Genomic DNA, 57,671 nt, shown 5'->3' with positions numbered 1-57,671 from the left:
CTTGTGCCTTTCACTGAGATTCAGAAGACGATTCATAAAGTCGTGCCGGAGAATATGACGATGACCTCAACGCGCCGGATGATGCTTAAAATTGCAGAACGAGTTGCAGGGCATATAGATGCGCAGGCCATCGTCAATGGTGAGAACCTGGGACAGGTCGCAAGTCAGACGCTCGGCAGTATGCATGCCATCAATGCGGTCACAGCCATGCCGATTCTGCGGCCGTTACTGACGCTGGATAAGGATGAGATCATTATCAAAGCTAAAGAGATCGGCACATTTGACACGTCCATCAAACCGTTTGAGGATTGCTGCACGATTTTCACACCTAAAAATCCAAAGACCAATCCGAAGCTTGAAAAAATCGAGAAGTTCGAAAGCCGGTTTGACTTTGAACCGCTCTTAAACGACGCGATCGAGAATATTGAAGTACTCACAATAACGAAAGAACGTCCAGAAGAAAACTTCAGCGACTTCTTATAACTGACAAAGTGCTATTCATCCATGAATAGCACTATTTTTGAATAAGGGGATAAAGATGGATATACAGATGTTGATCATGATTATTGCATTCGGTTTTTTAGCGGCTTTCATTGATGCCGTGGTCGGGGGAGGCGGGCTGATATCCACACCGGCCCTGCTGGCAACAGGTATGCCGCCTGCCATAGCCTTAGGTACCAATAAACTTGCCAGCTCGTTCGGCTCATTGACGTCGACGATTTCTTTCATCAAGTCCGGCAAGGTAGACTTCCATATAGTCGGAAAATTGTTTCCGTTATCTTTTGCTGCTTCTATATTGGGCGCATTGACGGCCACTGTATTGCCGCCTGCACTTTTGAAGCCGATTATCATCGTCATGTTGTCGTTTGTCCTTATCTATACGCTCGTCAAGAAGGACTGGGGGCATGAGACGACTTACAAGCCGCTCTCTTCTCTCAGGATGCTCTTCTTCTGCTCGGTGTTAGTGGTGATCGGCTATTATGACGGCTTTATCGGCGGAGGGACGGGCAGCTTTCTGTTGTTCACCCTGTTATTTGTAGGATTTGATTTTCTGCGGGCTGCCGGTAACGCCAAGTTCCTGAATTTCGCTTCGAATATTGGGGCACTCCTGTTATTCATGGTGATGGGTAAGGTGGATTACCTAGTCGGCTTGGTCATGGGCGTTTCAATGATCGCCGGGAGTTATGCGGGCAGTCAGTTCGCGCTGAAGAAAGGTGTCTCATACGTCAAACTGCTCTTTATCGTAGTGACCGTCCTGCTGATCGGCAAAAATGCCTATGATTATATTTCAGCACATTTCTGATAAGTGCTGAAATTTAACAGCCATTTCTGTTATATTAGAGATAGATACTAAATGTTGGAAAGGGAGATAAGATGAGTAAAAGAATTATAGCCTTGTTAATTGCTGCAGCGTTACTGATTTTAGCGACAGCTTCATCATTATTTACAACGAACTTCATGGAGAGCTTCACTCAGGAATTAGAGGGACAGATGAATGCAGGTGAACTGACAGAGAACACGCTTGAAGGGGATGATCTCGATCATCGTATTGCCAGAGTTGAAGTGGATGGCGTCATCCAGGATACAGGCAGTCCCGGTCTTTTTGGTGCAGAAGGTTATAACCATGAGACGATGATGAAGGAACTGGAGCAGATCAAAGAGGATGATTCAATCAAAGGCGTTCTGATGGTCGTCAACTCGCCAGGCGGCGGCGTTTATGAGAGCGCAGAAATCCACGATAAAATAGAAGAGCTTAAAAAGGCCGGCAAGAAAATCTATGTCACAATGAAGAATGTCGCAGCATCAGGTGGCTACTATATTTCAACACCTGCTGATAAGATTTATGCCTCACGTGAGACATTGACAGGTTCGCTCGGCGTCATTATGCAGTCAATGAACTACAAGGAACTTGCGGATAAATATGGTGTCAAATTCAATACCATCAAAAGTGGCGCGCATAAAGATATCATGAGCCCGACGAAAGAAATGGACGCAGAAGAACGTCAGATCCTTCAGTCATTAGTTGATGAAAGTTACAATGAGTTCGTCAGAGTCATATCTGACGGACGGGGAATGTCACAGGCTGAAGTCCGTAAGCTGGCAGATGGTCGCGTCTACTCAGGGCTGCAGGCATCGAAGAACGGTCTGGTCGATGAAATCGGACTTGAAGAGGATGCGTTAAGTGCGCTGAAGAAGGATATGAAGGCAGCTGATGCAGAAGTCATCGAATTTACACCGGCTGATTCATTCTGGGGCAGCACGCCATTTGCTGCACATACATGGGTACAGAAGATGATGGGTCACGATGATCTGTCAGCCATCAAAGAACTGCTGGCGAAACGCCAAGGTACAACGCCGATGTACCTGTACGGGGAGTAGGTGCTGATATGAGTGAAAGAATGGTCTATCCCTCTTCAATGGTGGAAGGTTACGAACGTGATATCATCAACAGCACGCATGCAGGATTCGGTGTACGACTGGTCGCCTTTCTTGTCGATGGTATCGTCATCGGCAGTCTGAAAGCGATCCTCCTCAGACCGTTAGCCAAACTATTGGGCTGGGATCTCAGCAGCTATGTAGGCGCGCCTCTTTTCAGTATTGAAAACATTGCGTCATCGCTGATTTTCTTCCTGTATTTTGTCCTGATGACCTGGTTCTTCCGGGCGACACTCGGCAAGATGCTGATGGGACTGAAGGTTGTTTCAACGGATGACAAACCGCTGACCTTCCTGCAGGTTGTGACACGCGAATGGCTCGGACGCTATATCAGTGGTTTTCTGGGGCACCTGCTCTATCTGGTCATCTTATTCAATCCGCATAAGCAGGGTATCCATGATATGCTGAGTGATACAGTGGTGATCTATGAGAGACAGGAGCGGCTGCGTGACCGTCTGATGGCGCCCGTGATGAAACAAAATAGTACGCTTTAACTTTGATTCATGATAAATTAAAGATGAACTTATTCATAAGGAGGATTTATCAATGACACAAGTGACATTCAAAGGAACACCGATGACATTGATCGGCGAACAGGTTAAAGAAGGTTCAGTAGCGCCTGATTTTTCAGTACTTGCTAATGATTTAAGTGTGCGCACGCTCGCTGATTTTGAAGGCAAGAAGAAGTTAATCAGCGTGGTACCTTCAATTGATACGGGTGTATGCAGTACGCAGACACGTACTTTCAACGAAAATGCGTCAGATGTTGACAATGCGGTTGTCATCACCATTTCATGTGACCTGCCTTTCGCGCAAGCCAAGTGGTGTGCAGCTAACGGGCTTGAAAATGTAGTGACACTCAGTGACCATAAAGACCTGTCATTTGGCACAAGCTACGGTGTAGTGATGGAGGAATTGAGATTACTCGCACGTTCAGTCTTTGTACTGGATGCTGATAATAAAGTGGTTTATACAGAAATCGTACCAGAAGGAACCGATCATCCTGATTACGATAAGGCAGTAGAAGCACTGAAATCAATTTAATAACTTGAACTGCCCTTTTACGGGCAGTTTTTATTTGAAAGGAAATAATATGGAAACGATGATAGAGACGCTGTTTAAAACATTAGACGCTAAAACAAAGGAATTACAGCATGACAACGGGCATAGCTTTATTGAGAACTTAGGGCTTGCGATGGAAGATATCTATATGAATCAGCGTGAGCTGCTTGAGCAGAGTACGCTTGCTGAACGCCGCAAAGCATTTCAGTTTGCTTATTTAAGTATGCTGAAAGAAGAGATGATTCAGCCGAATCATCAGATGACACCTGACAGTATCGGCTATTTTGTCAGCTATATGGTGAAGATGTTCACTGAAGACGTCACAGATATCACTGTTCTGGACATGGCAAGTGGCACAGGCCATCTCTCAGCCACCATCAATGAACAGAATCCAGATAAATCATTCCACCATGCGCTGGTAGAGGTGGACCCCGTCCTGGCACGGGTAAGTGTCCACCTTGCGAACTTCCTCGAGGTCCCTTTTGATATCTATCCTCAGGATGCACTGATGCCGCTTCAGGTAGAAGGAGCGGATGTCGTGATCGGGGATCTGCCGGTCGGCTATTATCCGGTAGACGAACGCAGCCATGACATGAAGCTCGGTTTCAAGGAAGGCCATAGCTTCTCACACCATCTGATGATTGAGCAGAGTGTAGAGGCCCTCAAGCCTGGCGGATTTGCGATGCTGATAGTGCCCAGCCAGTTATTTGAATACGACCGAGTAGAACAGCTCCAGCAATTCATTGCTACAGAGACTTATATGCAGGTATTTCTGAATCTGCCGAAAAGCTTATTCAAGACAGAATCTGCACAGAAATCCATTCTCGTTCTGCAGAAGAAACCCCTGGAAAAAAGTCTGCCAGTCGAAGTGTTGCTTGCCAATATCCCGGATTTCAAGGACGGTCAGGCGATGAAGAAGTTCCTGGATGAATTCAATGAATGGTTCGAAATAAACAGAAAAAATAAATAACTGTTATATTCATTGATTAATTGCTGTAATAATGGTTAAATAGCATATGTATAAAAATTACGAGGAGGCTCCTTATGAAAAAAATTATGGCGATTAACGCCGGAAGTTCTTCATTAAAATTCCAATTATTTGAAATGCCGGAAGAAAAAGTACTGACTAAAGGGTTAGTCGAACGTATCGGCATGAAGAATTCTATTTTCACTATCTCTGTCGACGGTGAGAAAGTCACACAGACTCTCGATATTAAAGACCACGAGCAGGCGGTTAATATGATGCTTGAAGAAATGAAAAAACATGGCATCATCAATGATATCAATGACTTGGACGGGACTGGCCACCGCGTAGTGCAAGGCGGGGATTTATTCCCGACTTCAGCGCTTGTAACTGATGAGGTAGAGAAGCAGATTGAAGAATTAATCGAGCTTGCGCCCCTTCATAATGGTCCGAACTTAATGGGTATCCGTGCATTCCGTAAAATGCTCCCTAATATCCCGCACGTCGCTGTATTCGATACATCGTTCCATTCCACAATGCCGGAATCTGCGTTCCTTTACAGCACGCCTTACGAATACTACACTGATTTCGGTGTACGTAAATACGGCGCACACGGCACAAGCCATAAATACGTGTCTCAGCGTGCAGCTGAATTAATGGAACGTCCGGCAGAAGAACTGAAAATCATCACTTGCCATATCGGTAACGGCGCTTCAATCACGGCAGTCGATGGCGGTAAATCAGTGGATACATCTATGGGCTTCACTCCACTTGCCGGTGTCACAATGGGTACGCGTACGGGTGACATCGATGCAGCGGTTATCCCGTTCGTCATGGAGAAAACAGGTAAGACAGCAGAAGACCTTATCATGAATGTCTTCAACAAACAATCAGGTATCTTAGGTATTTCAGGTATCTCAAGTGACCTACGTGACGTGGAAGAAGCAGCAGAATTAGGCAAAGAACGTGCTCAGTTAGCGCTTGATATCTATATCGACCGCATTCAGAAATATATCGGTTCATACGCTGCTGTCCTTCAAGGTCTGGATGCCATCGTCTTCACAGCGGGTGTAGGTGAGAACTCCGACTTGATCCGTGCTAAAGTACTTGATAACTTCAAGTTCATGGGTGTTGAGTACGATCCGTCTTTAAACAACGGCCTGCGCGGTAAAGAAGCATTCATCAACACAGAAGATTCTAAAGTGAAGATCATTGTCATTCCTACTGAAGAAGAAGCGATGATCGCCCGCGATACAATGGAATTCGGTAATATCGAAGCATAATAAATAGACTCTAGTCCCTGGGACTAGAGTCTTATTTTTTATTGATTATCCTGTTTGAATTGTTCTGTTGCGACCTCTGGTTCGAAGTTTTCTGGTAATGTTTCTGTACGGACAACCAGTACATCACATTCAGAGTGACGGACGATAGCTTCTGACACTGAGCCGATGATAAAGCGTTCAACTGCATTTAAGCCTGTTGAGCCACACATGATCAGGTCAACATTCAGTTTGCTCGCTAATCGTTTAGGGATGATTGTTTTTGGTGAGCCATATTCTGTGAAGACTTCTACATTTTCAACGCCGCGCTCCAGTGCCACATTTTTGTAACCTTCCAGTAATTTCTGGCTGTAGTGAGCGGCACGTTCTGAGATGGAACGGTCGTAAGCTTCAACACTTGCATAGCTTCTTGTGTCGATAACATTGACGATTGAAAGTTTTGCACCGTTACGCTTTGCAACTTCAACCGCTTTGTTGAATGCCCATTCAGCTTCACTTGAACCATCAACGGCGATTAGAATGTTTTTGTAGAATAACATATAAATCCCTCCCAAAGTCTTTTTCTGATTTCATTATAGCATAAAAAAAATATGTTTTTATCAAAAATGATTGCGTTTTCATTTTAAAGTGTTAAACTGAAACCGCAAACAATTATTAGGAGGAATTATCAATGATTATTGGTGTACCTAAAGAAATTAAAAATAATGAAAATCGTGTCGCTCTGACACCTGCCGGCGTTTATTCGCTTGTGCAATCCGGCCATGAGGTATGGATTGAGACTACAGCTGGTGAAGGTTCTTATTTCACAGATGCCGACTATACTGAAGCAGGCGGTAAAATAGTTTCTTCTGCTGCTGAAGCATGGAAAGCGGAAATGGTGATGAAAGTAAAAGAACCCCTTGCGTCAGAATATCAATACTTCAGAGAGAACCTGATTCTCTTCACATATCTTCACCTTGCACCGGAACCAGAACTTACTAAAGCATTGATCGATAACAAAGTGGTCGGTATTGCTTATGAGACTGTTCAGGCTGACAATGGTTCATTACCACTGTTATCTCCTATGAGTGAAGTGGCAGGACGTATGGCGACTCAGATCGGCGCTCAGTTCTTACAACGTACTGGCGGCGGTAAAGGAATCCTGCTTGCAGGTGTTCCAGGCGTTGAGAAAGGTAAGGTCACTATCATCGGTGGCGGTCAAGCGGGAACAAACGCAGCGAAAATGGCAGTCGGTCTTGGTGCTGATGTCACTATTCTCGACCTGAACCCAGCTCGTTTAGCGCAGCTTGATGACTTATTCGGCAGTCAAGTACAGACATTGATGTCTACACCATTCAACATCGCGGAAAGCGTTAAAAACAGTGACCTTGTCATCGGTGCCGTCTTAATTCCAGGGGCTAAAGCGCCTAAACTTGTGACAGAAGAAATGATCAAATCCATGAACCCGGGTTCAGTGGTCATCGATATCGCGATCGACCAGGGAGGTATCTTTGAGACAACAGACCGTATTACAACACATGATGAGCCGACATATGTGAAACATGATATCGTGCACTATGCTGTTGCCAACATGCCAGGCGCTGTACCTCGTACCTCTACAATGGCGCTGAACAACGCGACTATCCCTTACGCACTGCAAATCGCTAACAAAGGGTATGTAGAAGCGGTTAAACAAAACAAAGCGTTATTTAAAGGTATCAATACTTTGAACGGTCACGTCACTTTCAAAGCGGTCGCTGACGATCAAGGTTTAGAATTCAAAGATGCAGGCGAGATACTCGCTGAGCTGTAAAACAGAAGAAAAGACATGAACTACGTGTTCATGTCTTTTTTTGTCTATTTAGCATAATGCGTCAGCAGTTCATAACCCTCTTCAGTGACGAGTATATCATCTTCAACTCTGACACCGACTTCACCAGGGACATAAATACCGGGTTCAATCGTAAAGACCATGCCCTCTTGTAAGACATCTTCATTTGCAGAGGAGATGTCAGGAAATTCGTGGACGCTGATACCGAGTCCATGTCCTAAGCGGTGAGGGAATTGTTCGCCGTATCCTTGTGCCGCAATATAATCACGTGCTGCAGCGTCAATATCTGCAATCCTGACCCCGGGTGCAACACGTTGAATCGCGCGTTTATTGGCTTCTGTGACAATGGCATGAATGCGCGTGTGGAGTTCTGTCGGTGTACCGAATGGAATAGTCCGTGTGATATCAGAGCAGTATCCTTTGTAAACGACGCCTAAATCGAAGAGAACATAGTCACCTTCCTTGAGCGTATTGCTGCCCGGTGTCCCGTGAGGATTGGCTGAATTATCACCGAATAATACCATCGTCTCAAAACTCATCGCGGTGATACCGTCAATCTGCAGCATGGCATTCTCAATGATTCTGACGACTTCCTGTTCCGTGATGCCTGCTTCTAGATGGTCGACACCGATCTTCACCGCCTGATCAGCATACTGAGCGGCCTGTCTTAAGATGCTGATTTCTGCAGCTGTTTTGATATTGCGCATCTCTTTAAGGGTCTGATCGATGGCGACTGTTTCTTCAACGCCAAAATGAGTCTGTAATGCCGCTAATCTGGCTACGGTCAGATGCTCGCTTTCAATGCCGAGATGAGTGAGTTCGAAGGGTTGAAGTAAGTAAGGATTTTCCGTATCCAGATAGCCGATGATCTGTCCATCAAATACTTTTTTGGCTGATGCCACTTCCATCTTAGGGACAAACAGGGTCAATTCATTCTCAGTCACCAGCAGCGCGAGGAGCCGTTCATGCGGATCGGATAGAAATCCTGTCAGGTAATTGATGTTCTCAGGATTTGAAATCCAGATGCCGTCCAGCTCTTCTGCAGCCAGTCGTTCTCTCAGTCCGTTTAATTTTTCATTATTCATTTCGTTCCACACTCCTTCATATGTCCCATCATATCAAAAGACTGTGCAATGAGGTATAATAACATTAAATAATAAAGAGGAGTGAAGCAGAAATGGAAGTGACTTTTCACGGGCAATCTTGTATTTCTTTTGAGGCGAACAATAAGAAAGTGATTGTAGATCCTTTTATTACAGGAAATCCTTTATCAGATTTAACGGTTGAGGAAGTAGAGGCAGATTATATCGTGCTGACACATGGACATGGTGATCATCTGGGCGACACGATCACCCTGGTGAAGCGGACAGGCGCGCTCGTCATCGCTTTACCGGAGTTGCTCGATTATTTAGCGACAAAAGGTGTTGAGAACGGCCATCCGATGAATATCGGAGGAAACCGGGCCTTTGATTTCGGGCAGGTCAAATTCGTGCAGGCGTTCCACAGCAATTCCTATACAGAAGAAGATGGCAGTATTATTTATCTCGGCATGCCATGCGGACTCATCTTTACCTTGGGTGATAAAGTGATTTATCATGCGGGTGATACAGGTCTCTTCTCTGATATGAAGCTGATTGCTGACAGACATCCGGTCAATCTCTGCTTTATTCCGATCGGTGACAATTTCACCATGGGGATTGATGATGCCAGCTATGCGATCAATCATTTCATCAAACCGGACGTCACAGTACCGATCCATTACAATACGTTTGACCTGATCAAGCAGAATCCTGAAGTATTCAAAAGCCAAGTAGATGGAAAGGTAGAAATTATACAGCCGGGTGAGTCCGTCACATTATAATTGAGGTGCCAGCATGACGAAACATGAACAAATCATCAAACATATAGAAGCGCTCAAAGTGGGCAGCAAAATTTCTGTCAGACAGATCGCCAAAGATCTGTCTGTTTCAGAAGGTACAGCATACCGAGCGATTAAAGACGCTGAAAATCGGGGTATCGTCTCTACAATGGAGCGGATCGGGACAATCCGTATCGAGAAGAAAACACGGGAAGCGATTGAAAACCTGACATTTGCAGAAATCGTCAAGATTATCGATGGGCAGTTGATCGGTGGACGGACCGGCCTGCATAAATCGCTGTCGCGTTTCGCTATCGGCGCAATGGAACAAGAAGATGTCACAAAATATCTAGGTGAGAACACGCTGCTTATTGTCGGTAACCGCGAAAACATTCAGCAGCTCGCGCTTGAAAAAGGGAGTGCGGTACTCGTGACGGGAGGATTTGCGGTCAGCGATGCAATCAGACAGCTTGCCGATGACAAGGGACTGCCGATATTGTCGACAAGTCATGACACTTTTGCGGTGGCGAACATTATCAACCGTGCGCTCTATGATCAACTGATCAAACAGGAAGTGGTGACGGTGTCAGAGATATTGATTCCCGTCAGTGAAACGAATGTCCTGTACGAGAATGATACTGTCGGCGACTGGAAAGCCCTGTCGCTGAGCTCGGGGCACACGCGATTTCCGGTCCTGGATGAACAGAACCGGGCGTATGGCATTGTCACGAACAAAGATGTGCTTGATCTGGATAACAGCATGAAGATCAAACGTGTCATGACGAAGAATCCGATCACTGTCAACCTGAGTTCGACTATCGCGACCTGTGCCCACGTCATGATCTGGGAAGGCATTGAACTCCTGCCGGTCGTCAGCAAGAATCACCGGCTGATCGGTATTGTCACACGAGAGGATGTCCTGCGCGCCATGCAGTCGATAGAGCGTCAGCCGCAGATCGGCCACACGCTGAACGACCAGGTGTTAAAACAGATGAAGTTCGGCGATGAGATCTCTATTCGTGTCACGCCGCAGATGTCCAATCAGCTCGGCACAATGAGTAAATCTGTTTTCGTCGCAGTCATTGAGGAGGCAACGAAACATCTGCTCAAACGGGAACGTCGGGGTGAGGCACTTATTGAAAGTCTGAACATCTATTTCCTGAAAACCGTCCCTATAGATACATTGCTCACGATTTCCTGTGAGATGCTGGACCTCGGCCGGAAATTTGCCAAGATGGAAGTGACGATTCACTCAGAAGAAGAAATCGTCTCAAAAGCGATGCTGATGTGTCAGCTGATAGAGGCATAAAAAAAAGAAAGCATTATGCTTTCTTTTCTTTCTCAAGTTCTGCCCATGCGCGGTCTTCTGCGGCAAAATGCTGTTCGAAGTAACGCATAGCGCGCACACCGTAACTGATATTGGCTGCCGCGAAGACGATAAGGACGGCGCAGATGAGATAAGTCACCAGGTTTGTGAACTGGATGATCTGATTAAACGAAAAGGCGATCAAGAAGATGCCGAACATCATTCTGCCGCGGGCACGATACCATGCTCGACGAACATCACGATTCGTTCTGAAGTAGCGTGCGACCTGATACAAAGTCAGGACGAGCGAGATGATCATGACAGCTAGCGCGAATGATGCAAGATAGGGTGATATTGTATTCCACATAATGAACAACCTCCATCTGCATTATAGCAGAGGATTTGCTAAAAGGAGAGACTATGACTAAAAACAGCATCAAATTGTTACAGAACTGGCTCAATAACTACGATACCATTATCCTGCACCGGCATGTGCGTCCGGACCCGGATGCGATAGGCTCGCAGCTGGGATTTAAAGCGCTCTTAAAAAAGATGTATCCGAACAAGAAAATTCTGGCCACGGGAGAAACAGTCGACAGCCTGGCGTTCATCGGTGCGATGGATGAAGTCCGGGATAGTGACTATCAGGAGGCACTGGTCATCGTGCTGGATACAGCCAACGCTGCAAGAATAGATGATACGCGCTATCAGCTGGGCGATAAGCTGGTCAAGATTGATCATCATCCGCCTGTGGAGAATTACGGAGATATCAATATTGTGGATACGACGGTATCGTCTACGAGTGAACTCATCGCTGAACTCATCATACAGTTCGGTTATGGCCAGGACTATTTAAGCACTGAAATCGCTGAATGCCTCTATATCGGCATTGTCGGAGATACCGGCCGTTTTCTGTTCAATAATACGTCTGCTCGGACGATGGAGATTGCGGGCATGCTGCTGTCCTATGACTTTGATCATACGAAGATGCTCAATCAGATGAGTCAGCGCACGCTGGAAAGCATACGCTTTCAAGGCTATGTGCTGCAGCACTTCAGCTATGAGGATCATGTCGGATTTATCTTTATCACGCAGGACATCCTGCAGCAGTTCGGCATCAGTGCCGCTGATGCGTCGCTTTTCGTCAATAGTATGAGCGATGTCGCGGGGATTGAGGCATGGGTCTTCGCAGTTGATGAAGGCGAACAGATACGCGCCCGTCTCAGAAGTAAACGGGTGGCCATCAATACGCTCGCAGCACGCTATAACGGCGGCGGCCATCCGATGGCCAGCGGAGCAACGGTCTACAGTCAGGAAGAACTTAATCAGCTGATCAATGAATTAAAAGCTGCAGTCAGAGAGTAGGTGAGAGTGATGGTTGTGCATCTGAATATCCATACTGCTTATGATCTGCTTGCTTCCACAGTCAGAATAGACGAGGTGATCAGTCGCGCGAAAGAGGAGGGACAGACTGCACTGGCCATCACTGATACGAATACGATGTATGGTGTGCAGGCCTTTTACACGGAGTGTCTGGCGCAAGGCATCAAGCCGATCATCGGTATGACAGTGTGGCTGACAGACGGTTCAACTGAAACGGAGACGATTCTGCTGGCGAGAAATCTGGCAGGCTATCATAACCTAATCCGCCTCTCTTCCCGTATTCAGCTTAAAGAACTGACCGTTGTCTCTGAAAGGTTGCTGCGACAGTACAATGAAGGTCTGATCATGGTTTTCAAGCAGGCTGGTCAATGGCTGCTGGACGAATTTCCGGAAAGCTATGCCTGTCATCTGTCTGACGTCAGCACGGAGCGGAAAGTCTATGTCAGCAGTGTGAAGTATATGGAACCGGCCGGCCTGACGGAATTAAATATCTTACAGGCTATTGAGAATAACGAGAAGATGGCGCTGGATCAAGTGGTAGGGGACGCCTTCTTTAAGACAGACGACGCGCTGACGCATATAGAGCCGTCATATCTAGAACGGACGGAAGCTGTTGCTGAGATGTGTGACGTTGAGATCCCGCAGCTGAATCATCTGCCGAAGTTCCGGACGCCGAACGGTGAAACGAGTGAGACCTATCTGAAGCAGCTGTTAGAAGCTGCCTGCGCTGATCTTGATGAAACCTACAAGACGAGGATGCGAAAGGAATATCAGATCATAGCGGATATGGGATTCAGTGATTATTTCCTGATCGTCAGTGATCTGATTCGCTATGCGAAGCGTCAAGGGATTCTTGTCGGTCCCGGCCGTGGTTCTTCAGGCGGCTCGCTCGTCAGTTATCTGCTGGATATTACTATGATCGATCCGCTCAAACATCAGCTGCTGTTTGAACGCTTCCTCAATCCTGAGCGGGTGACGATGCCGGACATCGATATTGATTTTGAGGATACAAGACGCCATGAAGTCATCGATTACTGTGTGAAGAAATACGGGGCATTTAATGTGGGCGGCATTGTGACGTTCGGTCATCTGACCGCTCGTGCTGTCATGCGGGAGGTCGGCCGCATTCTGCAGTTCCCGGAATCAGATCTGAAGTTCATCTCGCATCTCATCCCTAAAAAGCCGGGGACGATGCTTGCAGACGCCTATCAGAATCCGGAATTCAAGCAGTTTACTGAGCAGGATGATGCTCATCGGCAGTGGTTGACCATCGCCAAGCGGCTGGAAGGCCTACCGCGGCATACTTCAACGCATGCTGCAGGGATCATCATTCACGACCAGCTGCTGACTGACTACGTCCCTCTCATTAAAGGGGATACGCTGAACTTGACGCAGTGGACCATGACGGAAGTGGAACATCTCGGTTTACTGAAAATCGATTTCCTGGGTCTGCGGAATTTGACGATCATTCAGCGCGTCTTAAACGCCAGCAGACTGAAAGTGACCACGAAAACCATTGATTATGATGACCCGCTGGTCTTCAGTGCACTCAGCAGAGCAGATACGACCGGCATCTTTCAGCTTGAATCCTCAGGCATCAGACAAGTGCTGCGGCAACTTGAACCTCAGAACTTTGAGGATATTGTCGCCGTGCTGAGTCTCTACAGGCCCGGACCGATGGAGCAGATTCCGCTCTATATCGAGAGACGGCACGGCCGGTCCTTCGACTACCTTCATCCCGATCTGGAACCTATTCTGAAGTCGACTTATGGTGTTATCATCTACCAGGAGCAGATCATGCAGATTGCCAGTCAGTTTGCAGGTTTCACGTTAGGTGAAGCTGATACGCTCAGACGTGCGATGAGCAAGAAGAAGCGGGATGTTCTGGAAGCGGAACGTCAGCATTTCATCAGCGGCAGTGAGAAAAATGGTTACGACGCGCAGACAGCTGAGGCGATATACGAACTGATTATGAAATTCGCAGATTATGGATTCCCGAGAGCACACGCTGTAGCGTATGCTCAGATCGCCTATATGATGCTCTATCTCAAAGTTCATGAACCGGCTCATTTCTATGCGGCGACTCTGAGTAATGTGATAGGCAGTGAAGGAAAGCTCGCTGATTTGATCGCGGAAATGAAGTCAAAGCAGCTGCCATTTAAACCGCCGTCCATCAATCAGTCTCACTGGTATTTCCGGGCGGACGGTGAACAGGTCATTCTGTCACTCGGCATGATTAAAGGAGTCGGCTACCGCACGGTGATGGAGATTGTCGAGGAACGGAAGAAAGGACAGTTTCTGGATATCTATGATTTCATGCAGCGGATGCCGAAGCGCTCAGTCTCTAAAGCGGCGCTTGAGGCAATGATCGTCACAGGTGTCTTTGATGAATTCGGTCAGACACGCGCCACATTGCTGGCGTCAATCGATAGTGTCATGGAGATGGATCAGGGCCAGGAAAATGATCACTTTCTCGAGGAACTCGGCTTCAGCCTGAAGAAAAGTTATCAGGAGCGACCTGAAATGTCAGAAGAGAAACGCATGCAGTACGAAGTGGAGTATCTCGGTTTCTATCTGTCTACGCATCCGGTCGAGAAGCTGTACCTTCATCATCTCTATCTCCCACTATTTAAGCTGAATCATACGGATCAGTCGAACTGGCTGCTGGTCAGTTTGGCGTCAGTCAGACAGATCCGTACCAAAAAAGGACAGCTGATGGCTTTTGCGGTCGCGACTGACGGTTCCACTGAAGCTGAGCTTGTTATATTCCCGTCTGTATTTCAGCGCTATGAAAGGGTGCTGCAGGAGAAAGAAGTGGTCGTCAGAGGGAAGCGTGATGACAAAGGGAAGCTCATCGTCGAAGAGCTGATGACTTTTCAGCAGTTCAAAGAGGACTATATGAACCGAGTACGAGAAATCTATCTGCTCAAAGAGCCTGACATGGCGCTTGAAGAAGGAGACATCGCGCTTCTGCTCTTTGATTATGCCACAGGCCAATCCAAGCAGATTGCGAGTGTCAACCGCGAGACGATGCAGACACTGTTGGAACATTATCCGCCGGAACTGATACGCCTGATTTAACTTTATAAACCGAGAAGGTTATGATATATTATTCCTTAGTGGTCAGACCACTAAGGAATTTTTATTATACATATTAGGAGCAGAATGATGAACACTGTCAAACAAAAAGGGTTTATATCTGTTGTTAAGGAACTGGAAACTTATATGATAGAGCACGATCTGACAGCAGGAGATAAACTGCCGTCAGAACGGGATCTAAGTGAAAAGATGAATATCAGCCGCTCCAGTATACGCGAAGCGTTACGAGCGATGGAGCTTATCGGGATCATCACGACTAAAAGAGGAGAGGGCACCTTCCTCTCCAATGTAGATGACCATCAGCTGTTCGAAATCATCGGACGGTTTCTGATTTATTCAGAGAAACAGAAGAATGAAATCACGGAATTCAAGCAGCTCCTGGAATCGTTTATCAGTCAGCATGGTGAAGGCAACAGAATCATCTACCGTGTCTACAGACTGATCAAGCGTTACGATAAAGTGTTTAGCGGGAAGGGGACAGAAAATGTTTAAAGATATATTTAAACGCAACAATGGCAATAAGAAGTATGTAGCAGTGCCGAAAATAAAGGCGACAGATGTACCTGAAGGGATTATGGTGAAGTGCCCGAAGTGCGGTAAGATCATGTATACAAAGGAACTCAATAAAAATCTGAATGTCTGCGTAGAATGTAATTTCCATTTAACGATGACTGCACATGACCGCATCAACAGTCTCGCCGATAAGAACAGCTTTGTAGAATTTGACGCAGATATGCTGTCAGAGAATCTGCTGGATTTCCCTGATTATATGGAGAAAATCGAAAAAGACAGAACTAAAACACAGCTGAATGAAGCGGTTGTAACCGGTACGATCAAAATAGATGGCATGCCGCTTGGAATATGCGTCATGGATTCAAGATTCCGTATGGGGTCGATGGGGGCGGTAGTAGGTGAGAAAATCTGCCGCGTGATAGATTACTGCACCGATCACAAGCTGCCGTTTGTCATTTTTACAGCGAGCGGCGGGGCACGTATGCAGGAAGGCATCATCTCATTGATGCAGATGGCGAAGACCAGTGTCGCCATCAAACGCCACAGTGATGCTGGCGGTCTGTATATCGCCTATATGACTCATCCGACAACCGGGGGCGTCAGCGCCAGCTTTGCTTCAGTAGGAGATATCAACCTGGCAGAACCGGAGAGTCTGATCGGTTTCGCGGGCAGACGGATCATCGAGCAGACCATCAATGAGAAACTGCCGGACGATTTCCAGACAGCGGAATTCCTGCTGGCGCATGGCCAGCTCGATAAGGTGGTCCATCGAAAAGATATGAAGCAGACACTCAGTCAGTTGATTATGATGCACGGAGGTAAAGCAGATGACAATGGAATTTGAGAAGCAGCTTGCAACGCTCGATAACAAAATCAAGGAACTGGAAAAAAAGAACAGTGAAGTCCAGCTACAACAACTGAAAGAGGAACGGGCTGAACTGCTGAAGAAGATTTACCGCGAACTGGAACCTTGGGACCGTGTCCAGATTGCACGTTTAGGTGTAAGACCGACAACGTTAGACTATATATATGCCATATTTGACGACTTCATTGAACTGCATGGCGACCGTACGTACGGGGATGATGCGGCGCTGATAGGTGGCCTCGCGATGTTCCAGGACAGGGCTGTCACCGTTATCGGTCATCAGCGCGGTAAAGATACGAAGGATAATATTTACCGCAATTTTGGTATGGCGCACCCGGAAGGTTATCGAAAGGCACTGCGCTTGATGAAGCAGGCCGAGAAGTTTAAGCGACCGATTATCTGTTTTATCGATACGAAGGGCGCTTATCCGGGTAAAGCAGCTGAAGAGCGGGGACAGAGTGAGTCGATCGCCCGCAACCTAGTGGAGATGGCCGGTCTGACAGTCCCTGTCATCTCGGTTGTCATCGGTGAAGGGGGTAGCGGCGGTGCGCTTGGCATCGGCATCTGTAATCACCTGCTGATGCTTGAGAATTCCACGTATTCAGTGATTTCTCCGGAAGGGGCAGCAGCGTTGTTATGGAAGGATAGCACACAGGCCAGACGCGCGGCAGAGACCATGCGGATCACTGCGCCTGACTTGCTGGAACTCGGTGTCGCAGACCGTGTGATTGAAGAGGTGGTCGGCGGTGCCCATGAAGATGTGGAGAGACAGAGTGAGAAAATTGCGGAAGCGCTCTCTGATTCTCTCGCTGAACTGCGTCAGCTGACACCTGATGAGCTGGTCAATCAGCGCTACGAAAAATACCGGAATATCGGCGCAGATCAGTGATTTGACCTGAAATAATAAGTGAAACGTTTTCATTATCATCGCTGTTTGCAATTAATAGCATCCGTCTTTTTTTTGTGGTACGTTATAAATAAATACCGACCAAAAGTGAGGAAGCCATTATGAAAAAGATTGCAGTATTAACGAGCGGTGGAGATTCACCGGGAATGAACGCGGCCGTGCGTGCAGTAGTCCGTAAAGCGATTTATCACGATATAGAAGTCTACGGTGTCTATCAAGGTTATCAGGGTCTGATCACGAACAACATCAAGCAGCTGGACCGGGGCGCAGTAGGTGACAAGATTCAGCGCGGCGGAACTTTTCTCCAGTCTGCAAGATGTCCGGAGTTCAAGGATCCGAAAGTTCGTCAGCAAGGGATTGAGAACCTGAAGAAATTAGGGATTGAAGGTCTTGTGGTTGTCGGAGGAGACGGCAGCTACCGCGGTGCTCAGCGTCTGAATGAAGAAGGTATCAAGACAATCGGTATCCCGGGTACGATTGACAATGATATCAACGGCACTGATTTCACAATCGGATTCGACACAGCGCTGAATACCATCATCGAAGTAGTCGATAAGATCCGCGATACGGCATCGAGTCATGAGCGGACTTTCATCATTGAAGTCATGGGTCGCGATGCCGGGGACTTAGCGCTCTGGTCCGCGCTTGCCGGTGGTGCAGAGACCGTCCTTATCCCTGAATTCAAGAAAGATGTCCAGGAGATTGCTGATAAGATCCAGCAAGGGATTGAGCGGGGCAAGAAACACTCCATTATCATCGTGGCTGAAGGTGTCATGTCCGGCGAGGACTGTGCGGAAGAACTCAAGAAATATATCAACGTAGATACACGTGTATCTGTTCTCGGCCATATGCAACGTGGTGGTTCGCCGTCAGGTATTGACCGAGTGCTCGCGTCGCGTTTCGGTGCTTATGCAGTAGATTTACTCATGAATGACGAAACCGGTTTAGCAGTGGGTATACAGAATAATAAACTGACGAAAACGAAATTTGAAGATATCTTCTCAAGCCAGCATAAAATTGATGAAGAGATGTACCGCCTGACGAACGAACTATCGATTTAATTCAGACTGATAATGGAGGAGAAATTAATGAGAAAAACTAAAATTGTATGTACGATCGGGCCGGCTTCGGAATCACCGGAAGTACTGGAACAGCTGATGACAGCAGGAATGAATGTTGCACGTCTGAACTTCTCACATGGTTCTCACGAAGAGCACGGCGCACGTATTGCACGTATCCGTGAAGCAGCTGAAAAGTTAAACAAGACTGTGGCAATCCTCCTGGACACTAAAGGACCGGAAATCCGTACGCATAATATGGAAAACGACAAGATTGAACTACAGAAGAATACAACAGTAGTCATCAACATGCAGGAGGTATTAGGGACAGCGAATGAATTCTCTGTCACTTATCCTGAGTTGATCAACGACGTCCATGTCGGCTCAACTATCTTACTGGATGATGGTCTGATTGAACTGAAAGTCAAGGACCTCAAGCATGAAGAAGGTAAAATTGTCTGTGACGTGATCAATGCGGGCGAACTCAAAAACAAAAAAGGGGTCAACCTGCCTGGTATCAAAGTCAATTTGCCGGGTATCACTGAAAAAGATGCTGAAGACATCAAGTTCGGGATTGACCAGCAAGTGGATTTCATCGCTGCCTCATTTGTCCGTCGTGCAAGCGATGTGCTTGAGATCCGCAAAATTCTTGAAGACCGTAAATGTTCGACGATCCGCATCATTCCTAAGATTGAAAATGAGGAAGGGATTGAGAACATCGACCAGATTCTGCAGGTATCGGACGGTTTGATGGTTGCGCGTGGCGATATGGGTGTAGAAATCCCGGCTGAACGCGTACCACTCGTTCAGAAAGAGCTGATCCGTAAGTGTAATGCACTCGGCAAACCGGTTATTACAGCGACTCAGATGCTTGATTCTATGCAGCGCAATCCTCGTCCGACGCGTGCAGAAGCGAGTGACGTAGCGAATGCGATTTATGATGGCACAGATGCCGTGATGTTATCAGGTGAGACAGCAGCGGGGCAATATCCTGTTGAATCTGTCAAAGTGATGGCCAATATCGCTTATGCTGCTGAAGAAGCGCAGGATTATAAGTTCCTCCTGGACAGCCGCACGAAACTAAATGAAACCAACATGGTCAATGCGATCGGTGTCTCTGTGGCCCATACAGCATTGAACTTGAATGTACAGACTATTGTTGCAGCGACGGAAAGTGGTCATACAGCGCAGATCATTTCTAAATATCGTCCGCATGCACATATTATAGCGATGACCCCTTATGAACAGACAGCGCGTCATATGGCACTTGTCTGGGGCACTATTCCAGTCGTGAAAGAAGGCAAGAAAACAACTGACCAGCTGCTGGAACAGGCGTCAGAAGCAGCGATTGAAGCAGGTAGTGTCAACAACGGTGATCTTATCATCATTACTGCGGGTATCCCGACAGGAGAAGCGGGCACGACGAACTTCATGAAGATTCAGCTCGTGGGTAATGAACTGGCAACAGGTCAAGGTATCGGCCGCACGTCAGCAGTCGGCCGTGTAGTGGTCGCTAGAAATGCAGAAGAATTAGCGGATAAGGATCTGACTGATGCTGTCATCATCACGCAGTCGACTGACGCAGATATGGTGCCTTATCTTGAGAAGGCCGTTGCGATTGCCACTGAAGAAGGCGGTCTGACAAGTCATGCGGCTGTTGTGGGACTGACACTCGGCAAACCGACAATCGTAGGGATTGACGATATCTATCATAAGTTTGAAAACGGGGCCACGGTAACAGTGGATGCACAGCATAATAAAATTTACGCTGGACATGCAAAGGTATAAAAAAGAAGCTCATCCTTGGATGAGCTTCTTTTTTAAGCTTTTTTGCCCTTCATATCAAAACGATACATCAGGAAGAGCAGGACGAACCAGAGCGGCGTGAGCGCTACACCGATTCGAGTATCAGGTGCCATGAAGAGCAGTGCAAACATGAAGATGAAGAAAGCTAAGAGAACAACAGCAGTCGCCATGCCACCAGGTGTCTTGAACTTAGAAGACTGGTGTAATTCCGGACGCTTCTTCAAGTAGACCATGTAGGAGATCGTGATCAGTGACCATACAACAATAAAGAATACAGTCGCGAGTGTCGTGACGAGTGTGAATACTTGTGATGCATTCGGAATCATATAATTGAGTAAGACTGACACTAAGAGTAAAGCGCTTGAGAAGATAACAGCATTTGCTGGTACGCCTGTCTTGTTTGTCTTTTCAAAGAAACCTGTTCCTTTAGCATAGTGTTTGCTTAATCCGTAGAGCATACGGCTGTTTGAGAAGATACCACTGTTACAAGATGAAGAAGCAGATGTGATAACAACAAAGTTGATTAAGCTTGCTGCGAAGACAATCCCGATCATTTTGAACAGTTCAACGAACGGGCTGAGTTCCGGATTGATCTGATCCCAAGGTGTGATACTCATGATGATCGTTAAAGCACCGACGTAGAATAAGATGATACGAATCGGGACGTTGTTGATTGCTTTCGGCAATGTTTTCTCTGGGTCCTGTGCTTCACCGGCTGTTACACCGATTAACTCGATACCTACAAAGCTGAAGACTGCCATCTGGAAGCTGAGCAGGAAGCCGTTGATGCCGTTCGGGAACCAGCCACCATGACTCCATAAGTGGCTCAGTGACGCATGACCAAACGGTGTTTTGAACTGGATGATGATCAGGAAAATACCCACAACAATCAGCGCGATGATGGTGATAACCTTAATGATTGCGAACCAGAACTCTAGTTCACCGAACAACTTAGCTGTCAGCAGATTTAAAGTCATCAAGAAAAGAATCGTGATCAGTGCTGATAGCCAGGTAGGAAAATCCGGCCACCAGAAGTTGACGAACTGAGCGACAGCTGTGACTTCTGCCATCCCTGTCACAATCCAGCAGAACCAGTACGTCCAGCCGGTCATGTAACCCGCAAACTCACCCAGGTAATCTTTAGTGATATCCGTAAATGAGTGATAATTAAGATTGGAAAGCAATAATTCTCCGAGTAGTCTCATGAATAAAAAGAAGATGACACCTAAAATTGCATAAGTCAGTAATATGGATGGACCCGCAAAGTGAATGGATTTACCAGCACCAAGGAAAAGTCCGGTACCGATCGCGCCCCCAATCGCGATCAGCTGAATATGACGATTCGTCAAGGTCCGCTGGAGATTATTATCGTCCAAGTGATGATTCTGTTCCATATTGTTCCCCCTTTTCTGATATTGATTTGATGTAACGTTTTAATCTCCAAAAGCATATAACGAAATATTCTAAATTGCAAGATAATTTTTGGAGGCGATTTCATAAGAAAAACTTATAGATAGCGATAAAGAATAGCTAAGTATTGAAAACGTTCACATATCTGTTTGCTTTCGGTATAATAAGCATGTAGACATGCAAGAGAATGATTATAAGATGTAAAGGGGACAATAATATGGCAGATGTAATCAGAGGTTTAGAAGGCGTCCTTGCTACTGAGACGAAAGTAAGTTCAATCGTCGGACAGCAGTTAACTTATGCAGGATATGATATCGATGATCTAACTGAAAATGCGAAGTTTGAAGAGGTCATTTTCTTATTGTGGCATTTCAGATTACCTAATGAGCAGGAACTCAATGACTTTAAGGCGCAGCTACTTGAAAACATGGTGCTGAATCCGCGTATCTACGAACATTTCGAAGATTATGCAGCAGATGATGTTCATCCTATGACGGGCTTAAGAACATCACTCAGCTATCTTGCACACTTTGATCCACGTGCTGAAGAGTTCAATGATGATGCGCACTTCAATAAGGCAACCCGTATTCAGGCGAAAGTGGCGTCACTTGTTGCGGCATTCGCACGTGTCCGTCAGGGCAAAGAACCCCTCAAACCTAAAGCAGAGCTGAGCTATGCAGCTAATTTCCTTTATATGCTGTTCGGAGAAGTGCCGACAGAAGTGCAGGAAGAGGCATTCAATAAAGCATTGATTCTTCATGCGGACCATGAGCTGAATGCGTCGACATTCACTGCCCGTGTCTGTGTATCGACATTGACAGATATGTATTCAGGTGTCACAGCAGCAGCAGGTGCCTTAAAAGGCCCTCTGCACGGCGGTGCCAATGAGCAGGTGATGAAAATGCTCAGTGAAATCGGTTCTATGGAGAATGTTGAAGATTATATCCAGAAGAAAATTGATAACAAAGAAAAAATCATGGGCTTTGGTCACCGTGTCTATAAAGAAGGCGACCCTCGTGCGAAGTATCTGAAAGAGATGTCTCGCCGTATCACAGATGAGACAGGACAGAAAGAATTATATGAGATGTCTGTGCGTATCGCTGAGATGATGGAAGAGAAAAAAGGCTTGCTGCCGAACGTCGACTTTTATTCAGCAACCGTGTATCACTCAATGGGCATAGAACATGATTTATTCACACCGATCTTTGCTGTCTCTCGTGTATCAGGCTGGTTAGCCCATATTCTTGAGCAATATGAAAACAACCGCATCATCCGCCCTCGTGCAGAGTATGTCGGTGAAGTCGGACGTAAATATGTCCCTGTATCTGAACGAAAATAAACCCTTATAGGAGGATTATCATGGCTGAAAAAATCACAAATTCTAATGGAACTTTAAATGTACCGAACAATCCAGTTATTCCATTCATTATCGGAGACGGTACAGGTCCGGATATCTGGCATGCAGCGAGCCGCGTGCTGGATGCTGCAGTTGACAAGGCATATAACGGCGAAAAGAAGATTGAATGGAAGGAAGTCCTTGCAGGACAGAAAGCATTTGATACGACCGGTGAATGGCTGCCGCAGGAGACACTGGATACCATCGAGGAATATCTGATTGCCATTAAAGGTCCGCTTACGACGCCGATCGGTGGCGGCATCCGTTCATTGAATGTGGCGCTGCGCCAGGAACTGGATTTATTCGTCTGTCTGCGTCCGGTCCGTTATTTTGAAGGTGTTCCTTCTCCGGTTAAACGCCCTGAAGATACTGACATGGTGATCTTCCGTGAAAATACCGAGGATATCTATGCGGGAATTGAATATAAAGAGGGCTCAGATGAAGTGAAGAAAGTCATCGAGTTCCTGCAGAATGAAATGGGCGCTAAAAACATTCGTTTCCCGGAGACATCAGGTATCGGCATCAAACCGGTCTCAAAAGAAGGAACAGAACGTCTGGTGCGCGCTGCCATCAATTATGCACTGGAACAGGGGCGCAAGTCGCTGACACTGGTTCATAAAGGCAACATCATGAAGTTCACTGAAGGTGCATTTAAACAATGGGGCTATGATTTAGCTGAACGTGAATTCGGCGATAAAGTCTTCACGTGGGCACAGTATGATAAACTGGTCGAATCAGAAGGCAAAGAAGCAGCGGAGAAAGCACAGGAAGAAGCAGTGAACAGCGGCAAGCTGCTGATTAAAGATTCAATCGCTGATATCTTCCTGCAGCAGATTCTGACGCGTCCTGCGGAATTTGATGTGGTGGCGACGATGAACTTGAACGGTGACTATATCTCTGATGCACTCGCAGCTCAAGTGGGTGGTATCGGTATCGCACCAGGGGCTAATATCAATTACGAGACAGGACACGCTATCTTTGAAGCGACACATGGTACTGCGCCGAAGTATGCAGGCCTCGATAAAGTGAATCCTTCTTCAGTTATCTTAAGCGGTGTCCTGCTGCTGGACCACCTGGGCTGGAGAGAAGCAGGGGAACTGATCACGAAATCAATGGAAAAAACCATTGCCTCTAAAGTGGTGACATATGATTTCGCCCGACTTATGGACGGTGCAACTGAAGTGAAATGTTCAGAGTTCGCTGACGAACTGATTAAAAATATGTAAAGGAAATAAGCCGCCTGACAGCGGCTTATTTTTTTTTGCCTGTCAGTGAAATATAAATATTTTGTAAATTTTATTACTGGCAGTTGAAGTTTATTGATTAAATATAGCCTTAATAAATCGACATCATATATAATGTAAGAGACATATCATCTGGAGGTAATGAATGGCACAGAAAATACTTGTTGTTGACGATGAACAATCAATCGTGACACTGTTGAAATATAACTTACAGCAGGCAGGCTTCGAAGTCGAAACTGCATTTGACGGAGAAGAAGGGCTTGAGAAAGTCTTTACAGAGCGACCGGATTTACTTGTGCTTGATTTGATGCTGCCTAAAATGGATGGCGTAGAAGTATGCAAATCCATCCGCAATGAAAAGAACCCGATTCCGATTCTGATGCTGACAGCTAAAGATGATGAATTTGATAAAGTGCTGGGACTTGAGCTGGGTGCTGATGACTATATGACAAAGCCTTTCTCACCAAGAGAAGTGGTGGCCAGAGTGAAAGCGATCCTCAGACGTACAGTGGTCAATGAGCAGCAGCTGGATATCAGACAAAGCAAAGAGATCAATATCGGCAGACTGAAAATCCTGCCAGACCATTTTGAGGCCTACCGTAACAATGAGTTACTGGATCTGACCCCTAAGGAGTTTGAGCTGCTGATTTATCTTATTGAAAGACAGGGCCGTGTCATTACACGTGAACATATGCTGAATTCTGTCTGGAACTATGAGTTTGCTGGTGATTCCCGTATTGTGGATGTGCATATCAGCCATCTAAGAGAGAAAATCGAAGAGAATCCTAAACAGCCGCAATATATCAAGACTGTCCGTGGACTCGGTTATAAGCTGGAGAACCCTCGGTCAATATGAGAAGTTTCACAAACCGTCTCTTCACCTCTCTTGTCGCCTTGATGATTTTAAGCTTTCTGTTGATCGGGTTCTTTCTGTCCAATATTCTGAGCGAACAAATCAGCAAGACGAAGGAAGCGGAGTTGGAACGCCAGGCTGAGCAGTTGATTGAAGTCCTGAAAAATGAAGATCGTTATCTTCAGAAAATTAAAGATTATGATAGAGTATCACTTAAGAAGGTCTGGATAGAAAAAGACGGAAAGACACTGTTCAAGAGCGATACGATAGATGACAAACAGATAGAGGAAGTCATGGCACCGTGGATCAGCCATAACAATGCTGGTTTTTATCGTTTCAAACGTGAGAATAATGAAGCTCTACTGATATACAGAGAAGATGGCTACACTATTTTTCTGATAGACAGGCTGACCAATCTTGAAGGTCTGAACAAAACCATCTGGCAGTATATGTTTCTGACACTGGCAACGGCCATTCCGGTCATCTTCTTTCTCGTCCGCTATATCAACCGGACGTATATCGCGCCGATCAGAGAAGTGACTTATGCCTCAAGATTATTGACAGAAGGCAACTATAAAGTCCGCGTACCGGAAAGCACCGTCACTGAAACGAAAGAACTGTACATCAGTACAAACAGATTAGCGCGCACCTTGCAGACACTGAACAACGAACAGAAGCTGCAGCGCAACCGTCTGGAGACGACACTTGAAAACATCCCTTCTGCTATTCTGATGATCGATAAGAAGGGGCAGGTGGTCATCGTGAATGATAACTATAACGAAACCTTTAATAAAGGACAGCAGATACTGTCAGGCCATTTCGAGGACGTCATTCGCTTCCCGTCAGTCAAGCAGATGATTAAAGAGGCGATGAGAGCAGAGAAGCCGATCAATAAAACGATAGATATTCAGATGGCTGTCTACAGGAAGTATTTCGATGCGGCTGTCGTACCGGTCCTTTCAAGACGGCGACGGAAATTAGAAGGTGTGGTGGTCGTGCTGCATGACATCACAAAGCTGAAATCGCTGGAACAGATGCGGAAAGACTTTGTCGCCAATGTCTCCCATGAACTGAAGACCCCGATCACCTCTATTAAGGGATTCTCTGAAACACTGCTGGACGGGGCGAAGAATAATCCGGAGACGCTGGACATGTTCCTGGATATCATTCTGAAAGAATCTAACCGCATTCAAGGCCTGGTCAGTGAACTGCTGGAGCTCTCGAAAATAGAGCAGAGCAGTCATATTATTCTTGAGTCGGTCAATATGAGCCGGAAAGCGCTCAGCTGCATTGAAGTCGTTGAACCGCTGGCCGCTAAGAAGAAGATTGTCATTGAGACAAGGATTGATGAAGATGTCATCGTGCTGGCTGAAGCAAGCAAACTGAAGCAAGTCATCATTAATCTGCTGTCAAATGCTATCAATTATTCACCGGAAGGTTCACGGGTTAAAGTCAGCGTCATAGATGGCAAACAGGGCATCCTTGAAGTGAGTGATGAAGGAATGGGTATTGCTAAAGAGGAACAGACGCGTATTTTTGAGCGTTTTTATAGAGTGGATAAAGCGAGAAGCAGAGACAGTGGAGGGACCGGTCTTGGCCTGGCTATCGTCAAGCATATCGTCGAGGCATTTGACGGTGTGATAGAAGTTGACAGCGAGCTCAGTAAAGGTTCGACCTTCAGAGTCTATCTTAAAAAAAGTTAAGCCATGCACGTAAGTGCGTGGCTTTTTCTATGCTGTGGTAAAATAGGAGTATCAACCTGATGGAGGTTCATTATGACTGAAAAACTTATTTTAATAGATGGCAACAGCCTGGCATTCCGGGCATTCTATGCACTGCCTCTGCTGAGCAATCGCGCCGGTATTCATACGAATGCGGTGTACGGCTTCACTTTGCTGCTCGACAAAATCATCAAGGATGAAGCCCCTACCCATTTCCTTGTCGCTTTCGATGCGGGGAAGACCACTTTCCGTCACTCTACATTCGGCGACTATAAAGGGGGGCGTCAGAAAACACCGCCGGAACTCAGCGAGCAGTTCCCGCTGATCAGAAAACTGGTGGATGCCTATCATATCAAACATTACGAGCTTGACAACTACGAAGCGGATGACATCATCGGGACGCTGGCACGTGAAGCGACTGAGAAGAAGATGAAGACCATCATCATTACAGGAGACCGTGACCTGACGCAGCTGGTCAATGATTCTGTCTCGGTCTATTACACTAAAAAAGGTGTCACAGATATCGATCACTATACGCCTGAGTTTGTGCGGGAGCAGTATGGCTTCGGTCCGGAGAAAATCATCGACCTGAAGGGACTGATGGGTGATAAGTCAGATAACATTCCGGGTGTGCCTGGTATCGGTGAGAAAACAGCGGTCAAACTGCTGCTTGAATATGGCACAGTGGAAGAAGTCATCAGTCATCTGGATGACATCAAAGGGAAGAAGCTGCAGGAGAACTTAACGACTTATCAGGCAGACGCACTGATGAGTAAGCAGCTTGCGACAATTGAAGTCCATGCGCCGATTGAGATACATCTGGACGACATCAAACTGTCCGCGGAAAACAATGATAAAAAGATTGAATTATTTAAGGAACTGGAATTCAAGCAGATGCTGGATCATATGGAAACAGCACCGGTCATCGAACAGAAGGCGCTCGAGCTGACGGAGCGATTTGAAGAGATCAGTCTGGCTGGTCCTACGTCACTCTTTATCGACTGCTTTAAAGATAACTACCTGGTCAACGAGATTCTGCCGATTGCTGTGACAGATGGCGAGAAGATCTTTGTGACATCATCTGACAACCTGCAGGATTCACTCATCGCTTATCTGGAAGGCGCTGAACAGAAGAATGTTTTTGATGCCAAGAAGACGGCGGTGCTGCTGAAACGTCTCGATGTGGATGTCAAGAATATCCGTTTTGATGTCATGCTGGCAAGCTACCTGCTTGATCCGTCAAAGACTATTGTTGATGTGGCTGAGACGGCCGCGCTTCACGGCATGGTGATTCCGAATAATGAACAGATATTCGGCAAAGGCGCTAAGATGGCCATCCCTGAGACAGAGGCACTGTTTGATTATTTCGGCAGACAGGCGATGACCATTCATCAGCTGACAGATGTCATGAAAAGAGAACTTGAGAATAATGAACAGCTGAAGCTGCATGATGAACTGGAGCTGCCGCTGTCACTGGTCTTAGCGGGCATGGAATACCGCGGTATCACTGTAGACAGACAGGCACTGATTGAGATGCAGGGTGAACTGAAGACACGTATTGATGAACTGATGAACCGTATTTATACACTTGCGGGGCATGAATTCAATATTAATTCCCCTAAGCAGCTCGGTGTCATTCTGTTCGAAGAGCTGGGGTTGCCGGCCGCTAAAAAGACGAAGACGGGCTATTCAACAGCTGTTGATGTCCTGGAAGGCTTAAGAGACAAGCACGAGATTATCCAGGCTATCCTCGATTACAGGCAGCTTGCTAAACTGCAGTCGACTTATGTCGAAGGCTTACAGAAAATGATTGCAGAAGACGGTAAGATCCACACACGTTTCAATCAGGTGCTGGCTCAGACCGGCCGTCTGTCATCAGTGGAACCGAACCTGCAGAACATTCCGATCCGTCTGGAGGAGGGACGCAAAATCAGAAAAGCGTTCACCGCATCGCAGCCGGGCTGGGTGATCTTTGCAGCGGACTACTCTCAGATTGAACTCCGGGTGCTTGCTCACATCACCGAAGACAGAAGTATGATGGAAGCCTTCAACCATGGCATCGATATTCATACGAAGACAGCGATGGAGGTGTTTGATGTTGAGAAGGATGACGTCACTGCGGATATGAGACGACAGGCAAAAGCCGTTAACTTTGGCATCGTCTATGGTATCAGTGATTATGGCCTCAGTCAGTCACTGGGCATCTCGCGTCCTGCCGCTGCCCGGTTTATAGAGGATTACTTGACAAGTTTCCCGAATGTCAAACAATATATGGATGACATCATCCTGGAAGCGAAACGGGATGGTTATGTCTCAACGCTGCTCAACCGTCGTCGTTACATCCCTGATATTAACGCACGAAATTTCAATGCGCGGGGATTTGCGGAACGGACAGCGATGAACACACCGATCCAAGGGAGTGCCGCAGATATCATTAAGCTGGCAATGGTGAATTACGACAGAGAAGTGCAGAAGACTGATTTTAAAGCCAACTTATTATTACAGGTACACGATGAGCTGATCTTTGAAGTACCGGAAGAAGAAATTGAAGCGTTCAGTTTATTTGTGAAGGACATCATGGAGCATGCACTTGAACTGAATGTCCCGTTATTAGTGGAGTCTAATTACGGCCAGTCATGGTATGAAGCGAAATAGGAGGAAGTTATGCCTGAATTACCAGAAGTTGAACATGTCAGACGAGGGCTTGAGCCTAAAGTTATCGGGGAAGTCATTACCGGTGTGACATTTTCTGACAAGGTTCATAGCGGCAAGGAAGCCGGCAAGGAAACCATCATCAAGGGGATCGCTCTTCAATCGTTCAGGGAACAGATCATCGGCAGTGCGATCCGGGCGATAGACAGAAGAAGCAAATATCTGATCTTCACACTTGAAAATGAATTCGGAGAACAATTGATCATCAGTCATCTCGGTATGTCCGGTGCCTATTTTGTAGTCGATACCCTGGATGATATCGGGATTCCGAATTACATCAATCACTGGCATGTGGAACTTGAACTGCAGTCAGGGAAAAAGCTGATCTACAGTGATATCAGACGTTTCGGTGAGATGCGGTTAGTCAGACGTCTTGAAGAAGCGGCGCAGATCATGGCGATTGCACCAGAACCTTTCGAAGCGGGAGCGGAGGATTACTTCACTGCCCAGCTCGGTTTGAAGAAATGGCAGCAGAAGAAAATCAAGGAAGCAGTCATGAATCATAGTGTCATCAGCGGCTGCGGCAATATCTATGCATGTGAAGGTCTGCATGCAGCAGGTATCAATCCGCATCGGCTCGTCCAAGACATGACACCTGATGAAGAGCGGCAGCTTTTCAAGGCGCTTGTCGCAAGCCTTGAAGAAGGGATACGTTTCGGCGGCTCATCTATTTCCAGCTACCGGAACGTCGAAGGTAAGAGCGGACAGATGCAGACCCGCTTCAAAATATATGGCAGACAGACGTGCGGCACATGTGGGCGTGAGGTAGAGAAGGCAGTCATTGCCGGACGCAACACCCATTACTGCACGCATTGTCAGAAATAGGAGACGAAGTATGACAGTTATAGGTTTAACAGGCGGCATAGCAAGCGGGAAGTCGACAGTATCCAAACTGCTTGCTGCACATGGATTTGTCATTGTGGATGCTGATATTGCAGCTCGGCAGGCAGTGGCTAAAGGGACAGAAGGCCTGAAACAGGTTGAAGCTGTATTTGGACCTGAAGCGATTGAAGACGGCGAGATGAACCGCCGCTATATCGGACAGCAGATTTTTCATGATGAAGAGAAGCGTCTCGCTCTGAACAGTATTATTCATCCGATCGTGCGGGATATTATGGAAGAAGAGAAGCAGACAGCGCTTGCTGCCGGACATCCGGTCGTCATGGATATTCCGTTACTTTATGAGAATGAACTGGAAGCGACAGTTGATGAAGTGTGGGTGGTCTATGTGACAAAGGACGTTCAGCTTGAACGGCTGATGACACGCAATGATTTGACCGAGGAAGAGGCGCTTGCCCGTATTGCTTCACAGCTCTCAATTGAAGAAAAGAAAGCGAGAGCCGATGTTGTCATCGATAATAACGGCTCACTCGCTGACCTGGAAAGACGCATCAAGGAAATAGTCGCAGAATATTACAAATCTCACTAAAAAGTTGCAAGCAACCGCTTCCATAATGCTTTCATTGTGTTATACTATTGACATAAAAGTATAGCACAATAAGGAGATATGACATGACGACTAGAGTAGCAATCAATGGTTTAGGTAGAATAGGTAGAATGGTATTCCGTGCAGCAGCACTGAATGATGAGTTAGAGGTTGTCGCAATCAATGCCAGTTATCCGCCGGAAACATTGGCACATCTGATCAAATATGATACGACTCATGGTAAGTACGAGCTTGAAGTGGAACCGATTGAAAACGGCCTGCGCGTCGGCGGTAAAGAGATCAGACTTGTTGCTGAGCGTAATCCGGAATTATTACCATGGGACGAGCTGAACATAGATATCGTCATCGAAGCAACAGGAAAATTCAATGATGCGGAGAAAGCATCTGCGCACCTGAAAGCGGGCGCCAAAAAAGTGCTGTTGACAGCGCCGGGTAAAGGGGACGTTCAGACGATTGTCCGCGGTGTGAACTGCGAAGGATTAGATGTTGAGACTTATGATGTCATCTCGAACGCATCTTGTACAACGAACTGCTTAGCGCCTGTCGCAAAAGTTCTGAATGAAAAGTTCGGGATCGAGAACGGTTTAATGACAACCGTTCATGCCTATACCAATGACCAGAAGAATCTGGATAACCCGCATAAAGACTTGCGTCGTGCGCGTGCCTGTGCACAGAGCATCATCCCGACTTCAACCGGTGCAGCGAAAGCATTGGCTCTTGTCCTACCGGAATTAAAAGGTAAATTACACGGCATGGCGCTACGTGTACCGACTACGAACGTATCATTGGTTGACTTGGTCGTCGACCTTAAACAAGAGGTAACAGTGGAGGAAGTGAACGCTGCATTTAAAGAGGCAGCTGAAGGACCATTAAAAGGGATACTTGATATCACATTCGAACCATTAGTCAGTGTGGACTTCAACACAAATCCGATGTCATCTGTTGTGGATGGTTTATCCACAATCGTTATGGACGGCAAGAAAGTCAAGGTGCTGTCATGGTACGACAATGAGTGGGGCTACTCAACTCGTGTGGTTGAACTTGCCGGCTTAATGGGACAAAAATTAGCAGAATAATGAAAAAGCTGGCCTGGCGCCAGCTTTTTTTATTGCAGTTCGATACGTTTAACCTGTTCAGTCAGAACGTCCGCCATTTTATCGTAGCCTTTGACATGAGGATGAAGACCGTCTATTGTCAGATCAGGGTCGAGCCTGTCATCTACCATCATGACGTCATAATAGTTCAGGAACTGAATTTCTTCTTCAGCCGCCAGTTCAGTCAGCTGGCGGTTGATTTCTTTGATGGCGTCCTGTCGGATGCCTTGCAGGTCCGTGTGCGGCCGGTTGATGGAAGTGACCGAAGTGATGACGATGTCAATATCCCGATTCTTACTCGCTTGGATCATCGCCCGGATATCGGTCACAACCTGCCGGATAATGCCGGCTGCTGCGTCGCTGTCAGCTGCTTCACTTAACGGTTTCGTATTATTGACGCCTACTGACAGTATGATGAGCTCCGGGTTGAGCTGCAGTGCGTCAGCTTCGAAGCGTCTTCTGCAGTACATGGAATAGTCATCGCTGACCCCGCGGTTGATCAGCCGCTTCCCTTCACTATGCTTGAAATAACTGTCGATATCCCAGTAAGCGGTGATGGAATCTCCGATAAAGACAGCACCTACCGCATCTCCGTGATACAGTATCGCCTCATTTCTGCGGTTGAATTTCTCCCGCTCTTTGTTGACTGGATTGCCTTCTTCAAATTCTGCTAATTCAATCATCTTATTCGCCTCCATTTGTGGTCATTATACCCTGTCAGTGAAATCTATAACAGTTTTTATGAGGGCATGATTCATGTATAATGAAGTGATACTAACTAAAGGGGCGATCATATGAAATGTCTGAAATGCGGTTACAATCAGTCCAAAGTCATCGATTCACGTCATGCAGATGATCTGACTGCCATCAGAAGGAGAAGAGAGTGTGAACAGTGCGGCACCCGTTTTACGACGTTTGAACGGATCGAACTGTCACCGCTGATAGTCGTCAAGAAGGATGGCACCCGACAGGCGTTCAACCGGGACAAGATACTCCATGGTCTTGTACGTGCATGCGAAAAAAGACCGGTCGCGTATGATGACCTGGAAAAGATAGCAAATGATGTCGAATATCAGCTCCGTGAAGGCAGCAAGACCGAGATATCTTCAGTAGATATCGGTGAACGCGTCATGGAACACCTGATGTCACTGGATCAGGTATCTTATGTCCGCTTTGCCTCGGTTTACAAGGAGTTCAAAGATATCGACCAGCTGCTGTCGACGATGCAGGGGATATTAAGCGAGAAGAATAAGAAGTAGGTGTACATATGCAATATTTTTCCGGGTTAAGGCCCGCTGACCGTTTTGTTGTCACGACCAACTATGTGGCGACTCATCTGACGGATGAGATTCTGAAACGGCTCTATATTCCACTGATCGGACTGGAAAGTATAGCGGTCTATCAGTATTTGAGTCAGTTTCTGGAAAAAGGGCAGGTCTCTGATGAAGTCACTCATTATATCGTCATGAATGAACTCAAGATGAATCTCAGTCATTTTGAGCAGCTTCGTTTCCGGCTGGAAGGCATCGGCCTGATGAAATCATTTATGAAGGTGACTGATGAAGCGCAGCATTTCGTCTACAAGCTGATCAGTCCGGTGATGCCGGATCAGTTTTTCAATGATCCCATGCTATCTGTCTATCTCTTTCAGACGGTCGGCAAGGAACGTTTCAATCAGCTGAAACGCCACTTCTGCACAGAACGCTTTGATGTGACGGGCTACAAGGAGATCAGCAAGAATTATATCGATATATACGGCACACCGAAAACTCCGCCGGCAGCTGTTTATGACGGGAATGATCATCTGATCAAGACACGGGCGTCACTGGGTATCCCGGTGCATCAGCAGACATTCGATTTCGAGATGCTTGAGATGCTGCTCGCACAGAATATGATCACGAAAGACCAGCTGACAAAAGAGGTCCGTGAACTCATCGCTCAGCTGGCACTGCTGTATGATATCGCACCGACAGATATGAGACGGATCATCCTGAAATCACTGACGTCCAATCAGACGATTTCCCATGAGGATTTACGACGCAATGCACGGGACTTCTATCAGTTTGAGCACGCGGGCAACCTGCCGGCGCTGACACTGGCGGCTGAAGAGCCCGTGACGAATGAGAAGACCTGGTTCGAGATGCTCGATACAACAAGTCCTATCGAGATGCTGGCAAGTTTCAGCCAGTCAGAGCCGACCGTCAAGCAGAAGCGGATGATTGAAAGCATTCTGGAACGGGAGAAACTGCCATTCGGTGTGATGAATATTCTCTTGCAGTATGTCCTGCTGACAAGTGAGATGAAATTACCGCAGAGCTACATCGAGGAGATAGCCTCCAACTGGAAGAAGCTCAAACTGTCATCCAGTGAGGAAGCATACCATCATGCGATGAAAGTTGAACAGAACAGAAAAACAAGACAGACCAAACAGCGTGAGAAAGCATCATACGAAAAAACGCCGGACTGGGTGAGTCAACAAGAGACGCCGCAGCAGACTCAGACACCGGATCTGGAAGAAGAAAAACGTAAACTGGAAGAAGAACTGAAAAATTTCTGGAAGGAGGATGAGGCATGAAACCGTTCAGTGCATTCGTAAAAAATAATCCCGGCATTATGGCCCGGATTGAGCAGGTCAAAAAAGAGATTGTCCAGCATCCTGAAATCAAGCCGTTTCTGGAAGAACATGCCGTGACGGATGACATGATTGATAAAGACCTGACCGTGCTGCAGGAATATAAAGATCAGTCGAAACTCTGTGACCGCTGTGCCAGCTACGGCCAGTGCATCAACTTTGTCAAAGGACATACGCCCCGTCTGTATATCGAGGATAACCGTATTAAAATCAGCTATACGCCTTGTCCGAATAAAAAAGTACATGACGAAGAGCAGCTGATGAAGCAATATGTGACGGCTATGCATGTCCCGTATGAAACATTGAACGCCAAGATCAATTCCATTGACCTGGAAGGACCAGAGCGGCTCAATATCGTCAAACGCGCCATGGAAATCTGTAATGATATCGCGGCCGGCAGACCGACGAAAGGACTCTATATATATGGCAGCTTCGGTACAGGGAAGTCCTATATCCTAGGTGCCATAGCCAATCAGCTGAAGGAGCGGCACATCTATACGACCATCTTCTATGTGCCGGAATTTATCCGTGAACTGAAGAGCGGGTTCAACGACCAGACTTATACTGAGAAGCTGGACCGCGTCAAGAAAAGTCCTGTCCTCATGCTGGATGATATCGGTGCGGAAGATATGACGACCTGGGTGAGAGATGAAGTGCTGGGGCCGCTGCTCCATTACCGCATGATGAATCAGCTGCCGACTTTCTTCTCATCTAACTTCAACAAAGAAGAACTCAGATATCATTTCCAGAAGACCAAGGTAGGCGAAGAGAAGACGAAAGCGTACCGGATGATGGAACGCATTGATGCACTGACAGAAGCTTATCCGCTGAACGGAAAAAATTATCGCCGCTCTTGATAATTTCTGGGCGATGTGTATAATAGCATTATAGTCAAACAATTCAAACAATGATAAAAGGACATGAAACACGTCTATCATCATTTAGCGAGTCAGGGTAGGTGGAAGCCTGATTGATGGTCCGTCGTTTTACTCCCTTTTTTAATCGACATCTAATCCATGTCCGGCTCAAGACCGTTATCTTATGCAGAGTTGCCTTTATGGCGATTAGGGTGGTACCGCGGAATGACTCCGTCCCTTGTGGGATGGGGTCTTTTTGTGTTTAAAAAATAAAAGGAGTGTTTAGAATGAGTGAAATTAAGATCAAGTTTCCAGATGGTAATGAAAAAAGTTTTGAGAGTGGCATCACAACTGAAGAGATTGCAGCTTCTATCAGCCCGGGTCTTAAGAAGAAAGCACTGGCCGGCAAATTCAACGGTCAGATGGTCGACTTAACGACAGCTCTTGAAACAGATGGTGATATCGAGATCATCACACCGGATTCACCGGAAGGAATCGAGGTCCTTCGTCATTCGACTGCTCATTTAATGGCTCAGGCACTTAAACGTATTTACGGTGATGTTCATTTCGGCGTTGGTCCTGTGATTGAAGAAGGCTTCTACTATGACTTCGATATGCCGGAGAAGATTTCTGCTGATGACTTCGAGAACATTGAGAAGGTGATGAAACAGATCGTCAATGAGAATATCGCGATTGAACGTCGTGTTGTGTCGCGTAACGAGGCTAAAGTGGTCTTCAAAGATGATCCTTACAAACAGGAACTGATCGATGCGATTCCTGAGGATGAGAACGTGACACTTTATTCACAAGGCGAGTTCACTGATCTCTGCCGCGGTGTCCACGTACCGTCAACAGCTAAGATCAAGGAGTTCAAGCTGTTATCAGTTGCAGGTGCTTACTGGCGCGGTGATTCCGACAATAAGATGCTGCAGCGTATCTACGGTACTGCCTTCTTCGATAAGAAAGACCTGAAAGCGCACCTCGAGATGCTGGAGGAGCGCAAGGAACGTGACCACCGCAAAATCGGTAAAGAACTCGATATCTTCACTACGAACCCGTTAATCGGAGCTGGCCTGCCGCTCTGGCTGCCGAACGGTGCCACTATCCGTCGTGAATTAGAACGTTATATCGTCGACAAAGAAGTCGCGCTCGGCTATGACCACGTCTATACGCCGGTCATGGGTTCTGTTGACCTTTACAAGACGTCTGGCCACTGGGATCACTATCAGGAAGATATGTTCCCGGTCATGGAGATGGACAATGAAGCGTTCGTTCTTCGTCCGATGAACTGTCCGCACCATATGATGATCTATAAAAACAAGCCGCATAGCTACCGTGAGCTGCCGATCCGTATTGCGGAGCTCGGGACTATGCATCGTTACGAAGCAAGCGGTGCGGTATCAGGTTTACAGCGTGTCCGTGGTATGACTTTAAATGATGCGCATATCTTCGTGCGCCCGGATCAGATCAAAGACGAGTTCAAGCGAGTGGTACAGCTTGTCATCGATGTCTACGAAGATTTCAACTTCAAGGACTACAGCTTCCGTCTTTCTTACCGTGACCCGGAAGATACAGAGAAATACTTCCAGGATGATGAGATGTGGGAAAAAGCACAGGCGATGCTGAAAGAAGCGGTAGATGAGATGGGTCTCAACTATGAGGAAGCGCCAGGGGAAGCTGCGTTCTACGGCCCTAAACTGGACGTTCAGGTCAAGACTGCACTAGGTAAGGAAGAAACATTATCCACTGTTCAGCTGGACTTCCTGCTGCCTCAGAAATTCGATCTGACTTTTATCGGCAGTGACGGTCAGGAACATCGTCCTGTGGTCATCCACCGCGGTGTCATCTCGACGATGGAACGTTTTGTTGCCTTCCTGACAGAAGAATACAAAGGGGCTTATCCGACATGGCTTGCGCCGAACCAGCTTGAGATCATTCCGGTCTCTAACGAAGTGCATTATGACTATGCACGTGCACTTTATGATGAACTGAAGTCGCAAGGTGTCCGCTGTCATATCGATGACCGTGAGGAGAAAATGGGCTACAAGATCCGTGAGGCACAGATGCATAAGGTGCCTTATCAGATTGTTGTCGGTGATAAAGAAGTCGAGAACAATGAAGTCAATGTCCGTCAGTACGGCAGCAAGGATTCAGAGACAATGGAACGCGATGAGTTCATTTGGCAGATCGTGGATGAAATCCGTCTCAAAAAATAGTCTTGCAGAATCCGCTTTAGTGCGTTATAGTATAAAGAAATAAAATATTCCTCAAGAAGAGGTAGAGGTCGCGATGAAGAAGAGTAGCCTTGCTGATACGGTATCACGTAGCTGACGCAAGATGAAAGGCAACATCGCCGAAGTGGCAGACGTCTGATAACCGTCTGCTGCTGGGCTGATATAGAATATATATCAGACTGTCACATTTGTGATGCGCTACTGTTCCAATAGATAAGGTGCGCATCTTTAGATGTGCACCTTTTGTTGTGATAAGAATGGAGTGTCAAAATGAGTAATAACAATGAAGTACAAAGGTTACTGAAACCGCGTCATATTTCGATGATCGCGATTGGTGGCTGTATCGGTACAGGTCTGTTCATGACCTCGGGCGGGGCCATCCGTGACGCCGGGCCGGGCGGTGCATTGCTTGGTTTCCTGATCATCGGTATCATGGTGTTCTTCCTGATGACGAGTCTTGGGGAGATGGCGACCTACTTACCGATCTCAGGTTCGTTCTCGACTTATGCGACGCGTTTTGTCGATCCGTCGCTCGGCTTTGCGCTGGGCTGGAACTACTGGTTTAACTGGGTCATTACTGTCGCAGCAGACGTCAGTATCGCCGCCAGTGTCATCAAGTACTGGGCGATATTTGATTTTCTGCCGGGCTGGGGCTGGAGTCTTGTCTTCCTGGCGCTGATATTCCTGCTCAATACGCTCAGCGTCAAAGTATACGGTGAAAGTGAGTACTGGTTTGCGCTTGTCAAAGTCATCACTGTCATTCTCTTCCTGGTCATCGGCGTGCTGACCATCCTGGGTATTTTAGGCGGAGAATATATCGGCCTGAAAAATTTCACGACAGGTGAAGCACCGTTTCTCGGCGGCGGTCTGACAGGTTCATTCCTGACCATCCTCGGCGTATTCTTGGTAGCAGGCTTCAGCTTCCAGGGCACGGAACTTGTCGGCGTGACAGCGGGAGAATCAGAGGAGCCGGAGAAAACCATTCCTAGAGCGATTAAACAGGTTTTCTGGCGTATACTGATTTTCTACATTCTTTCCATATTTGTCATCGGACTGATCATTCCTTATACCAACCCGAACCTGATGGGCGGGGACAGCATCTCCAAGTCACCGTTTACCCTGGTCTTTGAAAATGCCGGTCTTGCGTTTGCAGCTTCATTTATGAATGCGGTCATTCTGACTTCCATTCTATCTGCAGGGAACTCTGGCATGTATGCCTCAACCCGCATGCTCTATGCGATGGGGAAAGACGGTCTTGCTTCACGTAAATTCTCTGAAACAAACAAAAAAGGGGTGCCGATCCCGAGTCTGCTGGCGACTTTCGTTGTCGTGGTCATCATCTTCCTCGTGGAGCGCGTGGCAAGCGGTGCCTATGAGTACATCGTTGCGGCCAGTGGTTTAACCGGCTTTATCGCCTGGCTGGGTATTGCAATCAGTCATTACCGTTTCAGACGTGCATTCTACCGTCAGAATAAAGACTTATCTGTGCTGAAATATAAAGCGATGTGGTTCCCGTTCGGTCCGATCTTCGCCTTTATCCTCTGTCTCTTTGTCATCATCGGCCAGGATACAGACCTGATTTTACGTGGTAAGTTTGAATGGAACGGTTTCCTGATCACTTATATGGGCATTCCGATTTTCCTCGCGTTCTATATTTACCACAAAGTGAAATATAAAACGAAAAAAATTCCGCTTGATCAAGTGGATTTATCACAGGCTCATGATATGAGTGAATATGAAAAAATAGATGTTGACACGGTCAGATAATCCTGTTATTATTAAGTCTGTTGAATACGAAACGGACAAGTAGAAGCCTCCCGCTTCTCACCCGCAGAACGCCAAGAGCAGTGACCGGGTATATACATGGATACCATGTCTATTTTAGCGGGCGCTTTGCGCCCGCTTTTTTGTTCGTCTAGTAAATTTAATTTGGAGGTGTCAATCATAGCTAAAGATCAAACGCAAATCAATGACAAAATTCGTGCGAGAGAAGTACGACTCATCGGACATGATGGTGCTCAGTTAGGTGTGAAATCTAAGTTTGAAGCCATTGAAATCGCTGAACGTGTGAATCTGGACGTCGTTCTTGTTGCGCCTAACGCGAAACCACCTGTTGCCAAAATTATGGACTATGGTAAATTCAAGTTTGAGCAGCAGAAGAAGGATAAAGAAGCACGTAAGAAGCAGAAAGTTGTTGTCGTCAAAGAAATCAGATTGAGTCCTACGATTGAAGAACATGACTTCAATACGAAGCTGAAAAATGCGCGTAAGTTCCTTGAAAAAGAGGACAAAATCAAAGTATCAATCCGTTTCCGTGGACGCGCAATCACGCATAAAGAATTCGGTCAGCGAGTGCTTGAGAAATTTGCTGATGAGTGTAAAGATATCGCCACAGTAGAACAAAAGCCTAAGATGGATGGTCGCTCAATGTTCTTAATGCTTGCGCCAATCGTCGACAAAAAACAAAACTAGGAGGATAACGAAATGCCTAAAATGAAAACTCACCGCGGAGCAGCGAAACGTGTAAAAAGAACAGGTTCAGGTAAATTAAAACGTTCAAGAGCTTACACTTCTCACTTATTCGCTAACAAATCAACTAAACAAAAACGCGGTCTTCGTAAAGCGTCATTAGTCTCTAAAGGCGACCAAAAACGTGTTGCTCAAATGTTAACTTACGTCAAATAATAAAATCAGGATCTATTTAAGGAGGAATTATCATGCCACGAGTTAAAGGTGGAACGGTGACACGCGCTCGCCGTAAAAGAACCATTAAATTAGCAAAAGGTTACTTCGGTTCAAAAAGCACATTATACAGAGTAGCTAAACAACAAGTAATGAAATCAGGAAACTACGCATACCGTGACCGTCGTCAGAAAAAACGTGACTTCCGTCAATTATGGATCGCACGTATCAACGCGGCTGCACGTATGCACGACATCAGCTACAGCCGTCTGATGAACGGACTTAAATTAGCAGGTATCGACATCAACCGTAAAATGTTATCAGAAGTTGCCATCTCTGACGACAAAGCATTCGGTGAATTAGTTGAAGCAGCTAAAAAAGCATTAAACAAATAATATCTTTGCACCTATACACCATGTATAGGTGTTTTTTTGTAAAGAAAATGTAAAAATAAATATAATTTGAATGGAAATGTCTGATTTTCAGTTTATATGCTAATTGATGAGGGAATAGCTGACTAAAGACGTCAAGAAGGAGAGGAGGGAAAGTATGAATCACTTAAAAGCATTGCTTGTCAAATTTGTGGTGATTGCACTCGTGTTATTTATCGTCCTTACTTTGATCTTCAAAGTACCTTTCATGGACACACTGTGGATCAGTCTTGCGACAACTGTCCTTGCTTATCTGCTCGGTGATCTCGGTATCTTCAAGATGGCGGGACGCCCCGATGAATTCACGAAGCGTAACGGCCTTGCTGCAGTAGCAGACCTGCTGCTGTCATTCTTAGTGATCTGGCTGATGGCGAGATCACTGACCGGTGATGACGACAACATGTTCTGGCCAGCAGCCTTATCAGCACTTGCTATTACCGGCGGTGAATGGCTCTTCTTCCATAAGTTCGTTGACCGTGAAGTGTTCAACAGACCGGGAAAAGATTTAGCGGGCGAGCGTAGCCGTCGTTAATCACAAAGGTGTACATAAGAAAGTCGGTATCGAAAGGTACCGGCTTTTCTTGTTGTATTTTCTAGATAAATCTTGAAAAAATCACATATAATAGTGAAAAACAGTTGGCATGAAGATAGAGAAATAAGCGGGGAATTTGTGCGTGAAGAGATTGATATTGCACGCGGCTCTAAAATGCCGGATAAAGACGAGAGGTTCAGACAGTTTGTTGTTAAAGTCGAGGTTGAAGGACCTGAACAGTTCACTATTGATTAAGCACATAGTGTCCAGTATAATGAAATTAAATTGACATAGGTGGCATATTATGCCGGCTTTCGTTTATGAATGACTGCAGCGCCTTCCACTTCGGAGGTGCTTTTTTATTGGAGGAGCATATGAATATCAATCTACTGTTACTGGCATTAATCGCATTTCTGGCAGGTCTCGCTGAATTTGTCGTTGCCGGTATTATTCCGTATCTCGCTGCGTATTTTCATGTCACGACGGAGCAGGCTGGACTGCTGGTGACGGCCTTCGCCTTTATCTTTGCCGTGGCAGGCCCCGTTCTAATGATGATGACGAGCGCTGTCAGAAGACGGACGCTCTTGATCAGTTTTAATCTGCTCTTTATAGTCGGTAATCTGCTTAGTGTCATGAGCACTACTTACAGTATGATCATGCTGTCGAGGATTGTTCTCGCGGTCAGTGTATCCATGCTGGTCGGTCTTGCTTTTTCATTGAGCGTCAAAGTGGTCAGACCGTCGTTTCAACCGCGGGCAATCAGCATTGTCTTGATGGCGCTCAGCAGTGCCATGGTGCTGGGTTCACCGATAGGCATCTTTCTATCTTCTCTGTACAGCTGGAAGATACTCTTTGCCGGGATTGCTGGTCTGTCTGTTATGACGTTATACATGACACTGAAGTATTTTCCGTCTGAACTGGAAGTGGAGAAATTATCATTCAAGCATGATATGAAAGGCCTGTTCAGAAAAGATCTGCTGGCCGCTCACTGCTACTCGTTTCTCTTTTTCACAGGTCAAAGTGTCTTCTATATTTATTTTTCGCCTTATTTGATACATGAGAAAGTCAGTGCGACTGTCATCAGTCTGCTCTTCATTGTCTTTGGTATCAGCGGGACGTTCGGCAGCGGTCTAGGCGGACTTATGACCGAGAAATGGGGCAGCAGGCGGGCGTTAGTGATTTTAAGTATAGTCTATACCATCGTCATGGCAGGTTTTCTTGTCTCAAGCTCTGTCAGCTGGCTGCTGGTCAATACATCGCTGCTTGGACTGGTCGGCTGGTCCATCAATGCGCCGACTCAGTCCTACTTGATTGAACGCTCCGAGAAATATGCGAGTATCAATCAGACAGTCAGCACGTCATCTGTGCAGCTTGGTATTTCATTCGGCGCCTTACTCGGCGGCATGATATTAAGCGCATCCGCCTCCTATACACTACTGATAATGTGGGCGGTCATTCTGCTGACAGGTACAGCAGGCGTGGCATTGCTATTATTTCACTTGTCAAAAGAGAAGAGCTTACCTTAAAGTTTCCTTAAAAATAAGAGGAGAATGAAATTTGACACCCCTTGTGCTGTAAAATAGAAAAAAATGGAGGGTGATCAGATGGACTTTCTGAAAAATCGTATCGTAGTCAGGATCATGGCAATGCTCGCAGTTATCGCCATTGTACTCTGCCTGTTCTTTCTGCTGGTTGAATGCAAGACCAATTTCGAAAATAGAATTGGGTATAGTCCGATCATTAAAATGAATATCGAACCATTGTCAAAACTGAATTTGGAGTACAGGGAACTGAAGGAGTAATGTGTGTAACGTCCCGCAAAGTGGATCTGCGGGACGATACTGATGGGAAAGTAGTATTCATGTGTACGTAACGTCCCGCAAAGTGGATCTGCGGGACGATACTGATGGGAAAGTAGTATTCATGTGTGCGTAACGTCCCGCAAAGTGGATCTGCGGGACGATACTGATGGGAAAGTAGTATTCATGTGTACGTAACGTCCCGCAAAGTGGATCTGCGGGACGATACTGATGGGAAAATAGTATTCATGTGTGCGTAACGTCCCGCAAAGTGGATCTGCGGGACGTTACTGACGAGAAAACGGTATTCATGTGTGTGTAACGTCCCGCAAAGTGGATCTGCGGGACGTTACTAGTTTTTCAATGCACTATAAACTGTGGCCCGGTTCTTATAGTGCATCTGAAAGTTTTCCTTTAATACGCGTGTAATCGCTTTTGGGCACATCGCAGTCCATTCATCAATTTCCTGGCGACTGACCGGCGCATTTTTCAGTAACAGCATTTCTTCAATAGTCGTTTGAAGGACAATCTTTTTATGTTCACTGAACCCGCACTGACATCGAATTTTTTTCAAGCCTTTCTCACTTTTTAATCCTATATACCGGCATCGCGGACAGCGGATGCCTTTTTTCATGTCCTGAAAAGGATAGTAGAAGATGCGTTCATGCGGATGAGTGGATTGATGATTCATCAGCATGAATTGCGCCAGTCGTTGTTCTTCTCTGGTCGGCTGATAATCCTGGCTGAAAAAATGGATCACTTCCTCGACTTGAGACGGTTTAACGATTTGAGGATCAGCGCTGTCCTCCAGTAACGTTAACTGGGGATGAATAAAAACGATACGACTGACCACTTCATTCTGAAAACCATGTTCCCTTAGAAGTCTCGTCAAATAAAAGTCAGCGCGGTTTAACTGAGTGAGGATATCCTGATAGTAGTACTCACCCTCCGAGACAAACTGGCGACCGCTCCGCCTGACAGTGCCGGTATAATTCTTGATGTCAAAATGATAGACTTTTCCGTTATACAGATGAATGAAATCGAATTGTGCGAGCGCAGGACTGTGCAATGACAGATCCCAGAGCTTAAGACCTCCGCACCTATGTGCGCGCTCGTAGTAATGACGCTCACCCTCATAACCCTTTAAATAATTTTTGAGTACTCTGTCATCGGACCGGTTTAATGTGATTCGCTTATCAGCTGCCATTAAATAGTGGATATAATCAGATGGCTGGTGCGTCTTCAGAAACATCTCTTCACCTCACATCCACTATAAGGCCTGTACTCGTATTCTGACAAACCGGCAGAGGTCGGGCTTTCCTGCAGAATTTCATTTTCTGCCGGCGTTTCATCATAAACTGCAGGAAAATACAGACCATTTATGACGAAATATTCTAAAAACAAAAATTTAATCATGCTATACTTAAATTAAGAAAAAGGGGGATGACGATGGAACAACTGGACTTATTCAAAAGACTGACAGACTGCAATGCAGTATCCGGCTTTGAACGGCCGATGACGAATCTGATGCGTGAATATCTGGAGCCGCTTGCGGACGATGTGATCACTGATAACACCGGCAGTATCTTCGGCCGTAAAGGAGAGGGGCGGCACGCCATTATGCTGGCAGGTCATCTGGATGAGATCGGCTTCATGGTAACGGCCATCACGGGTGACGGCTTCATCAAGTTCACGAATCTCGGCTACTGGTGGGCAAACGTCATGCTGAGCCAGAAAGTGACAATCACCGGCAGTAAAGGAGATATACGAGGCGTCATCGGCGGCAAGCCGCCGCATGTTCTCGGGGTCAAGGAGAAGGAGCTGGCAGCAGAAGTCAGCAATATGTTCATTGATATCGGTGTTGACTCCAGGGAAGAAGCACTTGCTGCAGGTGTACGTATCGGTGACCCGATTACACCGTACAGTGAGTTTGAGGTGATGACCAATCCCGATTACTTACTCGCGAAAGCCTGGGATAACCGCTTCGGCTGCGCACTCGCGGTGGAAGCCCTGAGAGATAATCCTGAGCCGAACCTCACGCTTTACTCAGGTGCGGTGACGCAGGAGGAGACACTGTCACGCGGGGCGAAGACAGCGGCACATAAAGTGAAACCGTCACTCGCCATCGCACTGGACGTCGGCATCTGTGCGAAGACACCGGGGATGACAGGGAATGCCAAGATGGGCGACGGGCCGATCATCGTGCTTGTCGATGCGTGGCATATCGGGCATCCGACGTTCAGACAGTTCGTGACGGACGTTGCGGAGAAGCATGGCATCAAGGTGCAGTTCGATTATCTGACAGGCGGCTATACAGATGCCGGCCATATCGCTCAGAGCTTTGACGGTATACCGGCCATTACAATCGGTGTGCCGACCCGTTACATCCATTCGAATGTCTCGATGATGAACCGCCATGACTATAACGGTGCGCTTAGCCTCGTCAACGCTGTCCTCGCAGAGCTGACAGATGACTTGGCTGACCAGATCATTGACCAGACGTACGAGGGATTAGCATGATAGTCATCGTTCTGCTCTTCACACTCTTCGCCTGCTATCTGATGAGTGGGCGTGGCTCGTTTCTGATTGCCGGCTTCAACACGATGTCAGCGGAACAGAAGGCACGCTACGATGAAAAGAAACTCTGCCGGCTGACCGGTGTTCTCATGCTCGCAGCAGCACTGTACTGTGCCCTGATGGAATTCACGGCATTGAATGCAGTCATGCTGACGGTGCTGTTCGGCCTGCTCATCATACTCTTTGTCACTGCCGTTAACTTTACGGATATCGTCAAAAAATAAAAGACTGCCGCGGCAGTCTTTTTTTATAGCTCAATATCAATATCCAGCATCTGTACTTTCAGCAGATCTAAAATGCCGCTTGAGGCACTCGGGAAGGCGAAGATCATCATATTCAGTTCACGTGCTGACATCTTCTTCTCGACAATGAAAGTCATGATATTGATGAGGTCATCTGCTGCGTGGCCATAAATCGCTGCCCCTGCCACATGTTTTCTGTTATCCAGGGCAAAGACCATCTCAGCATCTGTTTCATTCTTATATTCAAAGCGGAGATTCTCTCCGAACTTGATGGTTTTGATTTTATAGCCTTTTTCTTCTGCTTCTGCGATTGGCATGCCCACCTGTGCGATACGGGGCAATGTATAGGCGACAGATGGAATAGCCGGATATTTAATAGGTAGTAGTTCCAGTGCTTTTACAGGGTTGAGTAAGTTTGCTTCACGTGCCATGATCTGCAGGGCGATATAATTGGATTCAAAGGTGGCAGTCGGCGTGAGCTTCGGAATTTCTTTATCGAGGACATCCCCGCTGGCATAAATATTATCGACAGAGGTGAGCAGGTGTTTGTTGACTTTGATGCCTTTCTTGCTGTATGCAATCCCTAATTCATCGAGTCCGATGTTCTCCACATTCGGAATACGTCCTGTTGCATCGACAATATAGTCCGTGTCAATCGCGAGGCCTGACTCAGTCGTCAGCTTATAGCCGGTTTCAGTCTTCTCAATGCGCGCTGTCTCTTCATTATAGTGAAAAGTCACATTTTCTTTGTTGAGTTTGTCAGCCAGTTTTTTGACATACGGCTGATGGAAAGGTTTTAAAATCTGGTCGGAGTGACTGATGACATGCACCTCTGACCCGAACTTGCTGGCGATTGAGGCGAATTCGATACTGATGTAGCCGCCGCCGATAAACGTGATGTGTTCTGGAAAAGACTCTAGATCCATAAAGTCACGACTATCATGCAGATATTCCTTGCCTGTCACATCAAGAAAATGGCTGCGCTGCCCTGTCGCGATGACGATATATTTTGTCCCGTAGTCCACGCCTTCAACGGATACAGTATGTTTATCTTTGATGACGCCATGACCGGAAATGATATCAATGCCCATCTTGCTGAATAACTTCTCGAGTCCATCTTTCTGCGGATCGATGACTTCATGTTTGTAGCGCATCAGATTCTCCCAGTTGACGGCCGGCTGGTGGTCAAAGATATCACCGAGACGTTCCATGTCCTCAAGTATTTCAAATGGGCCTTCCAGCAGGATTTTCGGATTACAGCCATAGTTCGTACAGGTCCCGGCCAGTGTATCCTTCTCGATCAATGCGACTTTCTTCTGAGCCTGTGTCAGAGCGACAGCTGCGTGCCACGCTGCATGACCGCTGCCGATGAAAATAACGTCATAGTTCATCATAGAACCTCCTCAAGTGTCATATCTCTCTGTTCCCTTTTTATGGATTCTTAATCCATCTGTAAGGAAAAAGCGAATTAAGTTATAATGAAGATAACCAAGAAATCGGAGGCGTGAAAAGATGGAACTCATTGAATCAGTACAGAACACAAGAATCAAGAACATCGCCAAACTGCATACCCGTAAAGACCGCAAAAAAGCGCAGCAGTTCTTAGTGGAAGGCTATCACCTCGTAGAAGAAGCCGTGAAAAGCGGGATAGAAGTCGTGACGATTCTGAGCGTCAATCCGGGAGATATCTCACAGGCAATGATCGCCGGCAGCAAAGAACAGTTCCAGATCACATTCAAGATCGCAGAGAAACTCTCACAGACAGAATCACCGCAGGGCATCTATGCCGTCTGCAATATGCCTGAGCACCAGATAGGCACCTTTAAGCAACTGATCTATCTGGACCGCATACAGGACCCGGGGAACGTCGGGACCATTATCCGTACAGCAGACGCCGCAGGATATGACGGTGTCGTCATCTCCAAAGGGACGGTGGACATCTATAACGACAAAGTGCTGCGCTCAAGTCAAGGCAGTGTCTTCCATATACCTGTCATTGAAGCGGACTTCCATGATATCAGAAAAGATTTCAGCGGCAAGATTTACGGGACGTCACTGAAAAACGGTCAGAACTACAAAGAAGTCGAACTGGCTAAGGAATTCATTCTGGTGCTTGGGAACGAGGGACAGGGTGTAGATGAACTCATCTTGAAAGAAACAGATGAGAATCTGTTCGTGCCGATCTACGGACAGGCAGAAAGCTTGAATGTCGCAGTCTGTGCCGGCATTCTGATGTATCACTTGAAGTAACCTTAAAGTTTCCTTAAAAATACAGAAAATGTTATTTTAATCCACCTCAATCGTTTATACTGTAAATAAACGATAGAGGTGTCTTTTTATGAAGTTCAAGGAAAAGTGGCATGAATATAGTCGGAATTTTACCAATACAACAGAGCCTATTCAATACGAAGAATTTGTCAAGCTCGAACAGTTCGGCAGAGTACTGTCATTACCGTTCTTATTGCTGATTTTCATAGGTCTGCTGGCATTTGATATACAGGGTCCTGCGATGATTGCAGTGTTTGCCAGTTATTTTCTGGTGATCTTTATTCTGACATATTCAGTACATGTCAGGATGTTTCATGCGAGAGGACGATCACCGCTGCCCTTTCAAGTCCTGCACATTCTCGGGTTTATCAGTTGTTTCATTTATTTCATATATAGTACAGTCACACATCAAGAAGCGAATTTTGCTGCTCTGGCAGGCTTGATTCTAATACCATCATTAACGACAATGGGAAACTACTTTCTAAAATAGAGAAGAGGATATAAATGGAGAACAAAATAACATGGCATGAAGCTTACAAGGATTATTTCAGCAATTTCTTCAATCCACATGCTCCTATATCTGAAGAAATGTATAGTCAGCATCGCTGGGTCACATTGCCGATTTCAATGATAGTGATCGCTGTATTCATCTTGGTTGGCCAGCAACTGGATTTATTTACGACCATAGATTTTGATATGCCGCTGAAGAAGTATCATGAACTTAAAGTGCATGAGTCGTTCGTGATGGGCATCTATCTAACTATTCTGATATTTTTCATGCAACTACCTTCTTTGCCGAGTGAGATCAGAATGTTCTATGCCAGAAAAAAGAAACCCACACTCTATCTCACGGTGCTGGTTGGTTTACTTGCTATCTCTTTGTTATTTGTGTATATCATGTATAAAATGCAACAGATGAATACAGCTTTCTTTGTCTTGATCTTTTTTACATTTACCCAGTTTTTCAGTAATGACCGTGCACTTAGAATAGAGAAGACTGAAAGGCTGAGAAAGGAGTATTGATATGAACAAGAAACTGAGCCTACAGGAAGCATGGCATGACTACATAACGAACTTCTTCAGACCGAAGGCGCCGATCAGTTATGAGATGTACCGGAAACAGAACCTGATTACAATCCCGCTCGCCGTCTTATTTTTTGTGGTCTGGTCCATTATATTTTTTAAGCAGTTCGTGGCGAGTGATACAAGTGAAATGACGGAAGTCTATCAATCATTTATCATTAATTTAATTTTTCTCATCCTCGTTTCATTGATTCATTTCTCGACGTTCACACTTGAACTGAGAATGTTCAACAGACGACAGAAGAGTCCGCTGCCGTATATCGTCATGAGTTTCGTATTTTTAATAGGCGGACTCATCTACTGTGTGACCATGTATATGCTAGAGATAAAAGTGACGACATTTTATCTGCTGGTGGTGTTTTGGGTATTACTCTTCATGAACAATAAAATGTACGTAGGAGAGCAGATGAAGAAAGAGGATGCGTATGGCGAGAGAATTGACCTGTAAAGAAGTCATTCATGACTTATAACGAACTTCTTCAGACCGAAGGCGCCGATCAGTGATGCGATGTATCAGTCCCATAAGACATTGATAGGTATACCCTGCGCATTGATTATGATTGCGTGGCTGATTTACAATCTGACCCATAACATTTATACAGCCAGTTTTGATCAGTTACCGCTTGATAAGCAAAGACATTTAGAAGCACTGGACTCATTTAGAAGTAATCTGTTCTTTCTGTCTCTGATTGGTCCTTTTCTGGTGCTGACATTGTCATCTGAACTGAGAATGTTTACTAAACGACGTAAAAGCGCGTGGCCATACCTGACTGTACTGATGATCTGGCTATTCGGCAGCCTGCTTTATTTTTACGTCAATTATTCAAGAGACCTCCAGAATCAATCCATATTGTCATTTTTAGGCATGTGGACACTGTTTTTTATGAGTAATGCTCAGTATGTCCAGCAGCGACTGAAGGGGAATAAAACGAAGCGTAATCAATAATTCTGAAAGAATATTTTATTCCAGAAAAAACTATTGAAATTCCGAGTTGTCTTTGAGTGGATATTGGAAGATGTTAAGACGGATTCAAATTTCTCAATAAATTAATTATATTTTCGTTCAATGTATTACTTATTGATTTAATAAATTTAAATCTTATAGTAGAACTGTAATTTTATTACTCTTTATAATTATGCTAAGATGAATTTAATGAATAAAATAAGAGGAGGTTGCTTATGATGGAATGGTTGATGAGTCTAATAGGCGAAGAATTCTTGCTAAACTATATCGCTTATTATCTGATTGCTTTTTCACCTTTGATAGTAACTCTCCTTTTTATTCTCTTTCATATAAAAATCACCTTCAATCTCATCTGCCGCTTTAAATTGGAAAATTCTGAACCAATTGTCCATCAATGTATCGAAGCATGGCGATTTCCGATACTCAGATGGCGGACCCGCTGTCTATCCAAGTTAGCAGACGAGGAAGACCTAATCCCAGTATATTAATCAATTTATTAATATACTGGAGGAGAAAAATTGAAAAAATTATTAAGTTTCATTTTAGTTGGATTAGTATTTGTGTTAAGTGGCTGTGCACCGCAGAATGATGGCTTGTTCCATCAGTTGTTAGTCGAACCTTTTATTATCTTTATTAAGTTCTTTGCCGACTTTTTTGATGGCAGTTATGGGATGGGAATTATTCTAGTCACATTATGTGTGAGAATTCTGATGATGCCGCTTATGTTCTATTCGTTTAAGAAACAAAGAAAAGCGCAGTTCAGAATGAAGAAGTTCAAGCCTGAAATTGATGCAATCAACAAGAAGATGAAAGAAGCGGCAACACCAGAAGAACAGAATATGTATACGCGGGAACTTATGGCATTGCATAGAAAAAACGGTACAAGTCCGATCAATAGCGGATGTTTACCAATCTTGATTCAGATGCCGATACTGACTGCTCTTTACTTTGCTATTTCTCACAATGATGAACTGGGCAGTCAAAACTTCTTATGGTTCAATCTAGGCACACCTGATATGTCGATGGCATTGATTGCAGCGTTTCTCTATTACGTACAGGTCAAGTTATCCATGAAATATCTACCGGAAGATACGCCTGCACAGATGAAAATGATGACTTATATCAGTCCCTTGATGATATTGATACCTAGCTTGTCATTACCGGCAGCAATGCCCTTATACTGGGCGGCCGGAGCGTTTGTCGCTATGCTCCAGCAGTATTTATCCAACCGCTATTTTGATTATGAAGAAGAAATTGAATGAATATATAACAGAAAACTGCTACGGTTTGAGTGGCAGTTTTCTGTTTAAAAAATAGGTGGTGATGATAAAAGCTTTATTCATCACAGTGTCAGGTTGATAGTCCGCTGACACTATGATGAAATTAAGCAGCTGTCTGGTGGCGGGAAGTGAAACATTTGAAAGTAATGAAACCTCGTACTAAAATTAAGAATGGAAAATGAAGTAAAGCCAGGACTATAAAGGAGATGACGATATGAGTATCATGACTGAAGAAGAAAAGGTTCAGATATTATCAGATGTTATCGCTATCAGAAGTGTGAATGACAATGAACGTGCAGTGTGTGAATATCTGCAGAAATTGTTGAGTCAATATGATATAGCCTCCACTATTGAAGATATCAATGCAAGCAGAGCGAATTTAATCGCAGAAATAGGTGAAGGGCGACCTGTGCTGGCTTTTTCCGGTCATATGGACGTCGTTTCAGAAGGTAACAGTGTTAACTGGAAGTATGACCCTTTTGAGATGACAGAAGAAGAGGGCAAGCTGTATGGTCGTGGCACTGCTGATATGAAGTCAGGGTTAGTGGCGCTGGTCATTGCAATGATTGAGCTGAAGAAAGAGAATCTTCTGAAGCAGGGGACTATCCGGTTGCTTGCGACAGCTGGCGAAGAAATGGAACAGAAAGGATCAGAGCAGCTTTATCACAATGGTTATATGGATGATGTGGACGCGCTGATCATCGCTGAACCGTCAGAATCAATGATAGCGTATGCACACAAAGGATCGATGAATTTCCAGGTGACCTCCAAAGGGAAATCAAGTCATAGCTCTGCTCCGTTTATGGGTCAAAACGCCATCAAACCTTTAATAGAATTTATCAGGGAAGTTGAAGATAGATTCAATCAAGCTGTAAGCCATAAAGAATTCAAAGAACTGGATTTTTCTCCTCTTTCGCAGGCAGCTAAAAAGAAATTTAATAAAGAGATCAGCAGTGATGCCTTAGGTGCAGCGATACTGACCAACACCATCATTCAAGGCGGGAACCAGGTCAATTCTATACCTGAATATGCTGTAGCTGATTTTAACGCGAGAACAGTGCCTGAATTCGACAATGATGAACTGATGAAGTTGTTCAAAGATGTGATTGAAGATAAAAAAGGAGCAGGGAATCTGAATCTAAAGGTAACCCTCAATCTGCCACCTGTACTCACGGCAAAAGAGAACAGCTTAGTCACACTTGCGAAAAAATACGGTGAACAACATCTGGACAATGCCATCCTCGTCTCTCCGACGATGGGCGTGACGGATGCTTCCAATCTGATGAAAGGGAAGGATGTCGATTTCCCGCTGGTCATCTTTGGGCCAGGTAACCCGGGAATGGCCCATCAAACAGATGAATATGTTGAAAAAGAGACCTATATCAAGTTTATCGAGATCTATAAAGAAATCGCAACAGACTATTTAGGTGAAGAAACTAATTAATTCCGCTTTCTAACATCGGCTATAAGAGAAGTACTTGCTTTATGAAGTACTTCTTTTTTTTATAGTAAATGTTTTAACAGAATATTGAGACATTTCAAATTTCCTTGAATGATATCCATAACAGTTGTAAAGTAAAAGATGTTATTAAACAAAATATATTTCTGGAGGTTTTAATCAGATGGATAACTGGTTAATTTTTTTTAACGTCTTAATTCTTAGTATTCTTATAGGATTACTAGTTTTCATGCAAAAGAAACATGTCTCTTTCTCGAAACGCGTCTTCACAGGTATGGCACTGGGTATACTACTCGGGATTCTTCTTCAAGTTTTATATGGCTCTGATAGTGCTATAACGATGGGCACACTCGACTGGTATTCAATTGTCGGCAGTGGCTATGTTCAACTCTTAATGCTGATTGTTGTCCCACTTGTGATGGTGTCGATTATCCGTTCGATTATCAATTTAAATACAGCTGACCAGCTCGGCAAAATGGCTTCCTGGGTTATTGGTACATTGATAACAACGACACTTGTGGCGGCATTGATCGGTATTGGTTCAGCATTACTCTTCGATCTGAATGCGGATCAGATACATATCGGACAGGAGCAACAGACACGTGGTGCTGATATACAGGAAAAGTATGACACGATGGAAGAGAAGACGATGCCACAGCGTATCGTCAACTTTATTCCAACGAATATTTTTCAGGACATGACAGGTGAACGTCCGACTTCAGTGATTGCAGTCGTTATCTTCTCATTCTTAGTCGGGATTGCTGTACTTGGTGTTCGTCGTAAGCAGCCGGAACATGCTGAAATGTTCACAAAAATGGTCGACGCTGTATTCTCTGTTGTTATGCGACTCGTTACAATTATTTTACGTCTGACGCCATTCGGTGTCCTTGCGCTGATGGCCAATATGATCGCCAGCACGAACTTCGCTGGCATCATGGAACTTGGTAAGTTTGTCTTGGCATCGTATGTCGCACTGATTACCATGTTCCTCATTCACCTTGTCCTGGTTGCACTGTTCGGATTAAACCCGATGACTTATTTGAAAAAAGTCATCCCGACATTAATCTTTGCCTTCACTTCACGTTCAAGTGCAGGAGCTATTCCGCTGAATATCTCCGCACAGAAAAATGCGCTGGGTGTAGATGATGCAACAGCGAATATGTCTGCATCATTCGGTGCGACAATGGGGCAGAATGGTTGTGCGGGTATCTATCCGGCGATGCTTGCGGTCATGATTGCACCGACAGTCGGTATCAATCCATTGTCACCTGAGTTCATCTTACAGCTGGCTATTATTACAGCGATTAGCTCATTCGGTGTGGCAGGTGTCGGGGGTGGGGCGACATTCGCCGCTATCATCGTATTGTCGTCCATGGGTTTACCGATTGCACTGGCAGGTGTTCTGATTACAGTAGAACCACTCATTGATATGGGACGTACAGCCTTGAACGTCAACGGCAGCATGTTAAGTGGAACCATCACTTCACGCATGCTCGGCACTTTCAACAAAGGTATCTTCTCAGATAAACATGCAGTTGTAGAACAGACAGAAGCATAGAAGCAGAACAGGACGAGCAATCGTCCTGTTTTTTCATATAAAAGTTAGCACTAGTGTTGCATAAAAATATTCCAACCTACGGTTTTAAATGGAATATTCTAAAAACTTATTTTCTGTACAAAAAAAGTCCTTTATAATGGTTGGAGGTAGTAATACGCATCCAAATCCAATACAAAGGACCACATCATGGATAAGTTTACTAGAAAATCATCATTTGAACAATGGATTTCACCGATAGATTTCAAGAAAATTTCTCAACAGGTGAAAATCCTGAACTTAGATTACTATACAAAGAAGCTAGATACCTGTGCTTTCATTAAACTCCTGTTATATTCACAGCTGTTTGAGACCGAAAGTCTACGAGCTGTCAGTGACAGTGTTTTCTCAGAGAAACTTCAGAAAACCTTAGGTTTTGATTCTATCAGCTATTCTCAGCTCAGTAGAAAACTATCTGACGTTCCCACACAGATTTTTAAGGATATCTTCAGTCAGCTGTTAGACCAGATCCAGAGGGAGACGCATTTTAATCAGAAGAGAAAGATCTCTACACCATTGAAGATCATTGACTCAAGTACACTGCCTCTGAACCTTCATCACTATCGCTGGGCAAAGTTCAGAAAAACAAAGTCAGGTGTCAAGCTGCACTTACGGTTGGTTCACATGGAAGATCATGATTCATATCCAGATGATTTTTACCTTACCCATGCCTGTGAGAATGATCAGAATCATCTTGAGCTTTTAGTGGATGACAAGGAATGTATGTACGTTTTTGATCGTGGATATGTACAGTACAATAGATTTGATGAAATGACTGATGAAGGCTACTTCTTTGTATCCAGATTACGGAGTAATGCGGTTCATAGAGTCATTCACGATTTTGGCGCCGGCGAACAGAGCAGCGTCATTTCAGATGAGATGGTGGTTCTTGGAACAACGACTAACAGGACAGAGCATTACTTTCGACGTGTGACTGTTCAGGATGACAAGGGTAAGAACCTTGTCTTAGTGACCAATAGATTTGACTTAGGTGTGCTAAATACATGGTGCGATTTAGGTGACTGCCCCATGATAATATGGGCTATATTATAAATTCTAGTCCATTCCCAACCTTCCGGTATTTCGAATGGAATCTCATCTTGCACTGATTTTATGGTTCCATCAGCGAACTTCTCATAATATAAAATAGACTAAGTTACTTTTTTGAAAATAGGATTAAATAGTATAAAATAAGCTATTTAGATTAAAATATAATATTATTGTTTATAAAGGAGAAATCCATGTCTATTTTGCGGTATTTAATTCAAGACTTTAAAAATACTGGCCGACAAAATCAGTTTTTCGACTTTATACGACTTAAAACAGTTAAATACATAACTGAAAACCCGTTCGCTTAACTTCTCCTCTTAACGACGTATCGCTACCAATTCTATAATGATCGAGATATTAATTATAAAGAAAACTCATCCATTCATTTTGAACTGGATGAGTTTTTGATAAATTAGAATTTTTATACTCCAAACACCAATGTACCAAGGAACATAATAATTGCAAAACTAAGGGCAATTAAGATATTAAGGATAATCATCATCAATCTGATGAAAGTATTAGATATTGTAGCGCTGACCGCTGCTCCAAATACACCTATTAGAGGTGTCAGTAAATAGAATAACGGCGGATTGTCAGGGTGATAGAAAAACATATTAGGTATCCAGCATAGGATGCCGAGGATAAATGTAATAATGGAAATAATCAAAGCATGTTTTGGATTTTTCATTTTAATGTTCCTTTCTGAGCTGTATATTTAAGAATGAAAATGAGTTTAATCTTAAGGAAATTATACCATTAATTGGGTTTTGTGTTTAGTATTTCAATAAACAGATAAAGTGTCTAATGCCGGATAATGGAAAGGGTAGGGGATGATTAATATGTCAGATATTATGAATGAAATCAGCATCAATCCAGAAGGGATGACTCCATTTTTTCAAGTTCATTCTGAAAAGAGAGTGAGGTTTTCGTGGGACAAGCTAGGTAAAAATATAGTAACGGATTTAATTCACACTATTTTTGGAGAGATGCAAATCACGATGACCGTTCTGATAGGCTGTTCTTATGAACTGAATTTTGTTAAGGAGAAAACGGGAATCGGAAAATTCTTTACCATCACTAACTGGAAAGAAACATTGATTGATTCAGAAGACCGTGAATTTCAATTTGTCATGGCTCAGATTGAAAGAATCAAGATGGATGAAATCATCAACTATTGCATGAAGATAAAAAATGGCCATCCACAAGCATACATCACATTTAACGATGAGACCTCACTGCTTTACGTGAGTACGGATGTGATGGATATCGTCAGTCAGGATAGGAGTCTGATTACAGATCTCAAAAAGCAATATCATGGTTTTGTCGATGTATATTGGGAAGCATGAGCGAATAGAAATTAATATCTATAAGGGGATTAAGATGGCTAAGCACAACTTTTACGATGGGGATGGATTGTTTGAAGAGTTCAGTAAAATCAGAAGTAATGAAGTGAATTTCAATGATCTGGTTGAGACGTCTATTAGGTAAACCATATTATAAAGGGTGTAAACATTATTAAATAGTATTTATTGTTTCTTGTACAATCTAGTATTATAAGTTTACAATAAGCATTAAAGTAGTCTTATAGAGGATGAGAAGATGTCTATTCTAAATAATTTAAATGCCTTTTCCAATAAAAAATTAGTTGAGCTGTGTATGCATTTTGGGATAAAACCGAGTGCTAATAAAGTGACTATGATTCATAGTCTCAAGTCCCGTTTATTTAATCTTGTAGATTTTAAAGAAATATCCAAGCAGCTGAC

At 45.2% G+C, this 57,671-nt stretch carries 56 protein-coding genes, 1 pseudogene, 1 riboswitch and 1 other annotated feature (1 of these 59 cut by a window edge); of the genes and pseudogenes, 49 read left to right on the top strand and 8 right to left on the bottom strand.

The window, feature by feature from the left end:
* The 7 genes from thiI to ERX55_RS02495 all read left to right on the top strand — a co-directional run.
* Window positions 1–483: the 3' portion of a tRNA uracil 4-sulfurtransferase ThiI gene (thiI, locus tag ERX55_RS02525; RefSeq protein ID WP_133450999.1), read on the top strand. 723 nt of this gene lie to the left of the window's left edge; only the last 483 of its 1,206 coding nucleotides appear in the window; the start codon falls outside the window, past its left edge; the stop codon is at window positions 481–483.
* A gap of 55 nt (window positions 484–538) precedes the next feature.
* On the top strand, window positions 539–1,303 hold the full coding sequence (locus ERX55_RS02520; RefSeq protein WP_133450998.1) for a sulfite exporter TauE/SafE family protein: 765 nt from the start codon (window positions 539–541) through the stop codon (window positions 1,301–1,303).
* Between the two features lie 71 nt (window positions 1,304–1,374).
* Window positions 1,375–2,379: a signal peptide peptidase SppA gene (gene sppA, locus ERX55_RS02515; RefSeq protein WP_133450997.1), complete on the top strand. Its 1,005-nt coding sequence runs from the start codon at window positions 1,375–1,377 to the stop codon at window positions 2,377–2,379.
* Between the two features lie 8 nt (window positions 2,380–2,387).
* On the top strand, window positions 2,388–2,930 hold the full coding sequence (locus tag ERX55_RS02510) for an RDD family protein (RefSeq protein ID WP_243721430.1): 543 nt from the start codon (window positions 2,388–2,390) through the stop codon (window positions 2,928–2,930).
* Window positions 2,931–2,982: 52 nt separating this feature from the next.
* Entirely contained in the window at window positions 2,983–3,480 is a 498-nt protein-coding gene (gene tpx, locus ERX55_RS02505; RefSeq protein WP_133450996.1) for a thiol peroxidase, read from the top strand.
* Window positions 3,481–3,529: 49 nt separating this feature from the next.
* Complete coding sequence (locus ERX55_RS02500) at window positions 3,530–4,468, top strand: class I SAM-dependent methyltransferase (protein ID WP_133450995.1); 939 nt, start codon at window positions 3,530–3,532, stop codon at window positions 4,466–4,468.
* A 74-nt stretch (window positions 4,469–4,542) separates the two neighbouring features.
* Complete coding sequence (locus tag ERX55_RS02495) at window positions 4,543–5,745, top strand: acetate kinase (protein WP_133450994.1); 1,203 nt, start codon at window positions 4,543–4,545, stop codon at window positions 5,743–5,745.
* 38 nt (window positions 5,746–5,783) lie between these two features.
* Here the strand turns inward: ERX55_RS02495 and ERX55_RS02490 are convergent, their stop codons facing one another.
* A complete protein-coding gene (locus ERX55_RS02490; protein WP_133450993.1) occupies window positions 5,784–6,281 on the bottom strand; it encodes a universal stress protein in 498 nt (165 codons plus the stop codon).
* 131 nt (window positions 6,282–6,412) lie between these two features.
* Here ERX55_RS02490 and ald point away from each other — a divergent pair, with 131 nt between their 5' ends.
* Window positions 6,413–7,534, top strand: coding sequence for an alanine dehydrogenase (gene ald, locus ERX55_RS02485; RefSeq protein ID WP_133450992.1), 1,122 nt, complete (start codon window positions 6,413–6,415; stop codon window positions 7,532–7,534).
* A 44-nt stretch (window positions 7,535–7,578) separates the two neighbouring features.
* On the opposite strand, the gene ERX55_RS02480 is transcribed toward ald, so the two are convergent.
* Complete coding sequence (locus tag ERX55_RS02480; RefSeq protein WP_133450991.1) at window positions 7,579–8,637, bottom strand: M24 family metallopeptidase; 1,059 nt, start codon at window positions 8,635–8,637, stop codon at window positions 7,579–7,581.
* 92 nt (window positions 8,638–8,729) lie between these two features.
* Between ERX55_RS02480 and ERX55_RS02475 the strand changes: the two genes are divergently transcribed.
* Window positions 8,730–9,413: a metal-dependent hydrolase gene (locus tag ERX55_RS02475; RefSeq protein ID WP_133450990.1), complete on the top strand. Its 684-nt coding sequence runs from the start codon at window positions 8,730–8,732 to the stop codon at window positions 9,411–9,413.
* Window positions 9,414–9,426: 13 nt separating this feature from the next.
* Window positions 9,427–10,719, top strand: coding sequence for a DRTGG domain-containing protein (locus ERX55_RS02470; protein ID WP_133450989.1), 1,293 nt, complete (start codon window positions 9,427–9,429; stop codon window positions 10,717–10,719).
* Window positions 10,720–10,732: 13 nt separating this feature from the next.
* Here the strand turns inward: ERX55_RS02470 and ERX55_RS02465 are convergent, their stop codons facing one another.
* Window positions 10,733–11,083 carry a YtpI family protein gene (locus ERX55_RS02465; RefSeq protein WP_133450988.1) on the bottom strand — a complete coding sequence of 117 codons (351 nt, stop codon included), beginning with the start codon at window positions 11,081–11,083 and terminating at the stop codon, window positions 10,733–10,735.
* Window positions 11,084–11,136: 53 nt separating this feature from the next.
* On the opposite strand from ERX55_RS02465, the gene ERX55_RS02460 reads away from it, so the two are divergent.
* The 7 genes from ERX55_RS02460 (at window position 11,137) to pyk (ending at window position 20,329) form a co-directional block, all read left to right on the top strand.
* Window positions 11,137–12,081 carry a DHH family phosphoesterase gene (locus ERX55_RS02460; protein ID WP_133450987.1) on the top strand — a complete coding sequence of 315 codons (945 nt, stop codon included), beginning with the start codon at window positions 11,137–11,139 and terminating at the stop codon, window positions 12,079–12,081.
* 9 nt (window positions 12,082–12,090) lie between these two features.
* Entirely contained in the window at window positions 12,091–15,180 is a 3,090-nt protein-coding gene (locus ERX55_RS02455; RefSeq protein ID WP_165983683.1) for a DNA polymerase III subunit alpha, read from the top strand.
* An 87-nt stretch (window positions 15,181–15,267) separates the two neighbouring features.
* Window positions 15,268–15,690, top strand: coding sequence for a FadR/GntR family transcriptional regulator (locus ERX55_RS02450; RefSeq protein WP_133450985.1), 423 nt, complete (start codon window positions 15,268–15,270; stop codon window positions 15,688–15,690).
* Window positions 15,683–16,555: an acetyl-CoA carboxylase, carboxyltransferase subunit beta gene (gene accD / locus ERX55_RS02445; protein WP_133450984.1), complete on the top strand. Its 873-nt coding sequence runs from the start codon at window positions 15,683–15,685 to the stop codon at window positions 16,553–16,555. The genes ERX55_RS02450 and accD overlap by 8 nt, the downstream gene beginning before the upstream one ends.
* On the top strand, window positions 16,539–17,465 hold the full coding sequence (locus ERX55_RS02440) for an acetyl-CoA carboxylase carboxyltransferase subunit alpha (RefSeq protein ID WP_133450983.1): 927 nt from the start codon (window positions 16,539–16,541) through the stop codon (window positions 17,463–17,465). The genes accD and ERX55_RS02440 overlap by 17 nt, the downstream gene beginning before the upstream one ends.
* Window positions 17,466–17,584: 119 nt before the next feature.
* Window positions 17,585–18,544, top strand: a complete 960-nt coding sequence (gene pfkA, locus ERX55_RS02435; RefSeq protein ID WP_133450982.1) for a 6-phosphofructokinase — start codon at window positions 17,585–17,587, stop codon at window positions 18,542–18,544.
* 27 nt (window positions 18,545–18,571) lie between these two features.
* Window positions 18,572–20,329 (top strand): pyruvate kinase, encoded by a 1,758-nt coding sequence (gene pyk, locus ERX55_RS02430; protein WP_133450981.1) that lies wholly within the window; start codon window positions 18,572–18,574, stop codon window positions 20,327–20,329.
* Window positions 20,330–20,361: 32 nt separating this feature from the next.
* Here pyk and ERX55_RS02425 read toward each other — a convergent pair whose 3' ends face one another.
* Window positions 20,362–21,741 (bottom strand): amino acid permease, encoded by a 1,380-nt coding sequence (locus ERX55_RS02425; protein ID WP_133450980.1) that lies wholly within the window; start codon window positions 21,739–21,741, stop codon window positions 20,362–20,364.
* Window positions 21,742–21,974: 233 nt separating this feature from the next.
* Between ERX55_RS02425 and ERX55_RS02420 the strand changes: the two genes are divergently transcribed.
* The 8 genes from ERX55_RS02420 to ERX55_RS02385 all read left to right on the top strand — a co-directional run bounded on the left by ERX55_RS02420 (window position 21,975) and on the right by ERX55_RS02385 (window position 32,206).
* Window positions 21,975–23,096, top strand: coding sequence for a citrate synthase (locus ERX55_RS02420; RefSeq protein ID WP_133450979.1), 1,122 nt, complete (start codon window positions 21,975–21,977; stop codon window positions 23,094–23,096).
* A 20-nt stretch (window positions 23,097–23,116) separates the two neighbouring features.
* The gene (icd, locus tag ERX55_RS02415; RefSeq protein ID WP_208001495.1) at window positions 23,117–24,379 is read left to right on the top strand and encodes an NADP-dependent isocitrate dehydrogenase; all 1,263 of its coding nucleotides are present in this window, start codon (window positions 23,117–23,119) and stop codon (window positions 24,377–24,379) included.
* 163 nt (window positions 24,380–24,542) lie between these two features.
* Window positions 24,543–25,253: a response regulator transcription factor gene (locus ERX55_RS02410; RefSeq protein WP_133450977.1), complete on the top strand. Its 711-nt coding sequence runs from the start codon at window positions 24,543–24,545 to the stop codon at window positions 25,251–25,253.
* Window positions 25,250–26,953 carry a two-component system histidine kinase PnpS gene (gene pnpS / locus ERX55_RS02405; protein ID WP_133450976.1) on the top strand — a complete coding sequence of 568 codons (1,704 nt, stop codon included), beginning with the start codon at window positions 25,250–25,252 and terminating at the stop codon, window positions 26,951–26,953. The genes ERX55_RS02410 and pnpS overlap by 4 nt, the downstream gene beginning before the upstream one ends.
* 72 nt (window positions 26,954–27,025) lie before the next feature.
* On the top strand, window positions 27,026–29,626 hold the full coding sequence (polA, locus tag ERX55_RS02400) for a DNA polymerase I (RefSeq protein WP_133450975.1): 2,601 nt from the start codon (window positions 27,026–27,028) through the stop codon (window positions 29,624–29,626).
* Window positions 29,627–29,635: 9 nt separating this feature from the next.
* Window positions 29,636–30,508 carry a bifunctional DNA-formamidopyrimidine glycosylase/DNA-(apurinic or apyrimidinic site) lyase gene (mutM, locus tag ERX55_RS02395; RefSeq protein ID WP_133450974.1) on the top strand — a complete coding sequence of 291 codons (873 nt, stop codon included), beginning with the start codon at window positions 29,636–29,638 and terminating at the stop codon, window positions 30,506–30,508.
* 10 nt (window positions 30,509–30,518) lie between these two features.
* The gene (gene coaE, locus ERX55_RS02390) at window positions 30,519–31,112 is read left to right on the top strand and encodes a dephospho-CoA kinase (protein ID WP_133450973.1); all 594 of its coding nucleotides are present in this window, start codon (window positions 30,519–30,521) and stop codon (window positions 31,110–31,112) included.
* 83 nt (window positions 31,113–31,195) lie between these two features.
* Complete coding sequence (locus tag ERX55_RS02385; protein ID WP_133450972.1) at window positions 31,196–32,206, top strand: glyceraldehyde-3-phosphate dehydrogenase; 1,011 nt, start codon at window positions 31,196–31,198, stop codon at window positions 32,204–32,206.
* Between the two features lie 29 nt (window positions 32,207–32,235).
* Here the strand turns inward: ERX55_RS02385 and ERX55_RS02380 are convergent, their stop codons facing one another.
* Window positions 32,236–32,907, bottom strand: a complete 672-nt coding sequence (locus ERX55_RS02380) for an SGNH/GDSL hydrolase family protein (protein WP_165983682.1) — start codon at window positions 32,905–32,907, stop codon at window positions 32,236–32,238.
* A 111-nt stretch (window positions 32,908–33,018) separates the two neighbouring features.
* Between ERX55_RS02380 and nrdR the strand changes: the two genes are divergently transcribed.
* The 11 genes from nrdR to ERX55_RS02325 all read left to right on the top strand — a co-directional run bounded on the left by nrdR (window position 33,019) and on the right by ERX55_RS02325 (window position 43,394).
* Window positions 33,019–33,483, top strand: coding sequence for a transcriptional regulator NrdR (nrdR, locus tag ERX55_RS02375; protein ID WP_133450970.1), 465 nt, complete (start codon window positions 33,019–33,021; stop codon window positions 33,481–33,483).
* Between the two features lie 8 nt (window positions 33,484–33,491).
* Window positions 33,492–34,799, top strand: a complete 1,308-nt coding sequence (locus ERX55_RS02370) for a replicative helicase loading/DNA remodeling protein DnaB (protein WP_133450969.1) — start codon at window positions 33,492–33,494, stop codon at window positions 34,797–34,799.
* Window positions 34,796–35,713, top strand: a complete 918-nt coding sequence (dnaI, locus tag ERX55_RS02365) for a primosomal protein DnaI (protein WP_133450968.1) — start codon at window positions 34,796–34,798, stop codon at window positions 35,711–35,713. Before ERX55_RS02370 ends, dnaI begins: the two co-directional genes overlap by 4 nt.
* A 287-nt stretch (window positions 35,714–36,000) precedes the next feature.
* Window positions 36,001–37,929, top strand: coding sequence for a threonine--tRNA ligase (gene thrS, locus ERX55_RS02360; RefSeq protein WP_133450967.1), 1,929 nt, complete (start codon window positions 36,001–36,003; stop codon window positions 37,927–37,929).
* Window positions 37,930–37,983: 54 nt separating this feature from the next.
* Window positions 37,984–38,156: riboswitch (Lysine riboswitch) on the top strand.
* A 61-nt stretch (window positions 38,157–38,217) separates the two neighbouring features.
* Entirely contained in the window at window positions 38,218–39,714 is a 1,497-nt protein-coding gene (locus ERX55_RS02355) for an amino acid permease (RefSeq protein WP_133450966.1), read from the top strand.
* A gap of 31 nt (window positions 39,715–39,745) precedes the next feature.
* Window positions 39,746–39,864 (top strand) — a sequence feature (ribosomal protein L20 leader region).
* An 18-nt stretch (window positions 39,865–39,882) separates the two neighbouring features.
* Window positions 39,883–40,419, top strand: coding sequence for a translation initiation factor IF-3 (infC, locus tag ERX55_RS02350; RefSeq protein ID WP_133450965.1), 537 nt, complete (start codon window positions 39,883–39,885; stop codon window positions 40,417–40,419).
* A 12-nt stretch (window positions 40,420–40,431) separates the two neighbouring features.
* Window positions 40,432–40,632, top strand: coding sequence for a 50S ribosomal protein L35 (gene rpmI / locus ERX55_RS02345; RefSeq protein ID WP_133431145.1), 201 nt, complete (start codon window positions 40,432–40,434; stop codon window positions 40,630–40,632).
* Between the two features lie 32 nt (window positions 40,633–40,664).
* Window positions 40,665–41,024: a 50S ribosomal protein L20 gene (gene rplT / locus ERX55_RS02340; RefSeq protein WP_133431144.1), complete on the top strand. Its 360-nt coding sequence runs from the start codon at window positions 40,665–40,667 to the stop codon at window positions 41,022–41,024.
* Between the two features lie 154 nt (window positions 41,025–41,178).
* Window positions 41,179–41,592, top strand: a complete 414-nt coding sequence (locus tag ERX55_RS02335) for a DUF2512 family protein (RefSeq protein ID WP_133450964.1) — start codon at window positions 41,179–41,181, stop codon at window positions 41,590–41,592.
* Between the two features lie 374 nt (window positions 41,593–41,966).
* Window positions 41,967–43,118, top strand: coding sequence for an MFS transporter (locus tag ERX55_RS02330; RefSeq protein ID WP_165983681.1), 1,152 nt, complete (start codon window positions 41,967–41,969; stop codon window positions 43,116–43,118).
* A 78-nt stretch (window positions 43,119–43,196) separates the two neighbouring features.
* Window positions 43,197–43,394, top strand: a complete 198-nt coding sequence (locus ERX55_RS02325; protein WP_133450962.1) for a hypothetical protein — start codon at window positions 43,197–43,199, stop codon at window positions 43,392–43,394.
* A gap of 349 nt (window positions 43,395–43,743) precedes the next feature.
* On the opposite strand, the gene ERX55_RS02320 is transcribed toward ERX55_RS02325, so the two are convergent.
* The gene (locus ERX55_RS02320) at window positions 43,744–44,643 is read right to left on the bottom strand and encodes a nuclease-related domain-containing protein (RefSeq protein ID WP_133450961.1); all 900 of its coding nucleotides are present in this window, start codon (window positions 44,641–44,643) and stop codon (window positions 43,744–43,746) included.
* 197 nt (window positions 44,644–44,840) lie between these two features.
* Here ERX55_RS02320 and ERX55_RS02315 point away from each other — a divergent pair, with 197 nt between their 5' ends.
* Window positions 44,841–45,911 (top strand): M42 family metallopeptidase, encoded by a 1,071-nt coding sequence (locus tag ERX55_RS02315; protein ID WP_133450960.1) that lies wholly within the window; start codon window positions 44,841–44,843, stop codon window positions 45,909–45,911.
* Window positions 45,908–46,192, top strand: a complete 285-nt coding sequence (locus ERX55_RS02310) for a DUF3784 domain-containing protein (protein ID WP_133417359.1) — start codon at window positions 45,908–45,910, stop codon at window positions 46,190–46,192. Before ERX55_RS02315 ends, ERX55_RS02310 begins: the two co-directional genes overlap by 4 nt.
* Window positions 46,193–46,215: 23 nt before the next feature.
* Here the strand turns inward: ERX55_RS02310 and ERX55_RS02305 are convergent, their stop codons facing one another.
* Window positions 46,216–47,604: a dihydrolipoyl dehydrogenase family protein gene (locus ERX55_RS02305; RefSeq protein ID WP_133450959.1), complete on the bottom strand. Its 1,389-nt coding sequence runs from the start codon at window positions 47,602–47,604 to the stop codon at window positions 46,216–46,218.
* Window positions 47,605–47,722: 118 nt separating this feature from the next.
* Here ERX55_RS02305 and ERX55_RS02300 point away from each other — a divergent pair, with 118 nt between their 5' ends.
* The 10 genes and pseudogenes from ERX55_RS02300 to ERX55_RS02255 all read left to right on the top strand — a co-directional run.
* Window positions 47,723–48,460, top strand: a complete 738-nt coding sequence (locus tag ERX55_RS02300) for a TrmH family RNA methyltransferase (protein ID WP_133450958.1) — start codon at window positions 47,723–47,725, stop codon at window positions 48,458–48,460.
* Between the two features lie 88 nt (window positions 48,461–48,548).
* Entirely contained in the window at window positions 48,549–48,968 is a 420-nt protein-coding gene (locus ERX55_RS02295; RefSeq protein WP_133450957.1) for a hypothetical protein, read from the top strand.
* 14 nt (window positions 48,969–48,982) lie between these two features.
* Window positions 48,983–49,501, top strand: coding sequence for a hypothetical protein (locus ERX55_RS02290; protein ID WP_133450956.1), 519 nt, complete (start codon window positions 48,983–48,985; stop codon window positions 49,499–49,501).
* A gap of 1 nt (window position 49,502) precedes the next feature.
* Window positions 49,503–50,009 (top strand): hypothetical protein, encoded by a 507-nt coding sequence (locus ERX55_RS02285; protein ID WP_133450955.1) that lies wholly within the window; start codon window positions 49,503–49,505, stop codon window positions 50,007–50,009.
* Between the two features lie 60 nt (window positions 50,010–50,069).
* Complete coding sequence (locus tag ERX55_RS02280; RefSeq protein WP_165983680.1) at window positions 50,070–50,507, top strand: hypothetical protein; 438 nt, start codon at window positions 50,070–50,072, stop codon at window positions 50,505–50,507.
* Between the two features lie 233 nt (window positions 50,508–50,740).
* Window positions 50,741–51,013, top strand: coding sequence for a hypothetical protein (locus ERX55_RS02275; protein ID WP_133450953.1), 273 nt, complete (start codon window positions 50,741–50,743; stop codon window positions 51,011–51,013).
* 30 nt (window positions 51,014–51,043) lie between these two features.
* Window positions 51,044–51,787 carry a membrane protein insertase YidC gene (gene yidC / locus ERX55_RS02270; RefSeq protein ID WP_133450952.1) on the top strand — a complete coding sequence of 248 codons (744 nt, stop codon included), beginning with the start codon at window positions 51,044–51,046 and terminating at the stop codon, window positions 51,785–51,787.
* A 232-nt stretch (window positions 51,788–52,019) separates the two neighbouring features.
* A complete protein-coding gene (locus tag ERX55_RS02265) occupies window positions 52,020–53,249 on the top strand; it encodes an ArgE/DapE family deacylase (protein WP_133450951.1) in 1,230 nt (409 codons plus the stop codon).
* A gap of 178 nt (window positions 53,250–53,427) precedes the next feature.
* Window positions 53,428–54,822, top strand: a complete 1,395-nt coding sequence (locus ERX55_RS02260) for an L-cystine transporter (protein WP_133450950.1) — start codon at window positions 53,428–53,430, stop codon at window positions 54,820–54,822.
* Between the two features lie 186 nt (window positions 54,823–55,008).
* Window positions 55,009–55,848 (top strand): annotated as a pseudogene (locus ERX55_RS02255) (IS4 family transposase); the annotation flags it as partial.
* Window positions 55,849–56,329: 481 nt separating this feature from the next.
* Here the strand turns inward: ERX55_RS02255 and ERX55_RS02250 are convergent.
* A complete protein-coding gene (locus tag ERX55_RS02250) occupies window positions 56,330–56,596 on the bottom strand; it encodes a hypothetical protein (RefSeq protein WP_133450948.1) in 267 nt (88 codons plus the stop codon).
* A 151-nt stretch (window positions 56,597–56,747) separates the two neighbouring features.
* Here ERX55_RS02250 and ERX55_RS02245 point away from each other — a divergent pair, with 151 nt between their 5' ends.
* Entirely contained in the window at window positions 56,748–57,254 is a 507-nt protein-coding gene (locus ERX55_RS02245) for a phosphatase (RefSeq protein ID WP_133450947.1), read from the top strand.
* The last annotated feature ends 417 nt before the right edge of the window (window positions 57,255–57,671 follow it).

It is taken from the genome of Macrococcus bovicus (assembly GCF_004359575.1).
GTDB classification, from domain to species: Bacteria; Bacillota; Bacilli; order Staphylococcales; family Staphylococcaceae; genus Macrococcus; species Macrococcus bovicus.
Note: the sequence above shows the minus strand (reverse complement) of the source record. Positions and strands in the feature narration are given on the sequence as shown.

Coding starts and splice junctions, on each gene's coding strand:
- coaE (WP_133450973.1), top strand. CDS start 30,519: ATGACAGTTATAGGTTTAACAGGCGGCATAGCAAGCGGGAAGTCGACA.
- ERX55_RS02280 (WP_165983680.1), top strand. CDS start 50,070: ATGTATCAGTCCCATAAGACATTGATAGGTATACCCTGCGCATTGATT.
- ERX55_RS02300 (WP_133450958.1), top strand. CDS start 47,723: ATGGAACTCATTGAATCAGTACAGAACACAAGAATCAAGAACATCGCC.
- thrS (WP_133450967.1), top strand. CDS start 36,001: ATGAGTGAAATTAAGATCAAGTTTCCAGATGGTAATGAAAAAAGTTTT.
- ERX55_RS02325 (WP_133450962.1), top strand. CDS start 43,197: ATGGACTTTCTGAAAAATCGTATCGTAGTCAGGATCATGGCAATGCTC.
- ERX55_RS02490 (WP_133450993.1), bottom strand. CDS start 6,281: ATGTTATTCTACAAAAACATTCTAATCGCCGTTGATGGTTCAAGTGAA.
- ERX55_RS02290 (WP_133450956.1), top strand. CDS start 48,983: ATGGAGAACAAAATAACATGGCATGAAGCTTACAAGGATTATTTCAGC.
- ERX55_RS02265 (WP_133450951.1), top strand. CDS start 52,020: ATGAGTATCATGACTGAAGAAGAAAAGGTTCAGATATTATCAGATGTT.
- dnaI (WP_133450968.1), top strand. CDS start 34,796: ATGAAACCGTTCAGTGCATTCGTAAAAAATAATCCCGGCATTATGGCC.
- sppA (WP_133450997.1), top strand. CDS start 1,375: ATGAGTAAAAGAATTATAGCCTTGTTAATTGCTGCAGCGTTACTGATT.
- ERX55_RS02410 (WP_133450977.1), top strand. CDS start 24,543: ATGGCACAGAAAATACTTGTTGTTGACGATGAACAATCAATCGTGACA.
- ERX55_RS02520 (WP_133450998.1), top strand. CDS start 539: ATGGATATACAGATGTTGATCATGATTATTGCATTCGGTTTTTTAGCG.
- ERX55_RS02475 (WP_133450990.1), top strand. CDS start 8,730: ATGGAAGTGACTTTTCACGGGCAATCTTGTATTTCTTTTGAGGCGAAC.
- ERX55_RS02460 (WP_133450987.1), top strand. CDS start 11,137: ATGACTAAAAACAGCATCAAATTGTTACAGAACTGGCTCAATAACTAC.
- ERX55_RS02310 (WP_133417359.1), top strand. CDS start 45,908: ATGATAGTCATCGTTCTGCTCTTCACACTCTTCGCCTGCTATCTGATG.
- ald (WP_133450992.1), top strand. CDS start 6,413: ATGATTATTGGTGTACCTAAAGAAATTAAAAATAATGAAAATCGTGTC.
- ERX55_RS02315 (WP_133450960.1), top strand. CDS start 44,841: ATGGAACAACTGGACTTATTCAAAAGACTGACAGACTGCAATGCAGTA.
- ERX55_RS02470 (WP_133450989.1), top strand. CDS start 9,427: ATGACGAAACATGAACAAATCATCAAACATATAGAAGCGCTCAAAGTG.
- ERX55_RS02385 (WP_133450972.1), top strand. CDS start 31,196: ATGACGACTAGAGTAGCAATCAATGGTTTAGGTAGAATAGGTAGAATG.
- ERX55_RS02495 (WP_133450994.1), top strand. CDS start 4,543: ATGAAAAAAATTATGGCGATTAACGCCGGAAGTTCTTCATTAAAATTC.
- pyk (WP_133450981.1), top strand. CDS start 18,572: ATGAGAAAAACTAAAATTGTATGTACGATCGGGCCGGCTTCGGAATCA.
- ERX55_RS02480 (WP_133450991.1), bottom strand. CDS start 8,637: ATGAATAATGAAAAATTAAACGGACTGAGAGAACGACTGGCTGCAGAA.
- pnpS (WP_133450976.1), top strand. CDS start 25,250: ATGAGAAGTTTCACAAACCGTCTCTTCACCTCTCTTGTCGCCTTGATG.
- polA (WP_133450975.1), top strand. CDS start 27,026: ATGACTGAAAAACTTATTTTAATAGATGGCAACAGCCTGGCATTCCGG.
- ERX55_RS02500 (WP_133450995.1), top strand. CDS start 3,530: ATGGAAACGATGATAGAGACGCTGTTTAAAACATTAGACGCTAAAACA.
- ERX55_RS02370 (WP_133450969.1), top strand. CDS start 33,492: ATGCAATATTTTTCCGGGTTAAGGCCCGCTGACCGTTTTGTTGTCACG.
- ERX55_RS02305 (WP_133450959.1), bottom strand. CDS start 47,604: ATGATGAACTATGACGTTATTTTCATCGGCAGCGGTCATGCAGCGTGG.
- ERX55_RS02455 (WP_165983683.1), top strand. CDS start 12,091: ATGGTTGTGCATCTGAATATCCATACTGCTTATGATCTGCTTGCTTCC.
- nrdR (WP_133450970.1), top strand. CDS start 33,019: ATGAAATGTCTGAAATGCGGTTACAATCAGTCCAAAGTCATCGATTCA.
- rplT (WP_133431144.1), top strand. CDS start 40,665: ATGCCACGAGTTAAAGGTGGAACGGTGACACGCGCTCGCCGTAAAAGA.
- ERX55_RS02465 (WP_133450988.1), bottom strand. CDS start 11,083: ATGTGGAATACAATATCACCCTATCTTGCATCATTCGCGCTAGCTGTC.
- ERX55_RS02420 (WP_133450979.1), top strand. CDS start 21,975: ATGGCAGATGTAATCAGAGGTTTAGAAGGCGTCCTTGCTACTGAGACG.
- rpmI (WP_133431145.1), top strand. CDS start 40,432: ATGCCTAAAATGAAAACTCACCGCGGAGCAGCGAAACGTGTAAAAAGA.
- ERX55_RS02275 (WP_133450953.1), top strand. CDS start 50,741: ATGATGGAATGGTTGATGAGTCTAATAGGCGAAGAATTCTTGCTAAAC.
- mutM (WP_133450974.1), top strand. CDS start 29,636: ATGCCTGAATTACCAGAAGTTGAACATGTCAGACGAGGGCTTGAGCCT.
- ERX55_RS02450 (WP_133450985.1), top strand. CDS start 15,268: ATGAACACTGTCAAACAAAAAGGGTTTATATCTGTTGTTAAGGAACTG.
- ERX55_RS02335 (WP_133450964.1), top strand. CDS start 41,179: ATGAATCACTTAAAAGCATTGCTTGTCAAATTTGTGGTGATTGCACTC.
- ERX55_RS02510 (WP_243721430.1), top strand. CDS start 2,388: ATGAGTGAAAGAATGGTCTATCCCTCTTCAATGGTGGAAGGTTACGAA.
- ERX55_RS02355 (WP_133450966.1), top strand. CDS start 38,218: ATGAGTAATAACAATGAAGTACAAAGGTTACTGAAACCGCGTCATATT.
- ERX55_RS02320 (WP_133450961.1), bottom strand. CDS start 44,643: ATGTTTCTGAAGACGCACCAGCCATCTGATTATATCCACTATTTAATG.
- ERX55_RS02260 (WP_133450950.1), top strand. CDS start 53,428: ATGGATAACTGGTTAATTTTTTTTAACGTCTTAATTCTTAGTATTCTT.
- ERX55_RS02330 (WP_165983681.1), top strand. CDS start 41,967: ATGAATATCAATCTACTGTTACTGGCATTAATCGCATTTCTGGCAGGT.
- ERX55_RS02285 (WP_133450955.1), top strand. CDS start 49,503: ATGAACAAGAAACTGAGCCTACAGGAAGCATGGCATGACTACATAACG.
- icd (WP_208001495.1), top strand. CDS start 23,117: ATGGCTGAAAAAATCACAAATTCTAATGGAACTTTAAATGTACCGAAC.
- tpx (WP_133450996.1), top strand. CDS start 2,983: ATGACACAAGTGACATTCAAAGGAACACCGATGACATTGATCGGCGAA.
- ERX55_RS02425 (WP_133450980.1), bottom strand. CDS start 21,741: ATGGAACAGAATCATCACTTGGACGATAATAATCTCCAGCGGACCTTG.
- ERX55_RS02440 (WP_133450983.1), top strand. CDS start 16,539: ATGACAATGGAATTTGAGAAGCAGCTTGCAACGCTCGATAACAAAATC.
- ERX55_RS02245 (WP_133450947.1), top strand. CDS start 56,748: ATGTCAGATATTATGAATGAAATCAGCATCAATCCAGAAGGGATGACT.
- ERX55_RS02380 (WP_165983682.1), bottom strand. CDS start 32,907: ATGATTGAATTAGCAGAATTTGAAGAAGGCAATCCAGTCAACAAAGAG.
- ERX55_RS02250 (WP_133450948.1), bottom strand. CDS start 56,596: ATGAAAAATCCAAAACATGCTTTGATTATTTCCATTATTACATTTATC.
- accD (WP_133450984.1), top strand. CDS start 15,683: ATGTTTAAAGATATATTTAAACGCAACAATGGCAATAAGAAGTATGTA.
- ERX55_RS02295 (WP_133450957.1), top strand. CDS start 48,549: ATGAAGTTCAAGGAAAAGTGGCATGAATATAGTCGGAATTTTACCAAT.
- pfkA (WP_133450982.1), top strand. CDS start 17,585: ATGAAAAAGATTGCAGTATTAACGAGCGGTGGAGATTCACCGGGAATG.